Source organism: Erythrobacter longus, from assembly GCF_000715015.1.
Classification (GTDB): Bacteria; Pseudomonadota; Alphaproteobacteria; order Sphingomonadales; family Sphingomonadaceae; genus Erythrobacter; species Erythrobacter longus.
This window is the reverse complement of sequence record NZ_JMIW01000004.1, coordinates 1-57671: the sequence shown is the minus strand read 5'-3', so window position 1 is coordinate 57671 and position 57671 is coordinate 1. Positions and strand designations below refer to the sequence as shown.

52 protein-coding genes are annotated in these 57671 nt (G+C 57.5%); 29 read left to right on the top strand and 23 right to left on the bottom strand.

Features of this window, described 5'->3' with window-relative positions:
- Positions 1-159 precede the first annotated feature (159 nt).
- On the top strand, positions 160-1881 hold the full coding sequence (locus EH31_RS10355) for a fatty acyl-AMP ligase (RefSeq protein ID WP_034960459.1): 1722 nt from the start codon (positions 160-162) through the stop codon (positions 1879-1881).
- Positions 1882-2142: 261 nt separating this feature from the next.
- Here EH31_RS10355 and EH31_RS10350 read toward each other — a convergent pair whose 3' ends face one another.
- Genes EH31_RS10350 through EH31_RS10340 form a run of 3 tightly spaced genes read right to left on the bottom strand, consistent with a single transcriptional unit; the run spans position 2143 to position 3354 of the window.
- The gene (locus tag EH31_RS10350) at positions 2143-2421 is read right to left on the bottom strand and encodes a TehB-like domain-containing protein (protein ID WP_034960269.1); all 279 of its coding nucleotides are present in this window, start codon (positions 2419-2421) and stop codon (positions 2143-2145) included.
- A 2-nt stretch (positions 2422-2423) separates the two neighbouring features.
- Positions 2424-2882 (bottom strand): hypothetical protein, encoded by a 459-nt coding sequence (locus tag EH31_RS10345; RefSeq protein ID WP_034960268.1) that lies wholly within the window; start codon positions 2880-2882, stop codon positions 2424-2426.
- Positions 2875-3354 carry a group III truncated hemoglobin gene (locus tag EH31_RS10340; RefSeq protein WP_051699173.1) on the bottom strand — a complete coding sequence of 160 codons (480 nt, stop codon included), beginning with the start codon at positions 3352-3354 and terminating at the stop codon, positions 2875-2877. The genes EH31_RS10345 and EH31_RS10340 overlap by 8 nt, the downstream gene beginning before the upstream one ends.
- 80 nt (positions 3355-3434) lie before the next feature.
- Between EH31_RS10340 and EH31_RS10335 the strand changes: the two genes are divergently transcribed.
- On the top strand, positions 3435-3869 hold the full coding sequence (locus EH31_RS10335; protein ID WP_034960266.1) for an RrF2 family transcriptional regulator: 435 nt from the start codon (positions 3435-3437) through the stop codon (positions 3867-3869).
- A 487-nt stretch (positions 3870-4356) separates the two neighbouring features.
- On the opposite strand, the gene EH31_RS10330 is transcribed toward EH31_RS10335, so the two are convergent.
- The 4 genes from EH31_RS10330 to EH31_RS10315 all read right to left on the bottom strand — a co-directional run bounded on the left by EH31_RS10330 (position 4357) and on the right by EH31_RS10315 (position 9446).
- On the bottom strand, positions 4357-4938 hold the full coding sequence (locus EH31_RS10330; RefSeq protein ID WP_161782143.1) for a TetR/AcrR family transcriptional regulator: 582 nt from the start codon (positions 4936-4938) through the stop codon (positions 4357-4359).
- A 220-nt stretch (positions 4939-5158) separates the two neighbouring features.
- Entirely contained in the window at positions 5159-6616 is a 1458-nt protein-coding gene (locus EH31_RS10325; protein ID WP_051699172.1) for an efflux transporter outer membrane subunit, read from the bottom strand.
- The gene (locus tag EH31_RS10320) at positions 6616-8208 is read right to left on the bottom strand and encodes a DHA2 family efflux MFS transporter permease subunit (protein ID WP_034960261.1); all 1593 of its coding nucleotides are present in this window, start codon (positions 8206-8208) and stop codon (positions 6616-6618) included. Before EH31_RS10320 ends, EH31_RS10325 begins: the two co-directional genes overlap by 1 nt.
- On the bottom strand, positions 8205-9446 hold the full coding sequence (locus tag EH31_RS10315) for an HlyD family secretion protein (protein ID WP_081853358.1): 1242 nt from the start codon (positions 9444-9446) through the stop codon (positions 8205-8207). Before EH31_RS10315 ends, EH31_RS10320 begins: the two co-directional genes overlap by 4 nt.
- Before the next feature lie 202 nt (positions 9447-9648).
- Here EH31_RS10315 and ubiM point away from each other — a divergent pair, with 202 nt between their 5' ends.
- Positions 9649-10872 (top strand): 5-demethoxyubiquinol-8 5-hydroxylase UbiM, encoded by a 1224-nt coding sequence (gene ubiM / locus EH31_RS10310; RefSeq protein ID WP_051699171.1) that lies wholly within the window; start codon positions 9649-9651, stop codon positions 10870-10872.
- 61 nt (positions 10873-10933) lie between these two features.
- Here the strand turns inward: ubiM and EH31_RS10305 are convergent, their stop codons facing one another.
- Both EH31_RS10305 and EH31_RS10300 read right to left on the bottom strand, forming a co-directional pair.
- Positions 10934-11671 (bottom strand): anaerobic ribonucleoside-triphosphate reductase activating protein, encoded by a 738-nt coding sequence (locus EH31_RS10305; RefSeq protein WP_051699170.1) that lies wholly within the window; start codon positions 11669-11671, stop codon positions 10934-10936.
- Between the two features lies 1 nt (position 11672).
- Complete coding sequence (locus EH31_RS10300; protein ID WP_199797022.1) at positions 11673-13694, bottom strand: ribonucleoside triphosphate reductase; 2022 nt, start codon at positions 13692-13694, stop codon at positions 11673-11675.
- 252 nt (positions 13695-13946) lie between these two features.
- Between EH31_RS10300 and ipdC the strand changes: the two genes are divergently transcribed.
- Positions 13947-15581: an indolepyruvate/phenylpyruvate decarboxylase gene (ipdC, locus tag EH31_RS10295; protein ID WP_199797021.1), complete on the top strand. Its 1635-nt coding sequence runs from the start codon at positions 13947-13949 to the stop codon at positions 15579-15581.
- Positions 15582-15626: 45 nt separating this feature from the next.
- Here the strand turns inward: ipdC and EH31_RS10290 are convergent, their stop codons facing one another.
- From EH31_RS10290 to EH31_RS10275, 4 genes are read right to left on the bottom strand one after another with little or no spacing between them, the layout of a single operon-like run.
- Positions 15627-17246: an acyl-CoA dehydrogenase family protein gene (locus tag EH31_RS10290; RefSeq protein ID WP_034960259.1), complete on the bottom strand. Its 1620-nt coding sequence runs from the start codon at positions 17244-17246 to the stop codon at positions 15627-15629.
- A gap of 55 nt (positions 17247-17301) precedes the next feature.
- A complete protein-coding gene (locus tag EH31_RS10285) occupies positions 17302-17919 on the bottom strand; it encodes a carbonic anhydrase (RefSeq protein ID WP_034960257.1) in 618 nt (205 codons plus the stop codon).
- Between the two features lie 9 nt (positions 17920-17928).
- Positions 17929-19128, bottom strand: a complete 1200-nt coding sequence (locus EH31_RS10280) for an NnrS family protein (RefSeq protein WP_034960256.1) — start codon at positions 19126-19128, stop codon at positions 17929-17931.
- Between the two features lie 16 nt (positions 19129-19144).
- Positions 19145-19753, bottom strand: coding sequence for a hypothetical protein (locus EH31_RS10275; RefSeq protein ID WP_422110925.1), 609 nt, complete (start codon positions 19751-19753; stop codon positions 19145-19147).
- Here EH31_RS10275 and EH31_RS10270 point away from each other — a divergent pair.
- A complete protein-coding gene (locus EH31_RS10270; protein ID WP_206742025.1) occupies positions 19746-20912 on the top strand; it encodes an alginate export family protein in 1167 nt (388 codons plus the stop codon). The two genes, EH31_RS10275 and EH31_RS10270, sit on opposite strands and share 8 nt — an antisense overlap.
- Positions 20913-20934: 22 nt before the next feature.
- Positions 20935-21312, top strand: coding sequence for a limonene-1,2-epoxide hydrolase family protein (locus EH31_RS10265; RefSeq protein WP_051699169.1), 378 nt, complete (start codon positions 20935-20937; stop codon positions 21310-21312).
- 4 nt (positions 21313-21316) lie between these two features.
- On the opposite strand, the gene EH31_RS10260 is transcribed toward EH31_RS10265, so the two are convergent.
- Together EH31_RS10260 and EH31_RS10255 are read right to left on the bottom strand one after the other, a co-directional pair.
- Entirely contained in the window at positions 21317-21937 is a 621-nt protein-coding gene (locus tag EH31_RS10260; protein ID WP_081853357.1) for a GNAT family N-acetyltransferase, read from the bottom strand.
- 12 nt (positions 21938-21949) lie between these two features.
- A complete protein-coding gene (locus EH31_RS10255) occupies positions 21950-22645 on the bottom strand; it encodes a helix-turn-helix domain-containing protein (protein WP_034960252.1) in 696 nt (231 codons plus the stop codon).
- A 219-nt stretch (positions 22646-22864) separates the two neighbouring features.
- Between EH31_RS10255 and EH31_RS10250 the strand changes: the two genes are divergently transcribed.
- From EH31_RS10250 to EH31_RS10210, 9 genes are read left to right on the top strand one after another with little or no spacing between them, the layout of a single operon-like run.
- Positions 22865-25612 carry a nitrate/nitrite transporter gene (locus EH31_RS10250; RefSeq protein WP_034960250.1) on the top strand — a complete coding sequence of 916 codons (2748 nt, stop codon included), beginning with the start codon at positions 22865-22867 and terminating at the stop codon, positions 25610-25612.
- Positions 25609-29346 carry a nitrate reductase subunit alpha gene (locus EH31_RS10245; RefSeq protein ID WP_034960249.1) on the top strand — a complete coding sequence of 1246 codons (3738 nt, stop codon included), beginning with the start codon at positions 25609-25611 and terminating at the stop codon, positions 29344-29346. The genes EH31_RS10250 and EH31_RS10245 overlap by 4 nt, the downstream gene beginning before the upstream one ends.
- Positions 29343-30869, top strand: coding sequence for a nitrate reductase subunit beta (gene narH / locus EH31_RS10240; protein WP_034960248.1), 1527 nt, complete (start codon positions 29343-29345; stop codon positions 30867-30869). Before EH31_RS10245 ends, narH begins: the two co-directional genes overlap by 4 nt.
- On the top strand, positions 30866-31555 hold the full coding sequence (gene narJ, locus EH31_RS10235; RefSeq protein ID WP_034960246.1) for a nitrate reductase molybdenum cofactor assembly chaperone: 690 nt from the start codon (positions 30866-30868) through the stop codon (positions 31553-31555). Before narH ends, narJ begins: the two co-directional genes overlap by 4 nt.
- Positions 31556-31557: 2 nt before the next feature.
- The gene (gene narI / locus EH31_RS10230) at positions 31558-32313 is read left to right on the top strand and encodes a respiratory nitrate reductase subunit gamma (RefSeq protein WP_081853355.1); all 756 of its coding nucleotides are present in this window, start codon (positions 31558-31560) and stop codon (positions 32311-32313) included.
- Entirely contained in the window at positions 32306-33118 is an 813-nt protein-coding gene (locus EH31_RS10225) for a peptidylprolyl isomerase (protein WP_034960245.1), read from the top strand. Before narI ends, EH31_RS10225 begins: the two co-directional genes overlap by 8 nt.
- Positions 33115-34143 (top strand): GTP 3',8-cyclase MoaA, encoded by a 1029-nt coding sequence (moaA, locus tag EH31_RS10220; RefSeq protein ID WP_241765898.1) that lies wholly within the window; start codon positions 33115-33117, stop codon positions 34141-34143. The genes EH31_RS10225 and moaA overlap by 4 nt, the downstream gene beginning before the upstream one ends.
- Positions 34109-34402 carry a MoaD/ThiS family protein gene (locus tag EH31_RS10215; protein WP_161782142.1) on the top strand — a complete coding sequence of 98 codons (294 nt, stop codon included), beginning with the start codon at positions 34109-34111 and terminating at the stop codon, positions 34400-34402. The genes moaA and EH31_RS10215 overlap by 35 nt, the downstream gene beginning before the upstream one ends.
- Entirely contained in the window at positions 34399-34854 is a 456-nt protein-coding gene (locus tag EH31_RS10210; RefSeq protein WP_034960243.1) for a molybdenum cofactor biosynthesis protein MoaE, read from the top strand. The genes EH31_RS10215 and EH31_RS10210 overlap by 4 nt, the downstream gene beginning before the upstream one ends.
- 73 nt (positions 34855-34927) lie before the next feature.
- On the opposite strand, the gene EH31_RS10205 is transcribed toward EH31_RS10210, so the two are convergent.
- Both EH31_RS10205 and EH31_RS10200 read right to left on the bottom strand, forming a co-directional pair.
- Complete coding sequence (locus tag EH31_RS10205) at positions 34928-35338, bottom strand: CBS domain-containing protein (RefSeq protein WP_152553543.1); 411 nt, start codon at positions 35336-35338, stop codon at positions 34928-34930.
- 52 nt (positions 35339-35390) lie between these two features.
- Positions 35391-35678 (bottom strand): CBS domain-containing protein, encoded by a 288-nt coding sequence (locus EH31_RS10200; protein ID WP_034960241.1) that lies wholly within the window; start codon positions 35676-35678, stop codon positions 35391-35393.
- Between the two features lie 210 nt (positions 35679-35888).
- Between EH31_RS10200 and moaB the strand changes: the two genes are divergently transcribed.
- Genes moaB through EH31_RS10185 form a run of 3 tightly spaced genes read left to right on the top strand, consistent with a single transcriptional unit; the run spans position 35889 to position 38079 of the window.
- Positions 35889-36425 carry a molybdenum cofactor biosynthesis protein B gene (gene moaB / locus EH31_RS10195; RefSeq protein ID WP_034960240.1) on the top strand — a complete coding sequence of 179 codons (537 nt, stop codon included), beginning with the start codon at positions 35889-35891 and terminating at the stop codon, positions 36423-36425.
- Positions 36422-36895, top strand: coding sequence for a cyclic pyranopterin monophosphate synthase MoaC (gene moaC / locus EH31_RS10190; RefSeq protein WP_034960238.1), 474 nt, complete (start codon positions 36422-36424; stop codon positions 36893-36895). The genes moaB and moaC overlap by 4 nt, the downstream gene beginning before the upstream one ends.
- On the top strand, positions 36895-38079 hold the full coding sequence (locus EH31_RS10185) for a molybdopterin molybdotransferase MoeA (RefSeq protein WP_034960237.1): 1185 nt from the start codon (positions 36895-36897) through the stop codon (positions 38077-38079). Before moaC ends, EH31_RS10185 begins: the two co-directional genes overlap by 1 nt.
- Here the strand turns inward: EH31_RS10185 and mobA are convergent.
- Genes mobA through EH31_RS10170 form a run of 3 tightly spaced genes read right to left on the bottom strand, consistent with a single transcriptional unit; the run spans position 38060 to position 40594 of the window.
- On the bottom strand, positions 38060-38680 hold the full coding sequence (gene mobA, locus EH31_RS10180; RefSeq protein ID WP_206742024.1) for a molybdenum cofactor guanylyltransferase: 621 nt from the start codon (positions 38678-38680) through the stop codon (positions 38060-38062). The two genes, EH31_RS10185 and mobA, sit on opposite strands and share 20 nt — an antisense overlap.
- A 45-nt stretch (positions 38681-38725) precedes the next feature.
- Entirely contained in the window at positions 38726-39319 is a 594-nt protein-coding gene (pdxH, locus tag EH31_RS10175) for a pyridoxamine 5'-phosphate oxidase (RefSeq protein ID WP_034960234.1), read from the bottom strand.
- A 21-nt stretch (positions 39320-39340) separates the two neighbouring features.
- On the bottom strand, positions 39341-40594 hold the full coding sequence (locus EH31_RS10170; protein ID WP_034960232.1) for an acyl-CoA dehydrogenase family protein: 1254 nt from the start codon (positions 40592-40594) through the stop codon (positions 39341-39343).
- 114 nt (positions 40595-40708) lie between these two features.
- Between EH31_RS10170 and EH31_RS10165 the strand changes: the two genes are divergently transcribed.
- The 6 genes from EH31_RS10165 (at position 40709) to EH31_RS18150 (ending at position 46173) form a co-directional block, all read left to right on the top strand.
- Positions 40709-41557, top strand: coding sequence for a cupin domain-containing protein (locus tag EH31_RS10165; RefSeq protein ID WP_034960231.1), 849 nt, complete (start codon positions 40709-40711; stop codon positions 41555-41557).
- Positions 41558-41583: 26 nt separating this feature from the next.
- Positions 41584-42819, top strand: a complete 1236-nt coding sequence (locus tag EH31_RS10160) for an NnrS family protein (RefSeq protein WP_051699168.1) — start codon at positions 41584-41586, stop codon at positions 42817-42819.
- Positions 42820-42965: 146 nt separating this feature from the next.
- Positions 42966-43691, top strand: coding sequence for a Crp/Fnr family transcriptional regulator (locus tag EH31_RS10155; RefSeq protein WP_034960230.1), 726 nt, complete (start codon positions 42966-42968; stop codon positions 43689-43691).
- A gap of 99 nt (positions 43692-43790) precedes the next feature.
- Entirely contained in the window at positions 43791-44564 is a 774-nt protein-coding gene (locus EH31_RS17260; RefSeq protein ID WP_081853353.1) for a Crp/Fnr family transcriptional regulator, read from the top strand.
- A 126-nt stretch (positions 44565-44690) separates the two neighbouring features.
- Positions 44691-46004, top strand: coding sequence for an oxygen-independent coproporphyrinogen III oxidase (gene hemN, locus EH31_RS10140; RefSeq protein WP_034960443.1), 1314 nt, complete (start codon positions 44691-44693; stop codon positions 46002-46004).
- Positions 45943-46173, top strand: a complete 231-nt coding sequence (locus tag EH31_RS18150; protein ID WP_422110924.1) for a heavy metal-binding domain-containing protein — start codon at positions 45943-45945, stop codon at positions 46171-46173. The genes hemN and EH31_RS18150 overlap by 62 nt, the downstream gene beginning before the upstream one ends.
- 296 nt (positions 46174-46469) lie before the next feature.
- On the opposite strand, the gene EH31_RS10135 is transcribed toward EH31_RS18150, so the two are convergent.
- Positions 46470-46958 carry a plastocyanin/azurin family copper-binding protein gene (locus EH31_RS10135; RefSeq protein WP_051699166.1) on the bottom strand — a complete coding sequence of 163 codons (489 nt, stop codon included), beginning with the start codon at positions 46956-46958 and terminating at the stop codon, positions 46470-46472.
- Positions 46959-47050: 92 nt separating this feature from the next.
- Positions 47051-49333, bottom strand: coding sequence for a catalase/peroxidase HPI (katG, locus tag EH31_RS10130; RefSeq protein ID WP_034960226.1), 2283 nt, complete (start codon positions 49331-49333; stop codon positions 47051-47053).
- A gap of 499 nt (positions 49334-49832) precedes the next feature.
- Between katG and EH31_RS10125 the strand changes: the two genes are divergently transcribed.
- The 5 genes from EH31_RS10125 (at position 49833) to EH31_RS10105 (ending at position 54382) form a co-directional block, all read left to right on the top strand.
- Positions 49833-50747: an ABC transporter ATP-binding protein gene (locus EH31_RS10125; protein WP_034960225.1), complete on the top strand. Its 915-nt coding sequence runs from the start codon at positions 49833-49835 to the stop codon at positions 50745-50747.
- Positions 50744-51499 (top strand): ABC transporter permease, encoded by a 756-nt coding sequence (locus EH31_RS10120; RefSeq protein ID WP_034960223.1) that lies wholly within the window; start codon positions 50744-50746, stop codon positions 51497-51499. Before EH31_RS10125 ends, EH31_RS10120 begins: the two co-directional genes overlap by 4 nt.
- A gap of 11 nt (positions 51500-51510) precedes the next feature.
- Entirely contained in the window at positions 51511-52665 is a 1155-nt protein-coding gene (locus EH31_RS10115) for a sensor histidine kinase (RefSeq protein WP_161782141.1), read from the top strand.
- Complete coding sequence (locus tag EH31_RS10110; RefSeq protein ID WP_034960221.1) at positions 52662-53267, top strand: response regulator transcription factor; 606 nt, start codon at positions 52662-52664, stop codon at positions 53265-53267. Before EH31_RS10115 ends, EH31_RS10110 begins: the two co-directional genes overlap by 4 nt.
- Before the next feature lie 104 nt (positions 53268-53371).
- Positions 53372-54382 (top strand): acyl-CoA thioester hydrolase/BAAT C-terminal domain-containing protein, encoded by a 1011-nt coding sequence (locus EH31_RS10105; protein ID WP_051699163.1) that lies wholly within the window; start codon positions 53372-53374, stop codon positions 54380-54382.
- A gap of 298 nt (positions 54383-54680) precedes the next feature.
- Here EH31_RS10105 and EH31_RS10100 read toward each other — a convergent pair whose 3' ends face one another.
- Complete coding sequence (locus EH31_RS10100; protein WP_161782140.1) at positions 54681-57443, bottom strand: FG-GAP repeat domain-containing protein; 2763 nt, start codon at positions 57441-57443, stop codon at positions 54681-54683.
- Between the last annotated feature and the right edge of the window lie 228 nt (positions 57444-57671).

Below are 57671 nucleotides of genomic sequence, written 5' to 3'. Positions count from 1 at the left end.
GGTGTAGAAACAGATTTCGTTTTGCAGGCTAGTGAAAAATCGAAGCACATTCTAAACGAAAGCAGCAAATTACTGCCAATTTTCGGAGAGCTTTCAGCGATCGCGGAGGCTGGCGGTGTTAGCTTAGGTGCAGACTTAGCGGACGGTGGCGAACAAGGCATTAGACCAACACCAACGTTCGACCGAGGACTTCCACGCAGATTTGCAGACTTTCGAACACTGGGTGATGCTCTCGAGTATGCTGCGAGAGGCAGACGCGGTTTAAACTTTCACGATTCCCGAGGCACTTTGAGCCGAGTGTATTATTACTCAGAGCTATACTCGGATGCAGTAGCGGCCGCCCGCAGAATGATTTCGGAAGGAATTAGACCTAGTGATCGAGTGGCAATAATTGCTGAAACAGGGCCAAATTATGCCGCCCTATTTTTCGGAGCAGTATTGGCGGGCGCATTGCCAACACCATTGCCATTACCTACCAGCTTCGGAGGTCGAGAGAGTTACATCGATCAGATTATGGCGCAAATGGAGAACTGCTCTCCTAGTCTCTTCTTATTCCCTGATGAGCTCGATGATCTAGGGCGCTCTGCTGCGGAAAGACGCGGATGCAAAGCGTATGCATTTGAAGAGTTTCAGACAATTCCAGCAATTGAGTGCGAGCTACCGATTACGAAACCAACCGATGCTTGTTACCTACAATATTCAAGCGGTTCAACTCGCTTACCTCAAGGTATTTTGGTCACGCACGAGGCGCTGTTGAGCAACCTGAAGGCCCATGGCCTTGGTTTGGAGCTGAAGCAATCAGACCGATGTATCAGTTGGCTCCCTTGGTATCATGACCTTGGTTTAGTGGGTTGCTTGCTTTCGCCGATAGCTAATCAGGTTTCAGTCGACTTTCTTAGAACTGAAGATTTCGCACGACGTCCTTTAGCTTGGCTTGACCTAATTACGCGCAATCAAGGCACCTCGATCTCCTACTCACCAACTTTCGGCTATGAAATCTGCTCTCGAAGGATTTCGAGCCAAGTTGACGTTTCAGAACGGTTCGATCTCGCACGTTGGCGGATTGCGGGGAATGGCGCGGACATGATCCGCCCTGACGTGATGCAGAGTTTCACCAATGCTCTTCAGCCTGCGGGTTTTAAGTCCAGCGCTTTTCTGCCGAGCTATGGCCTTGCAGAAGCTACATTGGTGGTAACTTTGATGCCGCCGGGCGAAGGCATCAAAGTTGAGCTTGTCGAAGAAGAGCGCCTTTCGGGCACAACCCGCGATATCAGTCGCCCCGCCAGATACCGTGCCATCGTCAATTGCGGTAAACCGGTGCGCGATATGGAGGTCGAAATTCGGGGCGAGAACGACGAGACCAAGGGCGATCACCAAATAGGGAAGGTTTGGTGCCGCGGACCGAGTGTGATGCATTCGTACTTCCGCAACTCTGACGCGACCGCCGCGTGCCTAGTGGACGGTTGGCTTAGCACTGGCGACATGGGTTACATGGCCGATGGCTACGTGTTTATCGTCGGCCGCGCCAAAGACATGATCATCATCAATGGTAAAAACCATTGGCCTCAGGATATCGAGTGGGCGGTTGAGCAGCTCCCCGGCTTTAACCACGGCGACATTGCCGCCTTTGCGGTTGAAACGGAAAACGGCGAAGAAGCGCCGGCTGTCCTTGTCCATTGCCGCGTGTCGGACCCGGCAGAGCGGGTAAAACTGCGCGAGCAAATCATGGCCAAAGTGCGCTCGGTGACAGGCATGAGCTGCGTTGTGGAGCTTGTTCCTCCCCGCACCCTGCCGCGGACCAGTACAGGCAAGCTCAGCCGTGCCAAGGCAAAAAAGCTCTACCTGTCAGGTGAATTAGAACCCTATATATTAGCAGCCTAATTGCTTTGGTTTGACAACACTCAGCGTTTCGAGTCCCGAAAAAGCTACATCGACGCCCACCTAAATGTTTGGAATGAAATCGAACGAGAGGTCGCGTCTTGTATCGAGGCCCGCAGAAAGGCCCGCAAAAATTCGCAGGCTATCGGTCTCGTGACTTGCTTTGGGCCTTTTCCGGCTGTCCGGCTTTGACAGGCAATCTGCGTTAGCTGCCGTTCAAAGCCGACTTTCCTTAGTCGGTCTCCTACAATTCAAGCGACTATATTAGCGATAAAATTCGACCTTGAACTCTACCTCGCCAATCGGTGTTACGAAGTGCACCTGCTCTGGCTCGATGATCGCGTAGCCGCCTGCCTCGATAATCTGTGGGTCGTTAGACTTAGCAGGAAGACTGTATTTGAGCGTGCCCGACACAACGCAGACCTTGCCCCAGACTCCTGGCTTGAGATCGTGATTTGATGTCAGTTTGGCAGGCACTGTCTGCTCGTTGAACAGTGGCGACTCAGCGTATTTTTGAACGCAGGAAGGAAGGGTTTTTTCCATAATTAGCCAGATACTGGGATTGCCAGTGTGATGAAAAGAATGGCGATGCCAAACAGGGCGACTGCGACCGGGACGATCAGGACCTGAGAATACACGGCATTTTTGTCCATCATGCCGGTCCAGGTGCTGAGTTTCTTGCCCTCATCGAGCGGCGACCGGCCTTCAGGTCCAGCCTGACAAGCACCAATTCTCGCCAGTCCAAAATACATGGCTGTATAAAGCACCGAAACGATGATGGCGAAACGCGCTGCGCCGCTGCCGCCAGTCGCCAACGCAATTGCTGCAAAGAATGTTGCATAGCATCCGAGCATTGCGATCCAAAGTTTACGCGGAAGCTGGAAACCCGCATTGCTCGGTGCCACTGGCGCTGTTGCCAAAGGCTGTAGCAAACTCTCCAGCGAATGGACTTCTGCCTCGACATCGGTCTCGCGTTCGGCGACAATTGATTGCTGTTCAAACATGGGGGAGGTTCCTTCCTGCTTTTGATCCGGCGAGACCGTCTCGTCGAATAGAGATGCCGGTGAAGAGGCTGTCGGCGATGGCTCGGGCGCGCTGCGCGACAAGCGCGGTGCCATCCGGCTGCGCCTCAAGGCTCTGCAATGTTGCATAGAAAAGCTCGAGCCAGCGCGCGAAGTGCCGTTCCTCGAGGTCCGGAATGGCCATGTGCTTGGCCATCGGATTTCCGGAAAACTCACCGCTGTTAAACAGTATCGAGCGCCAGAAGGTCTTCATTCGCTCTAGGTGTTCAGGCCAGTCGGAGATACGGTGTGCGAAGATCGAAGCGAGCAGATCATCCTTGCGGATGCTGGCATAAAAACTCTCGACCATGATCGAGACGAATTGCTCATCGACGCCGCAGGCCACAGCATGAGCGCGCTTTTCGGCTCGTGCATTGCGCACTTCTTGGCGGGTTTTTTCGATCGGTGCGTGCATTGCAGATACTCGTTAAGAGGTATTTGATATACCCATTAAATGGGCTTTGCGCTAAAAGCAACATCTGATATACCTTTTTTATGCAGTTAAACCTCCGAACCGATTATGCGCTCCGAATGCTCATGGCTCTCGCGGCCAAGGATGAAGTCTTGTCGATTGACTGGATTGCGGATCACTACGCCATCTCGCGCAACCATCTGGCTAAGGTCGCTCAGGATCTGGCTGCCGCCGGGTTTGTCGAGACGCAGCGCGGCAGAGGCGGAGGACTGCGCCTGGCCCGCCCTCCCTCGCAAATCAATGTCGGTGACGTGGTGCGGAAGCTGGAGAACACGACAGGCTTTGTTGCCTGCATGGGCGGCAAGGAAGACTGTGCTATTGACGGCGCTTGCGGCCTCAAGTCCGCACTATCGGGCGCGCTGAACGCTTTCCTGGCGCATCTCGACCAATTCGATCTTGCGCAGATTACCGGATCACGGTCTCGCTTTCTCCAGCAGTTGGCCATTGAGAATGTTTGAAATCCGGGCCATTCGATGTCCACCGTACTTTGGCTGTCCGAAAGGCTTCACAAGGAGCTCTAGGATCGCGCGGTCCGAACCCAGGGTGCATGCCAAAGTCATTTAATGCCCGCAAGAATCAAAGTGCGAAATTGCGAGATAAACCGCGATAGCTGGGCCTTTGTGGCGATCCCCTTTATCGAAAGCGGCTCGCGTTGGAATGCTACTATTGTTCTGTTGTACGATCAATATTGGTGCAGATATACCCTGGGTTTGACCCCATGAGGAATAGACGCGCACTCCGATCAAAGAACAGCAATTCTTGCGGTGTGAGCGACCGATTTTTGACTACAAGATCTCTACAGTCCGTGATCCATACTGCGATTTGTGTCAAATGATCTGATGACCGACAGTCAACAAGCGCTGGTCTTTGGTTACGAATCCAAACGTTGTGAATGACGACGGCATAACCAATGCGCCGCACCTATTCTTCGTCACCTTGATGGCTTTAATCTGCTGCTCTTTTATCTAGCGAGGACTGGAGAAGCTGCCAGTAATCGTGCGCCCAGGCGAGATGGGCCGAGTGGGCCTGCGGTAAACGTGTATCCGAAAGCCGTGCATGACCTGCTATCCCCTCTATCAGGAACGTCGCGGTTGCCTTGGGATCGGCGATGTGGGTTTCTCCGAGGGCATTGGCCTCGATGATGTGCTGCTCGAGGATCGATATCGTGGTCTGGGCCGTCCAGCCACGAAGGGAAGGACTCTGCTTGTCGGCCTCATAATCGATCCAGTCGATCAGCCGATCAATCAGGCGGACTTCCGCCGATTGGAAGACGGACACTGCTTCTGCCGCCAAAACAGGAATCGCTGCGGAGAGAGAAGACGGGTCGATGGACGAGAATATCGATTCCTGTTGCCACTCTATTCGCTTTACCAGGATTTTCCGAAGCAGGTCTTCCTTGTTCTCGAAGCGGGCATAAATGGTCGGCTTGCCGACCCGGGCAAATCTGGCAAGGCGGTCAATAGAGAACTTCTCGAACCCTTTGCTGAGTAGCAAGTCCCAGCCCGCATCGAGGATGAGATCGTACAAGACTTCAGACTCCTCCGCTGAAGGGCGCCCGGTCTTCGTCGGAGCGGCCTGCGCACTGGTTGCGCACGTTGAGTGTGCATGCCGTCTTCTGTTTTTGGAGCTTTGCTTCATGCAGTCGGGTTTTGTCATCGTGCTACTGTATGCCTTTCAAATCCGCCCAAGCCGGGTGCGTGGAACTGGCAAGGCCGTGCCGGGACGTGTGCTGTGAGCGATGCATTCATCATTCGCCCGTTTCCACGGTCCAACCCAAGCCCAGCGCCTTGTGCACTGCCGCAAATTCGATGGTCACTTCCGCTCTGGCCTGCACGCTCGCCGATGCGAACTGGATCGCCTCCCGCCTAGCGACAAGAACACTCTCTTCGGAAAGCCGTCCGCCATCTGCCCGCATACGCTGGAGAGCCACAATGGTGTCAGCGCTCGTTTCCGCTTGGTCAGCTGCGCCCAGCTTCGTTCTTGCCGTTCCGAAACGGGTGAGCGCCCCTTCCGCGTCAGCCAAGGCGCCAAGCACGACCGAACGATAAGCGGCTACTTGTTCGGTGTAAGCGGCCTCGCTCGCCGTGATCCGCGCCTCTGAGCGGCCACCTTCAAAAACAGACCAGCTGATTCTGGGAAGGGCCAGCCCAATGATGTCGGTCGGAGCCAGAAGGTCTGCCGGGGTTGTGCCGCCTAGCCCCAATAGCCCGAAGAAACTGACTTTCGGGAATTGCTCCGCCATTGCCGCCCCGATGTCAGCATTGGCTGCGGCCAGCGCTCGTTCCGCACCGCGGATATCAGGGCGCTGTCGTAGCATCATGGCCGGATCGCCCAACGCTATTGCTGCCGGGGGCAAAGGGACTTCCCCTGTGGAGGCCAGGACCGCGTCCAATGTGCCCGGCTCTTGCCCGGTAAGCATTGCCAACTGGTCCGCCAGTAGCACAATTTGCGCCTGCGTGGCTGCAACGTCACCACTGGTTCTTGCGGCCTGCAAGCGGGCTTGCTCAGCCGGCTGGCGCGGTCCGCTACCCTGATCGTAGCGCATCTGCGCAAATTGGATCAACTGACCATCAATTGCAGCCTGCTCGTGTTGCAGCTTCAGCAGCGCTTGCTGCGCTCGGTAGAGGCAATAGAGGCGGACAATTTCGGCAGAGAGCGAGACCTGCGCATCGCCTAGCTCCGCTTCAGCCGCCTCGGCAAGGGCGGAGGCAGCCTCAACCTTGCGTTTTGTGCCGCCGAACAAGTCGATCTCCCAGCTTGCGTCGAAGCCTTGGGAATAACGCTGGAAATCGATCCGGTCGGTACCGGGATTGGTGTCGATGATGTCGGCTGGCAGATTGGCGTATGGGGCCGAGGCAGAGCTGCGCAGGGTAGGCAGGACCGCCGTCCGATTGGCCGAAAGGCCAGCGCGAGCCTGTGTGATTTTTGCCCGTGCCATGGCAAGATTGGGCGATCCTTCAAGGCCACGCTGCACAAGTTGGGTGAGCACTGGATCAGCCAGACTGACCCACCACTCCGCTACGGGCGCACCTTCTTGCGCCCTGGCCGGTTCGCGCAGGAAATGACCACGCTCCATGGCTACCGGCGCTGCGATTGGCGGACCGCGATAGTCCGGGCCCACGGTGGTGCATGCTGGCAGCGCCAAGATCACTGCCGCAGCCGGAAGAAGGTGCCAGAGGGCAGAAGAAAACCGGCGATACGTCATCAGTGGATTGCCATATTGATCTGCCCTTTTGGCAGGGGTTTGAGCAGGAAAACAAGCGGAATGGCCAGCACTGTTCCCGCAGTCAGCAGCAGGAACTCGTCGTTGAAAGCCATGACCAAGGCATCGAGGCTGATGCTGGCATCAATAATCCGATAAGCGGCGGTGAGACCTTCGGGCCCACCCCCCAATTGCTGCGCAAGCGATTGCAGCCAGCTTTGCGCATTGGGATCATTGGCGGGAATTGCAGAGTGGATGGTCGCGTGGTGATAGGACCAGCGGGTTTCCTGCGCTGTTGCCAGCAGCGCCAAGCCGATCGACCCGCCCAGGTTGCGCGCTACATTGAAGAGACCCGAGGCGTCGCTTGCTTCTTCAATTCCGACCGCGCTGATGGCCGCCTGATTGAGGAACATGAGTGCCATGACTTGACCGAAACCGCGCAGCAATTGGGACGTGGTGAAGGCTTCGCCTGCACTCTGGGCGGTCAACGTCGTATCGACATAGCAGCCCAGTGCCATTGCTCCGAAGCCGGCTGCAACTGCGAGCCGCAGGTCGACCGTCCGGATCAGCATGGGGATCAGCGGCATCATCATGAGCGCCGGCACCCCTGCGAGAAAAACGATCTGGCCCGCCTGAAGCGCATTGTATCCGGCAATGGCTGCCAAGAATTGTGGGATCACGTAGCTCGTCCCGTAAATCACTGAGCCGGTCACCAGAGACAATCCGAAGACTGCTGCAAACTCGCGTTTCTTGAGCAGAGCCAGTTTGATGACCGGTTTTCGGGCCGCGACCTGACCGATAGCCAGCAGCCCGAAGCCGACGATGGTCACGGCGGTCAGTTGCAGGATCAGCGTGGAATCGAACCATCCTTCACGCTGGCCATCCTCCAACACAATCGTCAGCCCGCCCAACCCGAGAGACATTCCGATGATGCCCAACCAATCAGCTGAGGCAAGCTCGTTTAGTTTCATCTTCTCGTTTGGGAGACCGAGGATTAGCAGAGCGCACAGCAGTGCGCCGACCGGGACATTGATGAAGAACGCGTAGTGCCAGCTGAAGTTCTCGGTCAGCCAGCCACCCGCCAATGGGCCGATAACTGGGCCGAGAATGATCGTCGCGCCAAAGATTGCCGTCCCAACAGGCTGCTGTGAACGTGGGAGGCGTGTTGCGATGATCGTCAGGGCGGTCGGGATCATTGCCCCGCCGGTGAAGCCTTGGCCCACGCGCCCGGCAATCATCGTCGGCAGATCGCTGGCAAGACCGCAAAGAACCGAGAAGCCGGTGAACAACACTGCCGCACCCAGCAAGAAACGGCGCAGCCCAAACACACGTTCGAGCCATCCCGTAAGTGGTATGACGATAATCTCGGCGACCAGATAAGCGGTGGCGACCCAAGTGGCTTCACTGGCGGACGCACCGATCTCCCCCTGGATCGTTGGCAGAGAAGCGTTGACGATCGAGATGTCGAGGGTCGCCATCAAGGACCCGATGGAGCCCGCAGCGACACCGAGCCACGCCTTAGCATTGGCCCGGCCCACCGGTTGCTGCTGCCGAGTCGGGAATGCCTTAAGCGGTAATGAGGCCGCTCCGCTCATGTGCGAGCATCCTGTTCGCGGCGGATCGCCTCAATGGAGCCACGCGCAGATCGGGTATCGATAGATACTTCGAGCGAGAGACCTGCAACCAGAACCTTGCGCGCTTCAGGGCCCGCCTTGATGCGAATGCGCACCGGAACCCGCTGGACAATCTTGGTAAAATTGCCCGTCGCGTTCTCTGGCGGCACCAGCGAGAAAGTCGCGCCCGTCCCTGGAGAGATGCTCTCAACCACGCCGTCAAAGCGGACCCCAGGCAGGGCGTCCACTTCGATCGTGGCGGGTTGACCCGGACGCATCAGCCCGATCTGGTTCTCCTTGAAGTTGGCGGTGACGAACAAGTCGCCGACCGGGATGATGCTCATCAGTCGTTGGCCCGGCTGCACAAATTGCCCGGGCCGCACCGAAAGGTTCCCAACGCGCCCGCCAAGAGGGGCGGTAAGGGCGGTCGCTTCCAGATCGTTGCGCGCTGCCATCCGCTGGACATTCGCCGCCATGATTTGAGCGCGTGTGGCACCCGCCTGCGCTCTGATCGATCCGACGCGCTCGCGTGCCGCGACTACTCCAGCCTGACGGGCGCGCAGATCGGCCGCTGCTTTGGCGCGGTTGGCGGCAAGTTGATCCAAAGCGCTGTGAGGTTCCGCCCCTGCGGCGACCAGCGGATTAAGCCTTGCGAGCTCAGCGTCGAGATAGGCTAGTTCGGCGCTCGCGCCCATCACCGCCGCTTGCGCTTGCCGGATCGCGGCCTCAGCCTCACCAAGACCGGAAAGCGTCGCGATTTCATTCGCACGGGCCAATCCGATTTGGGCGTTCGCTTGGTCCAGCCGGTTAGTGTAATCGGTTGTGTCGAGAAGCAGCAGCGTCTGGCCAGAGCGCACCGCAGCATGGTCATGGACCGCAAGAGTATCGACATATCCAGCGAGCTTCGCGGCAACCGGGACCTCCTCCACACTAACAAAGGCATCGTTGGTGGATTGCATGTACTGACCGATGGTCTGGTATTTCCACAAAGCGTGACCGCCGACGGCAAGCACCAAAGTAAGCAGGACCCAGAGGGCGGGCTTGAGCCATCGCCGCCTGACCGCGCTCGCCTTGTCGAGACCCGTTTCATGAGCCTCATCGATGGAACATACCTCTTTGTTATCCGTCTCCTCGGCAGCAAGGCTGCCATGCGTCTCAATCGCAATAGCTTCGGCAGAAGAGGCCGCCTGTCCTGCTGCGTGGCCGACTTGTTCAAACATATTCTCGTCCTTGAAACGAAACGGTTTCGTTTAGTTCTTTGTCGACATGTGTCCTTGCTCGCATCGGTTTCACACAATGGAGGAAGGATTGCAGCCGCGTGAGAGGTCATAGTCTCGGCGATTCGTACTGCGATATGATATGAATCAATGTCTCGCGTTTCTTTTGGCGATACCCGCACAATAACTTCTCAGGAGATATGCGTTGTATACTCAGATCGTTATTGTCGGTGCGGGTCCTGCGGGCCTTAGTTTGGCGCGCGCGTTGTCCTCGTCTGGCGCGCGCATCATCCTCGTCGATACGCAGCAGCTCACGGCGCTCAGTGATCCGTCCTTCGATGGGCGCGAGATTGCCCTGACGCATCAATCGATCTCAGATCTTGAGCAGCTAGGTGTCTGGGACAGGATTGATGCGAAAGAAGTGTTCACGTTGAGAGAAGCGCAGATATACGATGGCAAATCGCCTTATGCGCTGCGTTATGGACCAGGCGAGATAGATGGCCAGCTAGGGTGCATGGTATCGAACTGCACGATCCGCAAGGCGGCCTATGAAGCCGTAAAAGATCTCGAGAATGTCGAAGTGTTGGCGGGGGCCAAGGTTGTTTCGCTTGAAGTGGGTAAAAGGTCGGTCAGAATTACCTTGTCTGATGGGAAAGATATCTCTGCAGCCCTTCTGATTGGTGCAGACAGCCGGTTCTCCTTTGTTCGTGACCAGCTCGGGATCGGTGCGGAGATGAACCGTTTGGGCAAGGCCATGTTGGTGGGCCGCGTCAAGATTGGCAGCTGGCACGACGATATCGCAACTGAATGGTTCGATCACGGCCAGACTCTGGCCCTCCTACCTCTCGGGGATGGCGTGGCTTCAGCTGTACTGACCCTACCGGAGAGCGAGGCCGCCACACTCCAGAAATTGAAAGCGGAAGCGCTAGGGCAAGAGCTTCAGCGGCGCTATCGTGGCCGGTTCGGGACGATGACACCGCTAAGCCCGCTTCATTCTTATCCCCTGACAACCACCTATTCTAAGCGGTTTGTCGCCCACAGAGCTGCACTTATCGGAGACGCGGCGGTCGGCATGCATCCGGTGACTGCGCACGGCTTCAACCTAGGTCTCGCCAGCGTGCGGCATCTCTCCGAGGAGATACTGCCTATTCTGGAGCGCGGAGGAGATCCTGCGAACCCAGCGGCGCTTGCTCGCTACGAACGACGCCATCGGCGCGAAAGCCGCCCGATTTACCTGGCCACCAATTCCATCGTAGGCCTCTATACTGACGACCGGCCACCGGCACGCATTGCGCGCCGCGTTTCTCTGCGCTTGGCCCAGTTGCTTCCAGCACGTAAGGCCGTGCAGCGCATGCTGATGAAACCGGCGCGAGAGCGGACCCGCCTGCGTCGGTCCGTAATCAGCAGTAAGCTGCGCTTGGGTCGCTAGCGAATAGCCCGTGCCGCTTCATCTTCGCGGGCGACGCCCGCATTCACAAGCTTTGGACACTTTAGCGAAACTCGAGTTGCAGCGGACTTCCATTACGCAGCCGCTCCATATCAAGCGGGCGGGACTGCGCGGCTAAGCCGTCGAGAGTGGGGCGATCAGGGTCGATCACCGCCGACTGGATGGCATAGACTCCGCGATATCCGCGCTGGAAAAGATCGTTTGCCATCGCGACGATGGCTTCCTCGTCCAGCAGATCGGTGTGCACCGTGGTCCGCACGTCAAAAAGTATTTTCCCTTGCGTGCAAAGCAGGTCGAGCGTCGCCGAGAAGCGCGAATAGGCTGTTACCCCGGTGACCTTGTGAAAATGCGACCGAGGCGCCTTGTAATCGAGCGCGATACGGTCGACCAATTGTTCATCGAGCAGGCATTGAACAACGTCCGGCCTAAGGCCGTTAGTGTCGAGCTTGATCGCAAATCCCATCGATTTCACCTGAGCGGCGAAGCGCGCAAGATGCTTCCAACTTGTTGCCTCACCACCGGAGAACACTACACCGTCCAGTAATCCCTTACGGCGGGTCAGAAACTCGATCACCCGGTCTTCGTCGATGCTTCCCCTGCCCAGTACGATTTGCGGATTGTGGCAATATCCGCAGCGCATATTGCATCCTGCGATCCACAGGATGCAGGCAATACGATCTGGGAAATCGAGCATGGTGAAAGGCGTTACGGCATAAAAGGGCGTGGCGACACGGGTCGTCCCGTGCCGCGCATTCCTCTCCACTGGCGCAACAGCTCCCATTTCAGCGTTGTGGTGCGAACAAATCGCCGACCATGGCAGCATCTTCGGTAAAGTGGCGGCGCTGCCGGTGTTCACCCTGCTTACCCTTGTTGAAGCTGTCCACGGGCCGGAAATAACCCATCACCCGGGTCCAGACTTTGGTCCGTTCTCCGCATTCGGGACATTCAGGCTGTTCGCCATCGAGATAGCCATGCGTGTCACAGACTGAAAATACCGGCGTGAGCGTGACATAGGGCAGACGGTAATTGCTCAGTACCTTTTTCAGGAAATTACGGGCCGCGTCCGCGCTCGAGAGCTTCTCGTTCATATAGAGATGGAGCACCGTTCCGCCGGTATATTTGCATTGCAAATCATTCTGCAGTTCCAATGCCTCGAACGGGTCATCAGTGTGTTCGACGGGGATCTGCGAGGAATTCGTGTAGTAGATGTTTTCATCGCTGCCCGCCTGAAGAATGTCGGGAAACCGTTTCGCATCTTCCTTGGCAAACCGGTAGGTAGTGCCTTCCGCCGGGGTTGCTTCCAGATTGTAGAGGTTGCCGGTTTGCTCCTGAAAGCCGACCAGCCGTTCGCGCATATGGTCAAGGATCGCCAGTGCCATATCGATACCGCCCTGCTGTGTCAGGTCAGACGCGTCCTCAGTGAAGTTGCGCACCATTTCGTTCATTCCGTTGACCCCGATGGTCGAGAAATGGTTCCGCAGGAATGGCAAATAGCGCGCCGTGAATGGATAAAGCCCGCGATCATACATCTGTTGCACGAAGGCGCGCTTTTTCTCCAGCGTGGACTGCGCGATATCCATCAGCCGGTCGAGCTCCGCCATCAGTCCGGGCAGGTCTCCTCTGAAACGGTATCCGAGCGCCGCCATGTTGATGGTGACAACCCCCAGCGAACCGGTCATCTCGGCTGATCCAAACAGACCATTTCCGCGTTTCAGCAATTCGCGCAGATCCAGCTGGAGGCGGCAGCACATCGAGCGAACAGCGCCGGGCGAATACGCCTCGGGATTGGGGCGTCGTTCGCCCGTGTCGGGGTCGCGCAGATATTGGCTCCCGATGAAATTCTGGAAATATGAAGAACCAACTTTGGCAGCATTTTCAAAGATCGCAGTTGCAACCTTGCTGTCCCATTGGAAATCCTCGGTGATGTTTACCGTCGGGATCGGAAAGGTGAACGGTTGTCCCGTGGCGTCGCCTTCTGTCATCACCTCATAGTAAGCGAGATTGATCAGCTCCATTTCCGGTCCGAAATGAGCAAAGGACATGTCTTCCAGATTGCGTAGCCCCATGTCGCGCGTTTGTGCCTGCGCGAGCAGCTCTTCGTTCTTGATCCCTTTGAACAAATGCTCGTCTCTATATGTCGGATATAGCTCACGCAAATCGTCTGGCACCACGATATCGAGCGTGATGTTGGTGAAGGGGGACTGCCCCCACCGTGCCGGTACATTGAGATTGTAGACGAATTGCCGGATCGCCTTTTTGACCTCGGCGAAGCTCAGATTGTCATAGAAGACGTAGGGCGCAAGATAGGTGTCGAAGCTTGAAAAAGCCTGAGCACCAGCCCACTCGGATTGAAGGATGCCGAGGAAATTGCTCATCTGCCCCAGCGCTTCTCGGAAATGCCGCGGCGGGCGTGAGGATACGCGGCCAGCGACCCCGTTAAACCCATCGTTGAGGAGCGCGCGCAAGGACCAGCCCGCGCAATAGCCGGTCAGGCAGTCGAGATCATGGATATGGATGTCGCCCTGGCGATGGGCCAGACCTTCTTCAGGGGCGTAGATTTCGTCGAGCCAGTAATTGGCGATCACCTTACCTGCCACATTGCTTATCAATCCGGCATGCGAGTAACCGACATTGGCATTTGCCTTGATCCGCCAATCGGCACCAGAGATATATTCGCCGACAGTATCCGAACAATCGATCTTGCTCCCCGACCAGACTGGGCCTGGCATTGGGTCGCCAAAACCCAATTGATCATTAGCCGCAATTGCATCGCCGAAGTTCTTCTCTTGCAGTTCAAGTGTCATAATCGCTTTTCCTCCCGACAGTGGCGCGACCGCGGATTGCGCCGCCAAACCACAAGATGTTGTGTTGCGCACGCATGCCTAAGCACAAAATTCCGCGTCTCATTTGATAAATGTCAAACCGAGAAGGTTTTTGGGAGAAGTTCAGGGCGATGACCTCCTGCCTTTGATTTCGGTCAAGGAGAGCCCGGCAGTTGGCCACCATAGCTGCGCCAGAGATGCTCTCCCGAGCACGCCGTTTGGAAGGAAATCTCATTGTCAGAAACGCTCGGAACTGTCCTTCTGAACGCGATGAAAGAACGCGGAGCAGACCGCATCTTCGGGCTCCCCGGCGATTTCGTCCTGCCATTTTTCCGCACTATTGCCGAAAGCGGCATCCTTCCCTTGCACACGCTCAGCCATGAGCCCTCTGTTGGCTATGCGGCAGATGCGGCCGGACGGATTGGTAGTTCGCTGGGCGTAGCGGTGGTGACCTATGGCGCGGGCGCTCTTAACATGGTTAATGCCGTGGCGCAGGCCTATGCGGAGAAGTCTCCACTGGTGGTCATATCGGGGGGACCGGGCGCCGACGAGGGCAAACTCGGGCTCAGTCTCCACCACCAGGTGAAGACGTTGAGCTCGCAATTCGAGATCTTTCGCGAACTGACCTGTGCGCAATGCATTTTGAACGATCTCGAAACCGCTCCAATCGAAATTGCCAGAGTGCTCGATACGGCGCTGAGCCTCTCACGCCCTGTCTACATCGAGATCCCCCGTGATCTGGTCGATCAGCCTTGCGCGTCAGCACCGGCCATAGCGTTGCCGGCTGCCAATCACGATGCAGCGCGTGCCTGTGCCAAGGAAGTCCTCGACAGACTGCGCTCGGCCAAGTCGCCCGCAATTCTGGTGGGCGTCGAGGCGCGCCGATATGGTCTCGAAGACAAGATCGCGAGCCTTTGCCGAAAACTGGGGGTGCCAGTCGCAACCAGCTTCATGGGGCGCGGGCTGTTTGCCGACTTCACACTTCCATTGGTGGGACCATATCTCGGATCCGCAGGTGACACCAATATTGCGAGCGCAATTGAAGGTGCAGACTGCTTGCTGATGCTAGGTGTTATTACATGCGACACCAATTTCGGTGTCTCCGGTCGTGCCATAGATATGCGAGCTTCTATCCGTGCCCTGGATCGTACGGTTGTACTCGGCCATCACCTCTATCCGGACGTTTCTCTTGAGGCACTGGTTGATGCCCTGCTCGAGATTGCTGAGACAATCGGCGTTCCGGAGCCGCAACCGGAACCTGTCTACGCGACCGGATTGCCCGACGACGAAACGCCCTTGGAACCATCGCATATCGCGATTGCCGTCAATGATCTCTTTAATAGCAAAGGATCGTCTCCGATCGCAGCCGATGTTGGCGATAGTCTGTTCATCGGGTTGGAGATTGCGGACACGGCGCTGGTCGCGCCGGGTTATTATGCCTCGATGGGAATGGGAGTTCCGGCAGGCCTCGCGATCAATGCCGTTACCGGGCGTCGCCCGATCGTTCTCGTCGGTGATGGCGCATTTCAGATGACTGGCTGGGAGTTGGGAAACTGCCAGAAATATGGCTGGTCTCCAATCGTCATCGTCCTGAACAACCAGAGCTGGGAAATGCTCCGCGGGTTTCAGCCCAATCAGACTTATCACGATCTGGATGACTGGCACTTTGCCGACATCGCTCCGTCGCTAGGCGGCCGCGGGATCAGGGTAGAGACCTGCGCTGAACTGAAGCGTGCGCTGGATCTGGCCGTAGACGATGAGAGTAGCTTCTATCTGATCGAAGCGATGTTGCCTCGCAGTAGAACATCCATGTCTCTGCATAAATTCACGCGGGCGATGCGCAACCTCTCAGCGATGAAGAATGAATGACGGTGTTCAGCCTCATTTGAGTAGCGGTTTCCGCGATTGCCGGCGTCATCCCTCTATGGGCATCGCTCGCTCGACGATTGCGCGCGTGTCGATCACGGCGTCCGATCCACCATAGGCAAGAGATGGCCGGGCAAGACGCAATCGGCAAAACGCTTCGGCGAGCGGACTATTCGCATTGATGAGAGCCGCGCCTTGGGCCGCTAGAGCCAGCCGTTCGACGGTGTTACGCGCATGGTGCTCGCTAGCATCATCGAACCGGAGGGTGTCGGCCCATTTGTCATAGGCTGCATAGCTTCCGCGTGCTTTGGCGAGAAACGTCTGCAAGGCGTCCAGCGCATCTGGCTCGCGGCCTAACGCTCGCATGACATCAAGCGCGATGACATTGCCTGAGCCTTCCCAGATTGCGTTCAAAGGCGATTGCCGGAACAGGCGCGGCATCGGCCCGTCCTCGACGTAACCGCCGCCGCCCAGACATTCCATCGCCTCGTACACCATTCCCGGCGCGCGCTTGCAGACCCAGTATTTTGCGATTGGCGTCAGCAGACGTGCGAGCGGTTCCTTCTGGTCGAACGCAGCCGCCAGTCGAAAAGCAAGCGCGGTTGCCGCCTCGCTCTCAACCGCGAGATCAGCCAGCACCGTTGCCATCGCCGGCTGGTCTGCGAGCATACGCTGAAAGGCAGAGCGATGGTGGGTGTGCCACAGCGCCTCGGCAAGTGCGGCGCGCATTGTAGCAGCTGAGCCAACAATGCAGTCAAGCCGGGTGTGCTGAACCATTTGGAGGATGGTTGAGACGCCGCGGCCCACTTCCCCGATACGCTCAGCGTAGGCACCACGATATTCGACCTCCGACGACGCGTTGGAACGATCACCAAGCTTGTTCTTGAGCCGCATGATCTGGAAGCCAGCATTGCGTTCGCCGTCTGGCGTCCAGCGGGGCACGAGGAAGCAGGTAAGGCCAGATCGGGTGTAGGCCAGCGTCAGGAATGCATCGCACATCGGTGCTGAACAGAACCATTTGTGCCCGGTTAACCGGTAGGCGCCATCAGCAGTCTCGGCTTTCGTTGTGTTTGCCCGAACATCAGAACCGCCCTGCTTTTCGGTCATCGCCATACCGATGGTCACACCGGTCTTCTTTGATGCCGGACGATTGGAGGGATCATACCGCGACGCTGTAATCCTGGGCACCCAATTCATCCCGACTTCAGGATCGAGGTTCAGCGCTGCAACAGCCGCATATGTCATCGTCATCGGGCAACTTGTCCCGGCATCTGTCTGGCCCGACAGAAAGCTCAGGGTGGCATGGAGGGTGTGCCCCGCCTCGGTCCCGTCCCATGCGACTGATGCCACGCCTGCGTCCAGTCCAAGCGCCATCAGGTGATGATAATCCGGATGAAACCGCACTTCGTCGATGCGATGCCCGAAACGGTCATGGGTCTCAAGCACTGGCGGTGATCGGTTCGCTTCAATGCCCCAGTCGATGACTTCAGCCGAGCCTGTGCGGTCTCCAAACCTCTCTAACTTGTCGAGATGACGGCCAGCACCGGCCATAACGACAGCTTCGTGCAGCGCCCGATCCGATCGAAACCGGTTGAAACTCTTCAATGGGGGAGGCTGGTTAGTGACCTCGTGTGTGCCGAGTGTTTCGATCGGGCGGACGGGTGCCATACCTGTTATACTCCTTCGGGAAACATACTTCGCTTTCCCCCAAGACTAAGAACCGTCACTTGTCCGGCTCGAGGAAATCCACCTTGCCGCTATCGAGATGATAGAATGCTCCCACCACTTTGAGCATCCCGCTCTGCTGGGGCTCGAGCAGGGCAGGAGAGGCTTCTTCGCGCAATTCGTGTACCACGCGGCGAACATTTGAAAGCGCTGCGGAATCGACGATGTTGTCGGCCCAGGGATCGGTCTCGAGCACGGCAGGCAGCAGTGACTGAAGCACTTTTGCAATGTTGCCGGAGAAACTGGCCTGACCGCGCGCAAGCGAGACGGCGGCGTTCAGCGCTCCGCAGGCCTCATGGCCCATCACGACGATCAGCGGAACTTGAAGATGGGCCACCGCGAACTCCAGGCTACCGAGTGCTGTGGCGCAGAGCGTGTTGCCTGCATTGCGGATAATGAAGAGTTCGCCCAGCCCCCGCTCGAACAGCAGCTCTGGCGGGACGCGCGAATCCGAGCAGCTCAAGTAGGCAGCAAAAGGACGCTGAGCGGCTGCAATCTCGAGACGCCGCATTCGGTCCATTATAGGTTCATAGGATGTATCCTCCAGAAAACGTCGATTGCCCTCTTTTAGCAGGTCAAGCGCTTGATCCGGGGCGAGTGCGGGCTCATCAGGCATAAGTCGTCGCTATCCTTGCTTGCCATCAATCCGGGGAGACAGATAAATTGCGCCGTTGCGTATCACCCACGGCAATAGGCTGACGGCAAATGCCGCAGCTCCAAGCATAAGCCAGCTGCCGCTTTCACTCTGCAAAGCGGCCGCTGCCCGGCTGATGGTCGCGATCTGTATGCCGTAAAAAGCAACCCATGATACCATCGGCATGACCAGCGGCCGACCCGAATGTCCTTGCGTGACGCGGGTCACCATCGCGACCAACAGGCTGCAGCAGAAACCAATCATCAGCGCGTGGTCCGGCCCGCGCCCAAACAAGCCAAATGCTGCGTCAACCGCAGCGAAAGCGAAGCCCACCGGCGCCCAAGCGAAACCCCAAATCAGGACATTTAACAAGCCAGGCGCGCTTGCTTTTGGCCACCATCTCCAGCACATCACGGCGGTGGTAACAGCCAAGCCGGCATTAGCGCCTGTCTGCATGTGCCCAAGGTTCAGCACTTCCCCCACAAGGCGAGCAAGAAGCAAGGCCCAGAGCAGCGCGAGCAGCCAGTCTGGTCGCCAGCTAATGTAATCCTTCACGACATTCCCGGCGAAGAACGGCACCATTCTATGGGCAACCGTCAGGAACACCGGCAGCAGAAAGCCCGATATGCCGATGCGGTTGGCGATGGGCAGCCAGGCCGGGTCTCTCAGCGCAATGAAGGCAACCGCGCACAATATACCGGCCAGCCCGAAAAGAATGCCCGCCATGGCCGACCAGCCATGAGTGCAGCGCGGTCCGCTTTGCGCCCGGTTGCGGTAAAGGACAATGGCCAGCATGATTGACGCCAAGACCCACCCTGCACCCGCAAGCCCGAAGCCAGCCAAAACCAATCTGTCTGACCCGGTCCACAGCCCAAGTTGGGCCGTCACGACCCCGGCAAACAGTGCGCATGCGGCTGGACCAACCTGCTTGGCAGAGAGATCGGGCAGACTCATCCAGCGCGGAAATACCGTGAGCAGGAAGCCGAAGATGAACGGTGCCAATCCGAGGTAGATCATGGCGGGGCCATGAAGCAGGGACGCGGGCAGCTCGGTCTGGGGCGGCAGTGGCCCGTCCCCATACAGCCCCAGCACATGGATCAGCCACCACGAAGCCAGTCCGCCAATGCCGATCGCGCCGCCAAGGAAGGGAAGGCGGTGCGGTGCGGCCAGCAAGATCGAGGGTGACATCATATCTCGCGCTTGCCCCCTACATAAGCCCGTGCGCGCCCGCCATCGCACCCAGCACAGTGACGAGAGCGATGACCGAAAGCACGCGATGCACCCATACCATCAGGTTGAAGTCGCGTTCCGGTGACGGCGATTCTGCCATGCGCCGGTGGAGTACGAGCGGTTCCGCGATAAAAAGCATAGCAGCGAAAACGAGCCAGAGTCCGAGCATGGCGTGCATCCACCAGTAAGACGTTTCCGCAAATCGCGACCACATATCAGCGCGCCAGGTCATCCAGAAGCCAGAGACTCCGGCAAGAATTACCCAGAACTTTGCTTGCACAGAAAACCCCTGCTCGATCCGGTGAAAGGCATGGAGCCTGTCCGCCGGCGAAGCAGTCCTCGCGATCGAAGGCATTACGACGAATGTTACGAACCAGACGCCTCCTATCCAGCCGACAATGGATACGATGTGGAGCACGCGGGCCAGAGTGAAATCATCAAATATCATATCGCCCTTTTGGTGGAATTGGATGCGCGCGACTTTGACACGGATCAAATACTTTGGCTGCCTGCCCTCTATCTGAGCGGCCATGAACAAGACTCTTCTCACGCTCGGTGCCACCTCATTGGCGATCACGATGTCCACGCCAGTGTTGGCGCAAGACGGTGATGCCCTGCCATTCGATCCATATTTAGACCTGCGCTACCGGCTTGAAGTGGTCGACCAGGAAAACCTGCCCGAAGATGCTACCGCGTCGACGCTCAGGATAAGAGGCGGGGTCGAAACCGATGAGTGGAACGGCCTCAGCGCGCTCGTCGAAGGAGAGGCAGTGGTTCGTCTGGGACCGGAAAACTTCAACGATACCGTCAACGGCCAAGTACAGTTCCCGGTTATTGCGGATCCCTCGGACCTATTGCTCAACCGGGCATTTGTTCGCTGGCGACCGGACCCTGCTGTCGAAGTGCTCGCCGGACGCCAGAAAATCAACCTCGACAATCAGCGCTGGATTGGTTCGGTCGACTGGCGCCAGAACGATCAGACTTTCGACTTGGCGCAGGTCACGGTGAACCCGGTGGAAGGCGCATCCGTGGATTATTTCCATGCTTGGCGGGTCAATCGCATCTTCGGGCCGGATTCGCCGCAAGGGATATGGCGCGATACAGACATCCACAATGTCCATGCGACTTATGCGATACCATCGGTAGGCACGGTGTCCGCCTATGGCTATTTCCTCGACATTCCGGTGTCGCCAGCCAACAGTTCGCAGACGCTTGGAGTGCGGCTTTCTGGCGCGCAGCCCATCGGCGGATCGACAAAGATCCTCTACGCAGCCGAATACGCAAACCAGCGCGATTTGGGGCTGAATCCGGCCGAGTTCTCACTCGACTATCTGTTGCTTGAGCCGGGAATCTCCTCCGGAGGTTTCACGATCAAGACAGGTTACGAGCGGCTTGAGGGTAATGGTGCATTCGCCCTGCAAACCCCGCTCGCAACATTGCATGCCTTCAACGGCTGGGCAGACAAGTTTCTTGTGACGCCGCCCGGTGGCTTGCGCGACCTTTATGGTGACATCAGCTACCGCTTTGGCGATGGCTCACCGCTCAACGGATTGCTGCTCCGCGGTATCGTCCACGATTTTGATGCGACTTCGACGGATCAGTCCTATGGGCAGGAGATTAATCTGCTCGCCGTTTATCCGATCCAGGCAAACCTCAAGGTCTTGCTGAAATTTGCGCACTACAAAGCGGATGAGTTCGCGGTCGATACGACCAAAGGGTGGCTATCCTTGCAAATGACTTTTTGATGCTGATTGAGGATTCGACTTGATGGAGGAGCAAGACAACATCGCTACCTTGCGCGAGTTCATAGCCGCCTGGTCGCGGCTCGATCCTGAGGAACTAGTGGGCTATTTCGCCGAGGATGGCATTTACCACAACATGCCGATCGACCCCGTTCAGGGCCACCATGCGTTGCGGCAATTTATCGCTGCATTCCTGCACGGCTGGTCCAAGACACAATGGGACGTTTTGTCGATTGCTGCCTCTGGAAACACCGTATTCGTAGAGCGGTTGGATCGTACGATCGTGAATGGAAAGCCGGTTAGTTTGCCGTGCTGCGGGGTCTTTGAGATGAAGGATGGAAAAGTCGCGGTCTGGCGCGATTATTTTGATATGGCGACCTATCGTCAGGCCGTTGGCGACTGAGCTGCTAGTGACCTTGTGCTTTTAGCTTTCGCCAATCCTTGCGCATCATCTCCCAGTAGCGCGATTGGCGCGTCGAACCATCTGGCCGGACACTGTCGCGCTCGCCGAAAAACGTGAATCCAGCAGCTTCGATCACCTTTGCTGAGCGCACATTATCTATCGCAGCTGTGACGCCGATGAGTCGCACTCCCAAGTGCTCAAACATCCAGTCAAAGCTGCACGCAGCGCCCGCCTTGCCGGCACCCATGCTTTGCGCGTCACCGCGATAGGCACCTGCGATTTCGGCTGAGGAGCGCTCCGGCCATACCGTGAAGTAGGAGTAGCTCACGATCTCGTCAGTGCTGTCGATCATAATCGCAAAGATGGCTTCACCCTGACGCTGTCTCGCCCGTGCATCGAGAACCCAACTTCGAATGCTTTCATGCGTCAACGGTCGCGGAAAATCGTAGATCGGATTCGACACTTCAGGATCAGCGAGAAGCTCCAGCAGGCCTTCGGCGTCTTGAGCAACGGCTAGGCGATAGCCGGGACCCAGCAAAGCTACATCCGCGCCTTTTACAGCTGATCGTATCCGCCTCTCTTCTTCTGGAGTAACGAACAATCGTGTCTGCGGCGGCGAGCTCACACGGGTGGTTCCTCAATTTGGATCGGCGGGTACTGAATCGGGACGGGCAAATGCAGTCAGAGCTTCCCTGTCCTCGATCCGCACTCTTGCTCCGACTACGTTTACCCCGTGCTGCTTCAAGGTCCCGAAGGCGCGCGACAGATTTTCCGGTGTCATACCGAGCAGAGATGCCAGAACCCGCTTTTCTCCACTAAGTTCGAATTGCCACGCATCGCCGTGCTTCGCACTGTATCCAAGCAGATAATTGCCCAGCCGCTCGGCAGATTGTCGGATCTTCATATCGACAAGCGCTCTGACCATGTCCCGGTACCCAAGCGCAAGCTCAGTCATAGTCGCCTGCATCAAGGCAGCATCTTCCTTGATCGCACCGCGGATACGTGCAGCTGGAACGAGCAGAACTCTTGATGACGTAAGCGTGCGCGCCGACATCAGATAGGGCATATCGTTGACCGCTGCAGCGAGGATAAAGCTCTTTACCGGCTCAATCAGCTGGATCGTCGTATCGCGCGCTGTCCCGGGAACATAGAGCTCGATCAAGCCATCGACGAGCACATGCAAAAAATCCACCTGCTGGCCTGCTTCGAAAAGCGTAAGCTGCGCAGGGAATACCTGCAGGAATGAACCGGAGAAGATGTCCTCGCGTCTGGTATCATCCATGTCGCGAAACAGGGGAAGTCGCGCGATTTCCGGCTTTTCTTCGATTCGCACCCGAATTCGCTTCCCTTACAACTTGATCTGCTTTGGCTAGCCCAGCGATTGATATTCATCAACCAAAGACTTGATATCTAAAACTCGCGCTTCCCGAAAATAGCAAGCGACCGCGAGTTTTGCGGTCTTTCCACGCGCTCTTTGATCTTGGTCAAATAGTATCCCGTTTTCTTGGCTCAGCGAAAGACCACTGATCGCTGATCCATGAGGAAGCCGAGCATGCCAAAACAGCAAGCGCTAAACGCCGCCGACCAGAACCGAGCTCTCGGCTTGAGTACGTTTGCGTTTACAATCTGTTTCGCCGTCTGGACGATCTTCGCCATCGTCGGGATCGAAATCAAAGCCGAGTTGGGGCTTAATGATACGCAATTTGGATTGTTGGTCGGCACTCCGATCCTGACCGGTTCGCTGACCCGGCTCATGCTGGGCATCTGGACCGACCAGCGTGGCGGCAGGATCGTGTTCCCGCTCACCATGCTGGCGTCAGCCGCATCAACCTTTTTGCTGTCTTACGCCGAGAATTACTACGTCATGCTCCTTGCAGCGCTGGGCCTCGGCCTGGCCGGAGGCGGCTTTGCCGTCGGCGTTGCCTATGTTTCAAAATTCTATCCGCAAGAGCGACAGGGTGCGGCTTTAGGCTTTTTCGGCATGGGCAATGTGGGGGCGGCGGTAACCAAATTCCTGGCCCCGTGGGTCATGGTCGCGATCGGCTGGCAAGGCGTCGCCCAGGTGTGGGCAGGTGCGCTCGCACTTATCGCCGTATTGTTCTACCTGTTTGCCAAGGATGATCCGGAATTTGCCGCGCGCAAAGCGGATGGGACCAAAGCACGGAGTCTGAAGGAGCAGCTCGAACCGCTCAAGAGCGAGCAGGTCTGGCGTTTCTCGCTCTATTACTTCTTTGTCTTTGGCGCGTTCGTCGCGCTGGCGCTGTGGCTGCCGCAATACATGGTCAGCCTCTATGGCGTCGACGTTAAAACGGCCGGGATGCTGGCGGCGACCTTCTCGCTCTCGGCCAGCCTGTTTCGCGCATATGGCGGGATGCTGTCGGACAAGTACGGCGCGCGGCGGATCATGTATGCGACCTTCGGCGTGTCGTTGGTGTGCCTGTTCATGCTGTCTTACCCGGCAACCGACTATGTCATTCATGGCATCCGCGGCGACATCGTATTTTCGACTTCGATGAGCCTGGTTCCCTTCGTCATCACGGTGTTCGTGCTGGGCTTCTTCATGTCGCTTGGGAAAGCAGCGGTCTACAAGCATATCCCGGTCTACTACCCCGACCACGTGGGTTCGGTTGGCGGCATGGTGGGCATGGTTGGCGGCCTGGGTGGCTTCATCCTGCCGATCGTCTTTGGCGCCGTTAGCGATCTCACCGGAATCTGGACCAGCTGCTTCATGGTGCTGTTTGCCCTCGTCGGCATTGCCCTCGCATGGATGCATATAGCCATTCGGCAGATGGAGCAGAAGGCAGCAGGGATGGATAACCGCTCGCTGCCTGAATTCCCAGAAATGGCCGATCTGCATGAAGAGAAGAAGCATGCAGCAGCGAAGCCGAGCAAGGTGCTCGCGGAGTGGAAACCGGAGGACTCCGAGTTCTGGGAACAAACCGGCGAGAGAATTGCCCGGCGCAATCTTTTCATATCAATCCCGGCCCTGCTCTTGGCCTTTGCAGTCTGGATGGTGTGGTCGGTCGTGGTCGCCAAGTTGCCTTCCATCGGCTTCGACTACAGCACTGACCAATTGTTCTGGCTGGCAGCCTTGCCTGGACTTTCAGGGGCGACACTGCGGATCTTCTATAGTTTCATGGTCCCGATTTTTGGGGGTCGACTGTGGACCACTTTGTCCACCGCATCGCTACTGATCCCGGCCTTCGGGATTGGGTATGCAGTCCAGAACCCGGAGACGCCTTACGTCATTTTCTTGGTGCTGGCGCTGTTGTGCGGGTTTGGCGGAGGCAATTTCGCCTCGTCGATGTCTAACATCAGTTTCTTCTTTCCGAAGGCGCAGAAGGGCAACGCGCTCGCCCTCAATGCCGGGCTTGGCAATCTTGGCGTTTCGGTGATGCAGTTTGCCGTACCGCTTGTCATTGTCGCTGGAGTGTTCGGCGTCTTGGGCGGCGAACCGCAGCAGACCGCAGAAGGTGGCGAGTTGTGGCTGCAGAATGCCGGCTTCATCTGGGTGCCGTTCATTATCGTTGCGACCATGCTGGCATGGTTCGGGATGAACGACATTGCCGATGCCAAGGCCAGCTTCGCCGAGCAGTCCGTGATTTTCCAGCGCAAGCACAATTGGCTCATGTGCTGGCTCTACACAGGGACCTTTGGCAGCTTTATCGGCTTTTCGGCCGGTCTGCCTTTGCTTGCAAAACACCAGTTCCCTCAAATTGATGTGCTCCAGTTCGTTTTCCTCGGGCCTTTGGTCGGTGCACTCAGTCGTGCTGCGACCGGATGGGTTTCGGATCGCTGGGGCGGGGCGCGGGTGACCTTCTGGGTTTTCGTCCTCATGATGCTCGGTGTGCTCGCAGTGGCGTACTTCATCGAAGCGGGCAGCTGGTGGGGCTTCCTCGCAGCGTTCATCTTCATGTTCTTTATGACCGGGGTGGGCAATGCCTCCACTTTCCAGATGATCCCCAACATCATGCGTCAGGAAGTGCCGCGGTTGATGCCGCAGCTGTCTCGGGAAGCAAGCCTGCGCCAATCGGAGAAGGAATCGGCAGCGATTGTCGGCTTCACCTCCGCCATCGCCGCCTACGGGGCCTTCTTCATCCCGAAAAGCTTTGGCAGCGCGATCTCGGCGACCGGCTCTCCAATGGCGGCGCTCTGGGGCTTCTTCATCTTCTACGCCAGTTGCGCAGCGCTGACCTGGTGGGCTTATTCCCGTCGCGGCGGCCTGCTGCACGATATCGAACGTGGCCGGGCGCCTGTCCCCGCTGAACCAACCAACCAGCTCAAGGGAGCAACCGCATGAGCAAGCTTCTCGACCGCCTGACCTTTTTCAACCAGAAGAAAGTCGCCTTTTCCGAAGGCCACGGCGTCACCACCAATGAGAACCGCGACTGGGAGGATAGCTATCGCAGGCGTTGGCAGCACGATAAGATCGTGCGCAGCACCCACGGAGTGAACTGCACCGGCTCGTGTTCCTGGAAAATCTACGTCAAGGGCGGGATCATTACGTGGGAAACGCAGCAGACCGATTATCCGCGAACAAGGCCCGATCTGCCCAACCATGAGCCGCGCGGTTGTCCGCGCGGGGCGAGCTATAGCTGGTACATCTATTCAGCCCAGCGGCTGAAATATCCGATGATACGCTCGCGCTTGCTCAAGCTGTGGCGTGAGGCGCGGGTGGTTCGCACCCCGGTTGCAGCCTGGGCGTCGATCGTCGAGGATCCGGTCAAGCGCAAGAGCTATACGGCCATTCGCGGCCATGGCGGATTTGTTCGCTCGACATGGGATGAAGTCAACGAGATCATCGCTGCGGCGAACGCCTACACTGCCAAGACTTATGGCCCTGACCGGGTCATTGGTTTCTCGCCGATCCCGGCGATGTCGATGGTCTCCTACGCCGCTGGTTCGCGCTATCTCTCGCTGCTCGGTGGTACCTGCATGAGCTTCTACGATTGGTATTGCGACCTTCCTCCCTCATCCCCGCAAACCTGGGGCGAACAGACCGATGTTCCCGAAAGCGCCGACTGGTACAACGCTGGATTCCTGATGATGTGGGGTTCGAACGTTCCGCAGACGAGAACTCCTGATGCGCACTTCATGACCGAAGCCCGCTATCGCGGCACCAAGGTGGCGGTTGTCTCACCTGACTATGCCGAAGCCACCAAGTTTGCTGACCTTTGGCTTAATCCCAAGCAAGGCACCGATGCGGCCCTGGCGATGGCCATGGGCCATGTCATCCTGCGCGAATATCACCTCGATCGTCAGGCGGAATATTTCGAGGATTACTGTCGCAAATATTCCGACATGCCGATGCTGGTGCGACTGGTCGAGAAAGATGGCGCCTACGTACCCGAGAACCTGCTGCGTGCGGCTGACTTCCTTGACGGTTTGGAAGAGGAGAACAACCCCGACTGGAAGACAGTCGCAATCGATGAAAACACCGATGAAGTCGTTGCGCCCAATGGTTCGGCAGGCTTTCGCTGGGGCGAACAGGGCAAATGGAATCTCGAGGAAAAAGATGGCCGCGGAAACGACACGGTGCTCCGCCTTACCAACATCCTCGATGCCCATCACGACGAAACGATCGAAGTAGCCTTTCCGTATTTCGGCAACCGCGAGCATGATCATTTCCAGGGCACAGACCATCCCAGCGTGCTCAAGCGACGCGTGCCAGTACGCCAGCTGCAGCTGAAAGAAGGCAAAGCCTTTGTCGCAACTGTGTTCGACCTCTTTTGCGCCAATTATGGCCTCGACCGGGGCCTCGGCGGCGAGCATGTCGCCCGTGATTACAGTGAAATGGTGCCCTACACTCCCGCCTGGGCCGAGAAGATTACCGGCGTGCCGGCAGACCAGATCATTACGATTGCGCGCGAGTTCGCGGGTAATGCCGAGACGACCAACGGCAAATCGATGGTCATTCTCGGAGCCGGGCTCAACCACTGGTATCACATGGACATGAATTATCGCGGCATTATCAACCTGTTGGTGATGTGCGGCTGCGTCGGCCAGTCTGGCGGCGGCTGGTCGCATTATGTCGGACAGGAGAAGCTGCGTCCGCAGACAGGATGGCTTCCTCTGGCATTCGCCTTGGACTGGAACCGTCCGCCGCGGCAGATGAACTCCACGAGCTTTTTCTACGCACACACCGACCAATGGCGATACGAAACCCTCGATGTGGAGGAGATCCTGTCGCCAACCGCGCCCGAGGGTGATTGGGATGCAAGCCTGATCGATTACAATGTGCGGGCCGAACGGATGGGTTGGTTGCCGTCAGCGCCGCAATTGAAGACGAACCCGCTCGAAGTGGGCAAGGCCGCCAAGGCGTCAGGCAAGGAGGCCAAAGACTACGTTGCCGATGCGCTCAAATCCGGCGAGCTTGAAATGTCTTGCTTCGATCCGGATGATCCAGCCAATTGGCCGCGCAACATGTTTGTGTGGCGCTCCAACCTGCTGGGGTCGTCTGGCAAGGGCCACGAATACTTCCTCAAACACCTGCTTGGCACAGCCCACGGCGTGCAGGGCAAGGACCTGGGTGAAACCGGCGCGCAGAAACCGAAGGAAGTAAAGTGGCATGACGATGCGCCGAAAGGCAAACTTGACCTGCTGGTAACGCTCGATTTCCGCATGTCGACGACCTGCGTCTACTCCGACATCGTGCTGCCGACCGCGAGCTGGTATGAGAAAGACGATCTCAACACGTCCGATATGCACCCGTTCATCCACCCACTGTCGGCTGCAGTCGATCCGGTCTGGGAATCGCGCAGCGACTGGGACATCTACAAGGGGATAGCGAAGAAATTCTCCGAAGTGGCGCCCGAAGTGCTTGGCGTCGAACAGGACGTGGTGTTGACCCCGATCCAGCACGATACTCCGAACGAGATCGCGCAGCCCTATGATGTGGCCGATTGGGGCAAAGGAGATGTCGAGCCGATACCCGGCAAGACGATGGCGACGGTTGCCGTAGTAGAGCGCGATTATCCGGGGCTCTACGAGCGATTTTCTTCGCTTGGGCCGCTGATGGACAAGCTCGGTAATGGCGGCAAGGGGATCGCCTGGAACACTGAAACCGAGGTCGAGAACCTTCGCAAGCTCAACGGAGCCAGAAGCGAGGAGGGCTCGGCCAAGGGTGCGCCCCGTATCGATTCCGCTATCGATGCTGCTGAAGTGATCCTGATGCTGGCGCCGGAGACCAATGGCGAGGTCGCAGTCAAAGCATGGGAAGCGATTTCGAAGAACACCGGCCGCGATCACACTCATCTTGCATTGCCCAAGGAAGAGGAGAAGATCCGCTTCCGCGACATCCAGGCCCAACCGAGGAAGATCATCTCCTCGCCGACATGGTCGGGGCTTGAGAGCGAGCATGTCTGCTACAACGCAGGCTATACCAACGTGCACGAGTTGATCCCTTGGCGCACGCTGACCGGGAGGCAGCAGCTCTATCAGGATCACAAATGGATGCGCGCCTTTGGCGAAGGGTTCTGCGTTTATCGCCCGCCGATCGATACGAAGGCGGTCAAGCCGATGCTCGATGAAGCCAAGGATGCGCCGCACGTAATCCTGAACTTCATCACTCCGCACCAGAAGTGGGGCATCCACTCGACCTACACCGACAACCTCTTGATGCTGACTTTGTCACGTGGTGGGCCGATCGTGTGGATGAGCGAGGTCGATGCCGCCAAGGCAGGACTGGTTGATAATGACTGGGTGGAAACCTTCAACAGCAATGGCGCACTGGTAGCCCGGGTGGTGGTCTCGCAGCGCATGAAGGAAGGCACCCTGTTCATGTATCATGCGCAGGAGAAGCTCACCAATATGCCCGGCTCGCCGCTGACCGGCCAGCGCGGCGGCATTCATAATTCAGTGACGCGCGCTGTACTGAAACCCACCCATATGATCGGCGGTTATGTCCAGCTTGCCTACGGCTTCAACTATTACGGCACGGTGGGCTCAAACCGCGATGAATATGTCATCGTCCGCAAACTCAGCAAGGTCGACTGGCTCGAAGAAGCTCTGCCTGAAGGGGAGACCGTAGCATGAAAATTCGCGCGCAAATCGGCAAGGTTCTGAACCTCGACAAATGCATTGGCTGTCACACCTGCTCGGTCACCTGCAAGAATGTATGGACCAGCCGTGAAGGGATGGAATACGCTTGGTTCAACAATGTCGAAACCAAGCCCGGCATTGGCTACCCCAAGGACTGGGAGAACCAGAAACGCTGGAAAGGGGGCTGGGAGCGGGTTCCAGGAGGATCAATCCGGCCCAGGATGGGCGGCAAGTGGCGGGTGCTGGCGAAGATTTTTGCCAATCCCGATCTGCCAGAGATCGACGATTATTATGAACCCTTCACTTTCGACTACGCCCATCTTCAGCAGGCGGGTGAGAGTAAGGCCTTTCCGACCGCACGCGCGCGCAGCCTGATATCGGGCAAGCGGATGGAGAAGATCGAATGGGGTCCGAACTGGGAAGAAATTCTTGGCGGCGAGTTCTCCAAACGTTCGGAGGACTACAACTTCGAAGGTGTTCAGAAGGAGATTTACGGCCAGTTCGAAAACACCTTCATGATGTATCTGCCAAGGCTGTGCGAGCACTGCCTCAACCCGACTTGCGTCGCGGCCTGTCCCTCAGGCGCGATCTACAAGCGCGAGGAAGACGGCATCGTTCTGATCGATCAGGAGGCCTGTCGTGGCTGGCGCATGTGCGTATCGGGATGTCCTTACAAGAAGATCTACTACAACTGGAAAAGCGGCAAATCGGAAAAGTGCACGTTCTGTTATCCGCGTATCGAGGCTGGTCAACCGACCGTTTGTTCTGAAACCTGCGTTGGCCGCATCCGCTACCTAGGCGTGATGCTTTATGATGCTGATCGTATCGAAGAAGCTGCATCGGCGGAAAGTGTCGAAGATCTGTATCAGGCCCAGCTCGATATCTTCCTCGATCCCAATGATCCCGAGGTAATTGAACAGGCCCGCAAGGACGGAGTGCCCGAAGCCTGGCTTGAGGCTGCGCGGCATTCGCCGGTGTGGAAGATGGCCATGGAATGGAAGGTCGCCTTCCCGCTGCACCCCGAATACCGGACCCTGCCGATGGTCTGGTACGTACCGCCGCTGTCGCCGATCAACGCTGCGGCAAACGCCGGGCAGATTTCCGTGAACAACAATATGCCCGACATCCGGTCTTTGCGCATTCCGCTCAAGTATCTCGCCAATCTTCTCACAGCGGGCGACGAGGAACCGATTGCGGTCTGCCTCGAGCGCATGCTCGCCATGCGCGGCTACATGCGGGCCAAATCGATCGACGGCGTCCATAACGAAAGCATTGCCACCGATGTTGGGCTGACCGGCGCGCAGATCGAGGAAATGTACAAAATTATGGCGCTGGCCGATTACGAGGATCGCTTTGTGATCCCGACCGGACACCGCGAGGATGCCGAGGACATGTTCGAAGAACGCGGTTCGTGCGGCTTCTCCTTCGGCAACGGGTGCTCGGGTGGGTCAAGCAAGACCAATCTGTTCGCAACCCAAACCCGCAAAAAACTCCAGACCCCAACGGAGGTGTTATGATGCAATCGCTTCACCTGATGTCACTGCTGCTGCAATATCCGACCAAGGACCTGCAATCTGTTATCGGCGAAATCCGCCAGCGGCTGGAGGCCGATACCTCGCTTACGCCCGCGTCGGTGAAGTCGCTTGCTCCGCTACTCACGCGGCTGGCGACCAGCGACATCTATGATGCGCAGGAGACCTATGTGGAACTGTTCGACCGGGGCCGGGCGCACAGCCTGCACCTGTTCGAACACGTCCATGGTGAAAGCCGCGACCGTGGCCAGGCAATGGTCGACCTGCGCGAACGTTATCTTGCGGCGGGACTGGAACCCAGCGGCAATGAGCTGCCCGACTACCTGCCGTTGTTCCTCGACTATTGCTCAACCCTGCCGGAGCAGGCTGCCCGCGAAGCGCTCGCAGAGCCGGGCGTGGTTATGGTGGCCATAGCCGCGCGTCTGGCCGAGCGGGAATCGGACTATGCGCCGCTGTTCGAAGCGCTCTGCGCCATTGCCGGAGTGGAAATGGACGAAGAGGCGCAGCAGGCGCTCTCTCCGGTTGACGACCCGCAGGATCTCGAGGCGCTCGATGCGCAGTGGGAAGAAGAAGAAATCCGGTTTGGAGCCGAAGCCGCTCCCAACCCTAATGCTGCATGCCCCGTCGCTGCCAGCCAGCTTGCCGCGATGCGTGGCGAACAAGGAGCCTGATCATGTCCAATCCACCCGCCGCCGTTCCTGCTGGCCATGAAGCCTTGCCATCCATTCCGATCGACCTGTGGATCAACACATTCCTGTTTGGCGCGCTGCCCTATATTGCGCTGGCGGTAATGATCATCGGCAGCATTTTCCGTTATGATCGAGAGCCCTACACATGGCGTGCCGGATCGAGCCAACTGCTCCGGCGAAAGCAGCTCATGTGGGGCTCAAACATGTTCCATATCGGCATTCTTTTCCTCTTCATGGGCCATTTTGTCGGCCTTCTGACGCCGCACAGCATTTATAAGCACTTTATTTCGGCAGAGGCGAAGCAACTGGTGGCCATTTATGCCGGATCGGTCGCCGGGCTCATTTGCTTTGCAGGTCTGGTGCTGCTGATGCACCGTCGTTTTTTCGATGCGCGCATTCGCAGAAATTCGGCATTTGCCGATAATGCCATCCTGGTCATCCTGTTCGTGCAGCTATTATTGGGACTCGCTACCGTCCCGTTTTCATTGGCGCACCATGATGCTGAAGTGATGTTGCGGCTGTCTGCCTGGGCGCAGGGCATTTTTACCTTCGAACCAGGCGTCGGTCGCTATGTCGCCGGACTCGATTGGCCTTATCAAGCACATCTTGTGCTTGGTATGCTGATTTTCCTGCTGCTGCCGTTTACCCGCCTCGTCCATATCTTCTCGGCACCTGTCCGCTATATCTGGCGCGGTGGCTATCAGATCGTCCGTTCACGCAAGGATCTGAGACATGGATGATGTGATGGAACGCGTACAGGTCAGTGTTGGCGGTGTGAAGATCGCCGAAGCCGCAATCGCAGCCGAAGCGCAAAATCATCCGGCTCCCGACGCCGAGGCCGCTTGGACAGCTGCGGCCGAAGCGCTGGCGATCCGTCAGCTTCTGCTTGCCGAAGCTGACCGGCTAGAAATCTCTGCCGACGAGCGCTTCGATGATGAGGGTCGCAAGCTCGCAGACGAAGATGCCCGGATCGATGCCCTGCTTAGCCAGGAAGTCGACGTTCCTGTGGCAAACGAAGAGGAAGCAAAACGCTTCTACGACCAGCACCGAGATCGCTTCGCCAGCGAACCGCTGGTCGAAGCGGAACATATCCTGTTTTCTGCCAGCCCAGACGATACTCTTAATTACAGTTTGGCCGTCGGTGATGCGCGGATGGCGATCCGCGAGTTGGAAAAGGACCCGTCGCGCTTTGACGAACTGGCCAAGGCCAAATCTGCCTGTCCATCGAAAGAGCAAGGCGGCAATCTCGGCCAGATCGGAAAAGGACAAACGGTCGCCGAGTTCGAAACAGCATTGTTTGCCTTATCCGAGGGCGAGCTGTGCTTGTCTCCGGTAAAATCGCCATTCGGCGTTCACGTGATCCGTGCTGGGCGGCGGGCGGAAGGCAAGCAACTGCCGTTCGAAGCGGTCGAGCAATCGATCCGCAATTATCTCGAAGAAGCCAGCTATCGGAAAGCCGTTGCGCAATATCTGTCGATTCTGGCGAGCCAGACGGAGATCGAGGGCGTGGACTTGGCTGCAGCAGAAGGACCATTGGTTCAGTGACGGATAATCGCGACTTCGGTGCCCCTGCCAGTGACCGGCGTGTTGACCAGTTGTTCGACGGGATCGGACGGCGGTTCGAGTATCTGCGCCTGTCCTTGACCGATGTCTGCAATTTTCGCTGCACCTATTGCCTGCCCGACGGCTACAAGAAGCCCTGCAGTCGCCCGACTGAGCTTTCCGCCGACGAAGTGCGCCGTGTTGTGACAGCCTTTGCCAGACTCGGGCTGTGGAAGGTGCGCCTGACAGGCGGCGAGCCAACTTTGCGCCGCGACTTCGACGAGATCGCCCGGACAGTTGCAAATGTACCGGGCATCCGGCGCGTGGCGATGACGACCAACGGGTATCGGCTGGCAGAAAAGGCAGCCGCCTGGCGGGCGGCAGGGATCAGCGCGATCAATGTAAGCGTGGACTCGCTCGATCCGGCCCGGTTCGCCGAAATTACCGGGCATGACAGGTTGCGGCAAGTCCTCGCTGGTATCGACGCGGCACAAGCAGCGGGTTTTGACAGCATTAAGCTCAACGCGGTGCTGATGCGTGGTATCAACGACCGGGAACTCGAGGCAATGGTCGATTTCGTTTCGTCGCGCGATCTTTCACTCCGGTTTATCGAAGTCATGCGCACCAACGACAATGCCGAGTTCTTTGCCGAGCGGCACGTCACGGGTCAGTCTGTCATCGACCGCCTGCAGGCTCTGGGGTGGTCGCGCCTTCCGCGACAGGCTGGCGCCGGTCCCGCAGTCGAGTTCGGGCATGAGCACGCGAAAGGACGGATCGGCATAATCGCGCCTTATTCGAAGGATTTCTGTTCCAGTTGCAATCGCCTGCGCGTCTCTTCGCTTGGAAAACTGCATCTGTGCTTGTTTGGCGATGCTGGCATCAATCTGCGCCCTCTGCTCCAGAACGATGGCGCAGGGGACGAACTGATCGAACGCATCCGCAAGCTTACAGCGACCAAGGCTCCGGCGCATCGGCTTCATCAAGGAAATAGCGGTGCCACGCCGCACCTGGCATCCATCGGAGGTTGAATTGAACCAGTCGCTTAATGTTGAACTTTGCGGCAAGCTGGCAGACAGCTACGGGGGCTCTGTCACGCTCGACATTTCACCTAGCGGCTTGCCGGTCAGGGAGCTCTTCGAGGCGGTAAGCAGTGCGTATCCCTTGCTCGCACCGATCCTCGCTGGCGGTCGCATTCGGGCTTGCGTCAACGAGACGATCGTACCCGATGATGCGATCATTCGCCAAGGCGATACAGCGGCGCTTTTTCCTCCGGTTTCGGGCGGATGACGGCGTTTGTCGAAGTAAAGCAGGAGGTGTTCGATCCGTCTGTATGCCTTTCGCAGTTTACAGGGCGGATCGGTGATGAAGGGGCCGTCGTAAGCTTCACCGGAAGAGCCAGAGGGCAGACCAAGGACGGTTTGCCGATCAACGCGCTGGTCCTTGAAAGCTACCGGGGCGTCACATTGGCCTCTATGCAGCAAATCGCAGCAGACGCGCACGCAAAGTTCGCAATAACCGCAAGCCATGTCATTCATCGCGCGGGCCGGATCAAACCGCTGGAGGCGATAGTGTTTGTGGCAACGGCCTCACCCCACCGCAGAGCGGCGTTCGAAGCGGCCGACTATCTGATGGACAGGCTCAAGACAGAAGCAGTTTTTTGGAAGCGCGAGGAGCATGCAAACGGCTCGGCCTGGATCGAGCCGACCGATGCGGACAGGAGCGATGTTGCGCGCTGGTGAAGCACGTCATCCGGATCAGCTGCGATGCAGCCTGCGACAAAACGCGCTGCAATATGCCTTTGCTTTGTTTGGTTCAGCCCCAGAATGCTTGAGTGACTGCGCGGTGATCATCGACCGCTTTGACAAATGGGATCGCCGCCACCGCCTCGCGCGAAGGCAGCAGTGCGTCCTCGTCCTGCACGGTTCCTGTCAGGGTAACGACGCCCTCTGAAACGGCCACGTCAGTCAGCCACGCGCTTGCACCCTTAATGGTCAGAAGCTTCTCGATCACCCGTGCACGAATGATGTCGTCATCATTGGTCATCGGTCCATGCGAGCCTACTGGTCGCACGATCAGCGCTCGCACGATATCAGCACGACTGACGATACCGACGAGATTGTCGTCGCGCAGGACCGGCAGGTGCTTGATCCGATGTTCATCCATGAGGTTCGCGATTTCGGACAGGGTGGTGGTCTCTTCGACGCTGACGACGACCGGTGTCATGACCTCGCCAACCGTGTGTCCGAATGCCTTCACGCATTCAGGTTCCGGGGAATCAACGTCGCAGGTGTCGGGCGGGTTGCCCAACTCCTCCCGGTGGAGCGAAATCGGTTTCGCTTAGAATGCCGACAACCTTGCGACCGGAAACGACGGGCAGCGCGCTGACTCCGTGATCGATCAGCATTTCTGCAGCGTCATGGATCGATACATCCGTGTGTATCGAGATCACCGATCCGCTCATGATGTTGCAGGCTTTGAGTTCTGCAAGGTTAGGGGGGCCTGTTCCCTGGCCATTATCATCACTGCGTCTTGTGGCAGGCTTCGTATTGGTTGCTTTGGTCATAATAACCTCCTTGATGGCGGAGGCATCACTTCATTCTCAGTGGGTCGCGAGACGGCTGGCTGCAAAGCCTCGAAGCCCAGTTGGAGTATGTGAGGTCACCTCCATTTGATTATCATGCCATAAAGCCACCAGTCAGTCATTGATCCGCGTCAAATACGCGTGAGCAAATCCCGGACAAAGAAAACACCAGTCAATCAAAGGAAGTATGTCGTGCCCGGAATAGACGATAGCCTGGAGTTTCATCCACTTAAGGTTGCAGTTCTTACCGTATCGGATACGCGGACACCGGAGACCGACACGTCGGGCGCGCTCTTCGCCACACGCCTCCAGGAGGCTGGGCATCATCTCGCAGGCCGCGCTATCGTGCCTGATGAGGTCGACTCAATCCGCAAGCAGGTATCTGCCTGGGTCGCAAATCCGGACGTGGACGTTATTGTCAGCACCGGAGGAACCGGATTCACGCCCCGCGATGTCACGCCTGAAGCCGTAGGTCCGTTGCTGCGCAGAGTGATGGACGGCTTCAGCGTCGTCTTCCATCAGGTAAGCATGGACACGATCGGCGTTTCCACGCTGCAATCCCGCGCATTCGCAGGCCAGGCCGATGACACGTTCATATTCTGTGTTCCCGGCTCCACAGGAGCCTGCCGCGATGCTTGGGATCGCATTCTCGCGCTCGAGTTCGATAGCCGTTATCGTCCTTGCTCGATCGCAGGCCAAGTACCCCGCCTGAGACACCTTTGCGCATGACCGACCTTACTCATCTCGATCGAGAAGGTCGCGCAAGAATGGTTGATGTCGGCGAGAAATTGCCGACGAGGAGGAGCGCCGAGGCCTTAGGTCGCCTTCGGTGCGCACCGGCAACGCTTGTCGCGGTATCGGAAGGCCGGACGCCCAAGGGCAGCGTGATTTCGACTGCCGAATTGGCAGGGGTCATGGGTGCGAAGCGCACGGCGGACTTGATCCCGCTATGTCATCCCCTTCCTCTTTCCAGCGTCGTGGTTGAGGTGACGCTCGACGAGAGCCTGCCGGGCTTCGTTGTAAAAGGCGTCGCGCGCTGCGATGGGAAAACCGGTGTTGAAATGGAAGCGCTTACGGCAGTCTCAATCGCTGCGCTCACGCTCTTCGACATGCTCAAGGCGATTGATCAAACAATGCAGATCGAAGCGGTCCAGGTTACTTCGAAGACAGGTGGCAAATCGAGCTCATGGGGGACGTGATGATTCCTTTCGACGAGGCGATTGGACTGATAAACGACCAAGCAACTACGCTTGGTGAAGAGGTCGTACCTTTCGAACGAGCAGCCGGCCGTGTTCTCACAAGAGCTCTGGACGCCAGACGGGATGCTCCATTCAGCGCAGTTGCCGCGATGGATGGCTATGCCGTCATCGATAGTGCCACACGTCCCGGCGAGGCATTGCGGGTTATTGGGCAATCTGCAGCCGGAACGGGCTTTACTGATGCTTTAAAGCCCGGCGACGCTGTGCGGATTTTTACCGGGGCTCCCATGCCCCAGGGTAGTGACCGCTGCATCATGCAGGAATATGCCGAGCGGAATGGCGATTTGGTGGTTTTCAAGGAGGATTATGGGCCAGGCTGGCACGTTCGTCCGCCGGGCAGCGACTTCCGCAAAGGTGACCGGCTCGTATCGCCGGGCACCCGTCTGGGAGCCCGGGCAATGGTTGCTGCGGCCGCAGCCGACCTTGCCACCGTTAGCGTGAGCGTGCAGCCGCGTGTGGCCATCATCGGCACGGGCGACGAGTTGATGGTGCCAGGAACTGCATACACGCGCGCTGACGCCATTGCCGAGAGCGTAACCTACGGGGTCGCCGCCATGGCTGCCGCATCAGGGGCTGAGGTGATCGAACGAGCATTGGCCTCCGACGATCTTCCCGCGCTTGAGGATCTGGCCGGTACAATGCTCAGCTGTGCTGACGTGGTTATAGTAACGGGCGGCGCATCTGTCGGCGAACGCGATTTCGCCAAGCCGATGTTTGCCCCGCATGGACTGGAATTGGTGTTCGCTAAAGCTGCGATCAAGCCTGGAAAACCGGTCTGGCTCGGACGCGCCAAAGGCAAGTGGGTCTTGGGTCTTCCCGGCAATCCGACATCCGCCATGGTTACTGCGCGTCTGTTCCTGATGCCACTGCTCGCGCGGCTGCAGGGACAACCGATTGCCGACGTCAATTGCTGGCGAAAAATGGTTCTGGCGGAGGAACTACCGACGACAGGGGGACGGGAAACCTTCATTCGCGCCAGCTGGGGAAAAGACGGCCTTGTCCCGGTCACCAACCAGGATAGCGGTGCGCAGCGTGCATTGATGCATGCGGACTGGCTTATTCGTCGTCTGCCCAACGCGCCGGCCTGCCGCGCAGGAGAGCATGTTAGCGCGCTCGCCTTTTGAGCCGATGCCTCGCTTCTGTGAGCGCTGTCTCGTCATTGATGTTGGCAAAGGGGTCTTGCTCGGGCTCGGATTCCCACGAAACCTGCACCACACCTGACGCTTCGGCAAAGCTCCAGAGCGATCGTCCTCCATTGGCGATATAATCTTTCAATACTGGCCGATCGACGCGCCACATGGCCGCCATCGGATGATCCTTTCCAGCGCTGACTGGCATTGCGCAACCGCTTTCCCCGATTGCCTCCTTGAGCCGAAGCAGGAGATCATCGGGCAGGAATGGCATATCGCACCCGATGACAAGCACACGGGGATGATTGTGCGTCGCCGCGAACGCAAATGCGCTGCTCAACGCGCTGATGGGACCGATATCGACTTGCTCGTCGGTCAAGAGCGGTATCCCCGCGATCGCGATTTGATCGACGCTGCGCACCGCAATTGCAATCCTATCGGCATGTGTGTTGGCCCAGTCGATCGCCCGATCAAGAAGCGATTGGCCTGCCAGCAGCCGCGCATGTTTAAAGCCACCGATACGCGAACCGTTGCCTCCGGCGGCGATCACGATCGGAACAGTTGGGTCAACCTTGCTGGCGACTGACTTTTCCAAACTTGTATGCGCCATGGTTTCAAGAGGTCCTCGGCATGCCTAAAATCATGGATAGAGCAGGAATTGCTGCCATGCGCCATCGCAGGTGCGTTGATAGCAAATGCGATCATGCAGCCTGAACCTGGCATTGCTCCAGAATTCGATCCGCTCGGCACGAACCCGGAAACCTGACCAGAATGGCGGACGAGGAACATCCCGAGACTTGAACCTGGCGACTACGCTGGTCAGCCGCCCGGCCAGCTCGCGCCGGTTCTTGAGCTGCGATGATTGTTGGGATGCCCAGGCGCCATAGCGGCTGGCCAGCGGGCGGGTCGCGAAGTAGCGATCTGCTTCAACATCGCTCACTGACATGGCGTGACCTTCGATCCGCACTTGCTTGCCAAGGTCTGACCAGTGGAAGCACATCGCCACGGCAGCGTTCTCGGTCAGCTCGGTGGCTTTGCGGCTCTTGAGATTGGTATAGAATACGAAGCCTCGCTCATCGTGCTCCTTGAGTAAGACCATTCGGCTGGATGGCTTCCCTTCGCCTGATACGGTCGCCAGATTGACTGCCGAGGCTTGCTCAGCCCCTAGCTCGCGCGTGGCCTGAGAAAACCAGTCGTTGAATTTGGCGAAAGGAGCTGCAGCTTGCCTGGTCATGGTTCGATCCCATCTGACGCGTCAGCGATCTCGCCATTCCGCCAAGCGCGATCCAACCTGTGCCAGCTCAATACGGGCGATCGATCGCAAGTGAACCTCGTCAGGTCCATCGGCAATCCGCAGCGCGCGCATACCGGCATAGACTTCAGCCAGGCCGAAATCATCTGAGAGCCCACCCGCGCCGTGCGCCTGCATTGCGTGATCGAGAACTCGTAGAGCCGTTCTGGGTGCAGCGACCTTGATCAGAGCGATCTCGAGCTTGGCAGCCTTATTGCCTGCTTTGTCCATCATGTCGGCGGCCTTAAGACACAGCAGTCTTGTCATCTCGATATCGAGGCGTGCTTCTCCCAGCCTTTGTTCCCATACCGACTGCTCGGACAGTCTCTTCCCAAATGCGATGCGCGACTGAAGACGTTCGGCCATCTTCTCTAGTGCGCGCTCGGCGGCACCGATTGCGCGCATGCAGTGATGAATGCGACCGGGTCCAAGCCTTCCTTGAGCGATCTCGAAACCGCGTCCTTCACCCAGTATAATGTTGGCCGCAGGAACCCGCACGTTGCGCAGCACCACTTCGCCATGGCCGTGTGGAGCCCCGTCATACCCGAATACTGGTAGCATGCGCACAATCTCCACGCCCGGCGCGTCGAGCGGAACGAGGATCTGAGATTGCTGCTGGTGCGTGTTCGCGTCCGGGTCAGTCTTGCCCATGACGATGGCGAGCTTGCAGCGTGGATCACCAACTCCGGAAGACCACCATTTGCGCCCGTTGATGACGTATTCGTCGCCTTCGCGGCGGATCGAGGTCTGGATATTGGTCGCATCGGAGGAAGCGACATCGGGCTCGGTCATCAGGAATGCCGACCGAATTTCCCCGTCGAGCAGAGGCCGTAGCCATTGTGCCTTTTGCTCTGGCGTACCGTAGCGGTGGAGCACTTCCATGTTTCCGGTGTCGGGGGCCGAGCAGTTGAACGCTTCCGAAGCGAAGCCGACCCTGCCCATTTCCTCCGCGCACAGCGCATAATCGAGATTGCTGAGCCCTGCTCCGCGATAGTCTCCGTCATCATGGTCCGACGGCGGCAGGAACAGGTTCCACAATCCCGCGGAATAGGCCCGTGCCTTCAATTCTTCGACAACCGGCGGAACTTGCCAGCGCTCGCCTTCGTGCTTGCCTAGTTGGTCTCGGTATACTTCTTCTGCGCGATAAATATGCGCGTGCATGAAGTCGCGCACGCGGTCCCGCCAATGGGACTGATTGTTTGAAAGGCTGAAGTCCATCGAGAGGGCGCTTTGCTGAAGTGTTTTACTGGCCCCTAGAGATAGACTTTGTCCGGAATTTCGAATTGATTTAGGTCAAAGCCGGTCAGAGAAATTTGATCTTTAAAGACCAGCATGGATCGTCGCGATCATGTCGAGTTTGTGCAGTCGCAGTTGCTTCCCTGGCAACGTATCGGGGCGGGCCTTGCGCGACCCGATGCTGAATACAAAATGCTAAGTCGTGATGCGGAATGCGGCGCATGCAGTGCATTGATGCGCTACCCACCGGGCTGGTCGCGTATTGGGCCGGAGCACATTCAGGCAGACGAGGAGTTTTTCGTTCTCGACGGATCGCTGGAAATGGACGGCGAGTTCTATGAACCGGACAGCTATGCCTTTCTACCTGCAGGTTGGACCCGCAAAAGCATGGTCAGCAAGACGGGCTGCGTGCTGTTGGCGTTTTACAGCCAAGAGCCTCTGCTGGTAGGAGATGAAGGCGAGTGCGATATGTTGCGTGCAATACCGCATCTCAAAACCCGACAAATGGACTGGGACATGACGCTCAATGACCCCAATCTACGCCATCTGGGAATTTCGCGAAAGGATCTGCGGACTGATCCTGAGACCGGCGAACGCACGCTCCTCTCATTGATTCTTCCTCAATCTGAACCGCCGGCAGGCAAGGGGCCGCAGGAAAGTCACCCGGTTGTCGAGGAATGTTACATGATTGCTGGCTCGCTCACAGGGCCTCCCGGAACGATGCATTCAGGCGCCTACTTCTGGCGGCCACCCGCCGTTCCCCACGGCCCATATGGCTCACGGTGGGGCGCCGTTTCTGTGATCCGTTTCGTCGGCGGTCGGCATGAAAATATCTGGAGTGACAAGCCAGCTAATTTCTCTTTAGAGCAGGCCTACGACCCGATTCTTCCTGAGCGACTAGCGCACCTGCGCGATTTCTCGTGGCAAGGCCCGCTTCCCTTCTAGAAGTGCCCGGATCAACAGGCCTGCCTATGAACGCCAAAGCCGGGAATGAACCAAAAGGGAGCAACGCGGAGCGCCTCGCATTGCGGCGCCGTCGGATGGAAAGCGGACCAGCGATTTTCCGCGGGGCTTTTCGCCCGTTCTTTCTCGGCGCCGCGTTTTGGGCTATCTTCACCATGTGCCTATGGCTGGGACATGTGCTTGGACAAATCCCTGGCGGTTTCGTGTCTGACGCACTGGCGTGGCATCGCCACGAGATGCTGTTCGGATTTGTCGGAGCGGCAATCGCTGGCTTTGCGCTAACGTCCGCGCCCAACTGGACCGGACGCTTGCCCATCGCCGGATGGCCGCTTGCAACGCTATTTTTCTTTTGGTGTGTAGGGCGGGTTCTCCCGTTTGGCCTGGCGGATACGAGTGCGGCCCTTATTGCCCTCGATGGAGGGTTCTACCTTTTTCTCTCTTTTCTGATCGGGCGCGAAGAGACCCACGGTCGCAAACGAAGTCTCACCATTTGCATGGTTATTGCGGCGTTTGGTTTTGCCGACATTCTTGATCGGATGGAGATGGCAAAATGGATCGATAGCGCGGGCCTGGGGTGGCGAGCGGGAATAGCTCTCGTCACTGCTCTTGTCATGCTGATCGGAGGGCGGCTTATTCCCAGCTTCACGCACAATTGGTTGCTGAAGCAAGTCAGGCTGGACCCCACCCCGACCCAGCCGGACCTGACAGACGCCATTGTCATGGCTGTCACGATTGGCGGCTTGCTCGTCTGGATTCTTGCTCGCGCAAGCGGCGCATCCGGAACCCTGCTGATGCTCGCGGGCCTTGCCAACTTCGCGCGGTTGGCCAGGTGGCAGGGCTGGCGCTGTTTGCCTTGCCTACCGGTATTTGTTCTTCACCTGGGATATTTTTGGCTCGCACTCGGCCTGCTCCTCCTCGGAGCCGCGCAATTCGGATGGATCAGCGAGAGCCCTGCAATTCATGCGCTTTCGACAGGGGCGATGGCGACGATGATACTTGGCGTGATGAGCCGCACGTCGCTTGCAATGACAGCGCGCGAACCGAGTTTTAATTTGGCCATCGCATCGGCATGCGTTTTGATTACCCTAGCTGCTATTGCTCGCGTCGTGGCCGGGCTGCAAATTGGGCAGTCCTTTGTTCTTCTTGTTGTTGCGGGCTTTGGGTGGCTAGGAGCATTCGGGCTCTTCCTGGTTGTCTTTGGCCCGATACTCAGTTCGCCGAGAAAAGGGGCTCTGGGGAAATAGCTGTCCAGTCACGAATGCATGGCTCACAGGCTGCTACCCTCTTTTGGTGAGCGGTGGGTGACAGTTCTCAGAGTTTCTCTTGGTTGTTTCCGGGCCAAAAACCTCTTTGGCTTGGCGAGCCTAATTAAAGGCGCTATTCCAACAATATGGATTCTCTCGAAATCGAGCCTTCATTAAACTTCTGCCAGGCTTGTGCTGTTCGCAACCGTGCGATCTGTGCTGACCTCGACGAGGATGAATTAGGATTGTTGAACGCAATCGGTCGGCGAAAACGGCTTCAAGCAGGTGAACAGTTACTTTGGGAAGGCGATGACGCGATCATCGTCGCCAACGTGGTGGAAGGCGTCCTCAAGCTTTCGACGCAGACGGCGGATGGAAGAGAACAAATCCTTGGGATGGTCTATCCGTCGGACTTCCTAGGTCGACCCTTCGGTGAGACCACACCCTATGGCGTCGAGGCGATTACCGATGCGCAGGTCTGTGTATTTCGGCGCACCGATTTCGACAGGTTTGCCCGAGAGCACCCCCGGCTTGAGCACAAGCTCCTTGAGCGGACGCTGGCCGAATTGGATCGCACGCGGCGCTGGATGGTGCTGCTGGGGCGAATGAATGCCGAGCAGAAATTGGCCACCTATCTTGTCGAGACGGCAGAAAGGCTCATTCCTGCAAACTGCAAAGAGTCGGAACTGGGTGATGAGCGATCGCTGACCTTACCTCTTTCCCGCCAGCAAATGGCTGACGTTCTTGGCCTCACGATTGAGACGGTTAGTCGGCACATGACCAAGCTGAAGAATGATGGGTTGATCGGTCTTCCAGGCCGACGCGAACTGACAATCAATTCGTTGAAGGCTCTGGCAGAACGAGGGGGTTAGTCTGGCCCAGGCCAGCTGAGAAGCAAGCTGGCCGTGTTATAAGTTTCGGACCCCCGCACCAACCGGTGCTTCCACGAGACCGAATACGAAACGTTCGGTTTGACCGAAATCAATGACGTCGCCTCGTTGATCATCCAGATTTCGCTGATGCATGCAAAGCAATCAGCTGCGGCCTCGCCGACTTCGATCGTTTTCACGGGAGCGACAGCACCTGTGGCTTCTCTTGGCGCTAACGAAGCAACGCATCTTCGTCTGCAGGCGCTTACCAGATATGTCGGCGCTCGCTCCGGAGACTCTCGAGTAACTGATAACAGCGCCAGCCAGGTGGTTCTTGTCGTTGAGGGTGCGGTCAAGCTCATAGCCAGTGCGTCAGCCGGACGCACTCAGGTGATGGGGTTCTACTTCAAGGACGACTTCATCTACGTGCCCGCACGAGAAACGCATGCCTATAATCTCTGCGCCCTGAAGGACTGCGAGCTTGTCGCCTTTCCGGCCACGGAATTCATTCGTCTGGCTCAAAGCGACAAGACCCTCAACAACAATTTCCTGAGTCACCTGCTGTGCGCCCTCAGTCGTTGTCGCGAAAAATCTCTTGCTCTTGGGCAAAAGACTGCGCGGGAGCGAGTCGCGACGTTCCTGGTCAGTATGGCGGAGCGTATCGGAGCTCCGTTCTCAAATGGAGCCCTGCTCGACCTTCCCATGTCTCGTCGTGATATCGGCGACAATATTGGTCTTACGATCGAAACCGTAAGCCGCCAAATGACGGAACTGCGAAATGCGGGCCTCGTATCCACTTCTGGGAGATCGCAGGTCAAAATCCTTGATCTTGCCGCGCTCAAGCAAGAGGCAGGTCATCTCCCCGGCTTGAGCTGAGAGCGACGCCGACCCGGCACGAGGGAATGCTCTGCATTGCCTTGGTGTTTGGAAGTTGCGACCGGCGCGCCGTATGATTTGATACAGATCAAGGACTTCCGAAAAGGGAGAGCGCATCCGTTGGCCATGTGGCCTTACCATCCCGAATTGCTCGAACAGCCTGTCCCGCGCTACACCAGCTTTCCGACTGCAGCCGAGTTCGAGGCGATCGACGCAGGCGATTACAGCACTGCGATTGAGAGCACGTCCGGAGACGTCTCGCTCTACGTGCATATCCCTTTTTGTGAAAAGATCTGCCATTACTGTGGTTGTAACACGGGCGCTGCAGGACGTCGGCACAGACTGGAATCATATCTCGAAGCGCTGCATCGTGAGATCGAGACGGTCTCGCGCTTGCTCCCTTCGGACTCGCAGGTGCGCCGAATTGCATTTGGCGGCGGTAGTCCCAATGCGCTCGCACCCACGGATTTTGTCCGCCTCGTCGATGATCTGATCATCCGCTTCGGGATCTCTGATCCCGTTTTCTCCATCGAACTTGATCCACGCACGATGTCTCGTGAATGGGCCGAGGTCATAAGAGCGCTTGAGATCGATCGCGCAAGCCTTGGGGTTCAGACCTTCGCGCCGCATTGCCAGGAAGCGATAGGGCGTGTCCAATCTGAGACATTGATAGCCGAAACGACCGATCTTTTGCGCAACGCTGGCGTGACATCGCTCAACTTCGACTTGATGTACGGGTTGCCGCAGCAATCCAACGATGATTTGTCCGAAAGCTTGCAGCGGGCAGTGGCGTTCGGTGCCGACCGCATTGCCCTGTTTGGTTATGCGCACATGCCGCATGTGGTGCCGCGGCAACGCGCGGTCGATGCCCGCTTCATGCCTGACCGGGCCGCGCGTTTCGGAATGGCGCAAATCGGGTTCAGTTTTCTTTGCTCCAACGGCTTTAGTGCCATCGGGTTTGACCATTTCGCACGCTCGGAAAACGATCCGCTTGCAATCGCTGCTCAAGCGGGAACTCTCCGGCGTAATTTCCAAGGCTTCACCGATGACAATGCGCGCGCCTTGATAGGCTTGGGTGCATCGGCCATCAGTTCATTCGAGACCCTCCTCGCCCAGAACGAGAAGAATAGCGGCCGATACCGTATGCTAGCATCGGATGGCCGTCTAGCCACCGTGCGAGGTAGGTCCAGATCAACGGATGACCGCACTCGGGGCCAGGTGATCGAGCAACTCCTGTGTTCGGGGAAGGCTCAGATATCCTCGGAAACTGAAGCCCAGGCAATGCCGTTTTTGATGCCATTTCTTGAGCGAGGTCTCGCGTGCTGTGAAGAGGGTGTCATCTCAATAACACCTCAGGGGCTTCCATACTCACGGGCGATTGCAGCCTTGTTCGATCCCTATCGCGATCACCCGCCCGGCCGTTTCAGTTCAGCGGTTTAATCGACCCGTCAATAATCAGCACTACCGCCATGAAAAGCACGAGGGTTGCGATGTAAGACAGGTCTCACCTGGCTCATGCCCTATTTGTGGTATGGCGCTTGTGCCTCAGAGCGCAGCGCTGGCGCTTGATGAGCACAAAGCGGTTGTCGGGTGTTCACACTCCAGCTAATTAGTGCGCAAAAAAATTACCTCGAATTATCAATTGGTTGTGATGATAAAACGGGCCGAGTGGGCCTTTTTGCGGGCCGTCTTCATCCGTCCCAAAGAATATCAATGTAATATCAGTTGCTTATGCCAACTATGCGAGTCCTCTTCTGGGCACCAATATATTAACACATTGAAATGTAGAGAGAAAATGGCGGCAAGTGAGTCCTTGCTTAGGACTCCATGTCATTGCCTCTGTTTGTCTTTTCAATTCCCAGACACCCCCCTAGCCCGTGCCGGATCGAATCGTCTCGTTTCGGCCTAGAGCAGCTTCTCTGCGCGTTCCCAAAGGTTAGCCCATTTTTGCGCGGCCTTGGCAGGATGCTTTACTGCCTTTGCCGCCTGCAAATTCTCCATCATCCCAGAGCCTTCGACAATGATCAGCCCCACCATGCCTACGCTGCGATGGGGTAGACAGTGATACCCGTAAAAGCCCGGCTGAGACAGGGTTATGGTGCCACTCTTGCGAATGCCAAAACGCCAGCCTTCTGCGCCATTTGGCAGCATGCCAGTGGTGCTTTGCGTATTGTGGGCACCTTCTGGGGCCTCAAATCGCACTTGCGAACCAGCAGGCACTTTCAAAAGGTCGGGGGTAAAGACCATGCGCCTTGAAGGGGCAGCGGGATCGGCGTTGCGCATTGCGACCTCAAAGACATTGCGCGCAGTCAGTGGGTTCACGGCAAACCCGACACCGAATGCGCCCAAGCCAATAGTGCCTATGGTTCCAAGCGCCTGTCTACGATTTTGCATAGTGATGCTTTCAATGTTCAGCCATTGAGGCGGTGGTCGGTTACTACAGCCCGGACACGGGAGAGAATGTGCCCGAGCCGCAGCAAAACCGATTACTTCACATCAAAGCGATCGAGCATCATCACCTTATTCCAAGCTTTCGCAAAGTCCTTGATGAAGCGCTCTTCCCCGCCGGCATAGGCATAGACCTCTGCCACTGAGCGAAGCTCTGAATTGGAGCCGAAGACGAGATCAACTTCTGTCGCCGTCCATTTCAGCTCGCCATCAGAGCGACCGCGCCCTTCAAACACGCCCTCTTCGCTTGCCGATGGAGCCCAAACTGTGCCCATGTCGAGCAAGTTGACGAAGAAGTCGTTGGAGAGCATGCCGGGGGCCTTGGTAAACACCCCGTGCTTTGCGCCGCCAGAGTTTGCATCAAGAGCGCGCATACCGCCGATGAGAACCGTCATCTCCGCCACCGTGAGGTTAAGCAGGTCAGCGCGGTCCACCATCATCTCTGTCGGCGTCAAGCGAGCGGCCGCCGAATAGAAATTGCGGAATGCGTCAGCGGCTGGGCGTAGAAGCTCAATACCTTTCGCATCGGTCATCTCTTGGGTCGCATCGACGCGGCCCGGCGTAAAGTCGACGGTCACACTGTGCCCGCTTGCCTTAGCCGCATTCTCAATCGCGACCGCGCCGCCCAGAACGATGAGGTCGGCGATGGACACGTTGCGCGGGGACGATGCGTTGAAGTCTGCCGCAATCCCTTCCATCGCGCCCACGACCTTGGCGAGCATTCCAGGATCGTTTTCAGCCCAGTCTTTTTGCGGGGCCAAGCGAATGCGCGACCCATTTGCGCCGCCACGAAGGTCGGTGTCTCGGTAGGTGACAGCCGACGCCCATGCGGTGCGCACGAGGTCTGAATTGCTGAGGCCGCTTGAACGGATGGCGTCTTTAAGCGTCGCGATGTCCGAGGCATTGATCACTTCGGTTGAGGCTGCAGGAAGCGGGTCCTGCCAGCTGTATTGTTCAGCAGGAGCCTGCGAACCGGCATAACGCGCCGATGGCCCCATATCGCGGTGGGTCAGCTTGAACCAAGCGCGCGCAAAGGCTTGATCCATAAGCTCTGGGTTCTCTGCCCATTTCTTCGTGATCGCGCCGTATTTTGGGTCATAGCGCATCGCAAGGTCGGTCGTCAGCATGACCGGCGGGTGAAATTTCTCTGGGTCAAACGCATCAGGCACAAACTCGAGCTGATCCGCATTCACCGGGATCCATTGGCCTGCGCCTGCTGGACTACGGGTTTCGCGCCATTCGAAGTTGTAGAGGTTCTCAAGATAGTTGGCGCTCCATGTAATCGGGGTCGCCGTCCACGCGCCTTCGAGACCTGAGGTGGTTGCGTCCGGACCAGCGCCCGTACCGCAAGAGTTTTTCCAGCCAAAGCCCTGCGCTTGAACGGGAGCGGCTGCTGGTTCCACGCCGATGCATTCTTTCTTGGACGCTCCGTGGTTTTTACCCAAGGTGTGACCACCTATGATGAGCGCAGCGGTCTCTTCGTCGTTCATACCCATCCGACCAAAGGTCGTACGAATACGCTCGCCGCTTTCAAGGATGTCCATATTGCCCTCAGGGCCTTCGGGGTTGACGTAGATCAGGCCTAGTTCCGATGCGCCCAGTGTCTCTTGCAATTCCTGGGGGGTTTCTCCGGTTTGACCGGGGCGCTTGCTGAAACGCGAGGAGGTAAGGAACTTCTTCTCAGGCCCCCAATAGACAAGGTCAGGCTGCCAATCGTCAACGCGGCCACCGGCGAAGCCAGCGGTTTTGAAACCCGCTTCTTCAAGCGCAACATTGCCCGAAAGGACGATCAGATCGGCCCATGAGAGGCTGCGACCGTATTTCTGTTTTACCGGCCACAGCAGGCGGCGCGCTTTGTCGAGGTTGCCATTATCGGGCCAGCTGTTGAGCGGTTCGAAACGAATTTGACCACCATCTGAACCACCGCGGCCATCGCCCGAACGATAAGCGCCTGCTGAGTGCCATGCGAGGCGGATGAACAGGCCAGTGTAGCTTCCATAATCTGCTGGCCACCACTCTTTGCTATCAGTCATCGCGGCTGCGACATCGGCTTTCACTTCGTCAAGATCGAGGGATGCAAAGGCCTCAGCATAATCGAAATCTTCGCCCAGCGGGTCTTGAATCTGTTCATTTTGGCGCAGGCGTTGAAGGTCTACGACTTCGGGCCACCAGTGTTGAACAGAGCGCGGATTTTCACCCTTAGCGTTCATCGGGACTGTGCCCATGCCTCCTTGGTTGAAGCCTGGAGGGGTTGCATTGACAGCTGTGACCGCAAGCAGTGAGGTCGCTGCAACGAGGGGGAGTTTGATGAGGTGTTTCATCGAGTTGTCCTTTTGAGTGACGAAAAAGCTAAGAGGGGTTGTCCACCGGGATGGCGGCAGCTCACGCTGCCTACCCCGCGCTGCTCCGATAGCCTCGTCTCGCAGATCGAATGAAACAGATAAAACCACTAACTCTAATTGGAAAACTCGATTGAAAGGCGACTTCACCGACCAATATCTCCCGTCTTTTCTGGTGCTCGTGAGTATTTCAAGTGCTTAGAGGAGCCAATCGGTCCGCTTCCTGGCAGGCATCGTAGAGGAATGTCCTCTGTCACCCCCAAAGTCAGTCACAGAGCGACGGTTCTATATGGGTTGGTAGCAGTCTGTCCGGTTTCAGGTAGAGCCAAGCGCAAAGCTGCCGTCTCATCAACCGACCTTCAGCAGATCAATCGCGTTTTGGTTCAGATGTGACATCCGTCATGGTAGGCAACTGACACCTCACACTGCAGCCCTCGCAGCATTCGCCTTAAATCATGGGCCAATCTCGAGGAGAACCAACATGCAGGCAAACTCTTGCTCCACAGTCGCTCAGCTGCAATGCGTATCGAAGTCGTATCGTAGTCAACGAGTGCTCAGCGATTTCAGTTTCGCGCTTGAACCGGGATGCGTGACTGCGCTGCTTGGTCCCAACGGAGCGGGCAAATCGACCGTGGCCGGCCTCATGACCGGGCGCCTTGCTGTAGATGCCGGGAAGGTCAGCCTTTTCGGCCTGGAGCCGCGCGATCGCCGGGCGCGGGCCCGCATGGGCATCATGCTGCAATCATCTGGCTTGCCAGATGGGCTGACAGTCAGGGAGGTGATCGATTTGCACGCCAGCCATTTTGCCCGGCGACTGACAATCGATCATGTTCTCGAAGAGGCAGGCCTCGCCGAACTCAAGGACCGCCGGTGCGGCAAGCTTTCGGGAGGCGAACAGCGCCGCGTCCAGTTTGCACTTGCCATCTCCGGGGCCCCCGATCTCTTGGTGCTTGACGAACCTACCAGCGGATTTGACCCCGAGGCGCGCCGGGCCTTGTGGCAGCTGGTCCGCGCCAAGGCGGAAGCGGGCGCGGCGGTGCTGTTGGCAACACATCATATGGATGAGGCGGAAGCCCTCGCAGACCGTATCGTGGTCATTGCAAAGGGAGCGGTTATCGCCGACGGACCTCCCGCACAGATCAAGGCGCAAGTGGCCGGCACAGTGGTAAGGCTACGCACCCGGCTGCCAGCTTCGCGCTTCGGCACCTTGCCCGACATGGTGAAGATCGAAGAGCGCGGGGCAGATGTTACAATCCTGACGACCAATCCTCGTGCAACGCTTGAGGCGGTATTCCAGATTGATCCCGCGCTACAGCATTTCGAAGTTGTCAGCGCATCGCTCGAAGATGCCCTCGAAAACCTTGTCACAAGCCAGAACGTTCAGGAGGCAGCATGATGTCCACCCTTCTTCCATCAGCGCCGCGTATCTACTGGCTCGAGAGCCGGGCAGAATTCATCAAGTCTGCGCGCATGCCGCAATTCATCATTCCGACCATTGCTCTGCCGCCAACATTTTATGCGTTATTCGCGTTCGCTCTTGGGCAGGGCAGCACAGCTTCTGCGACGCAGACGCTTGCCACTTTCGGCGTCTTCGCCGTGATGGGCCCGGCACTGTTCGGGTTCGGCGTCAACATCGCTGCCGAACGCGAAACTGGGCAGCTTGAATTGAAACGCCTGTCCCCGATGCCGGCAGGCGCGCAAATCACGGCCAAGATTGCCGCAACTACTGTCTATTGCGCGGTCGCGTTCGTGATCCTTTATGCGCTGGGAGTGGCCGCAGGGGTTTCGCTCGCACCTTCGCAATGGGCCGCGATGCTTCTCGTCCATTTCCTGTCCATCATTCCGTTCTCGCTAATCGGGATCGGCATCGGCTATCGCTTTGGACAAGGCGCAGCCGTGGCGCTCGCCAACATTGTTTTTCTTGCTTTGGCAGTGCTCGGCGGATTGTGGTTCCCGACCACCGCGATGCCGCAATTCATGCAGATACTCGCCTGGAGTCTGCCATCGTATCACCTCGGTGAGATCGCACTGATGGCGGCGGGCCAGCGCGATGGCGGATATCTCTTGTTGCACGCGGGGCCTTTGCTGCTCATCACACTAGCCGCAGCGATTTTTGCATGGACCGGCGAACGGCAGCAGTCACGGTGAAGACGAACGGAATGACGCAAATAGTCGGAACCTCTTCAAGCCAGCAACCGCCGGTAGAAGGGGATGACAACGCAGGAGGCAGGATGAGCCAAGAAGGGTTATCGGTTGCATGGTCCAAGCTCGATCATCCCGCCATCTGGCTTGCCTACTTGCCGCTGCTTTTCATTCCGTGGTTCATCGAGCAACCCAGTCTGTTTCAGATGATTGCTGCGACAGGCGGACTGATCGTCTTTCTCGGCCTCTATTTTGCAGCGTTTAAGGCGACGGGCGCGCGCCTGATCGTCTTGGCAGTTGCCACTTTGCTGGTTTCTTTTGCACTCGCTTTCACCGGAAGCAACTGGACGGTAATCGCAATCTATGCCGCAGCGATGGTCGGAAATCTGCGCCCGCCGCGCCGAGCCGCTGTTCTCGTCGGTGTTTTTGTAGCAGCAACAAGCGTTCTGGCGCTGGTTACCAAGCAACCGGCGATCTACTGGGTCTTCGGTATTTTCCTGATGGTAATGGTGGGAGCCGCCGATATTTCGCGCGCAGCGCTCGAAGACAAGAACCGTGCGTTGGCTCAATCGCGTGACGAGGTGCGTCAGCTTGCCGCAGCCGCCGAGCGCGAGCGCATCGGGCGCGATTTGCACGATCTTTTGGGACGTACACTCACCTTGATTGCAATCAAGGCTGATCTTGCCGCCAAGCTGGCTGACCGGGATTCTGGAGAAGCGCGCAAGGAAATGCGCGACATTGCCGGCGCTGCGCGACAGGGGCTGGCGGATGTGCGTTCAGCAGTGAGCGGGATGACCGGCGCAACGCTCAGCCGTGAGATCGCAAGCTCGCAAGCCGCGCTTGGCGTGGCGGGGATTGATTGCACGGTCGAAGGTGATGCCGACCGGATCGATCCGGGCAGCAGCGCGGTGCTCGCCATGGCTTTGCGCGAGGCGGTCACAAATGTGATCCGCCATTCCGGGGCGTCGGCTTGCGAAATCGCCGTTAGGCAACAATCAGCGGGGCTCGAAATGGTCGTGAGCGACAATGGCAATGGCGAAGCCGTGCGGGCGAGCGGAGGAATTTCTGGCCTGCGTTCTCGTCTTGCAGCAGCCGGCGGGGATCTCGCCGTCCAAGGCACAGCTATGGGCACGCAATTGATTGCACGCCTGCCGCAGGAGGCGAGGCGATGATCCGTCTCGCCATTGCTGAGGATCAAATGCTGGTCCTTGGGGCACTTGCGACTCTATTGGCACTGGAGGACGACATAGAGATCGTCTGCCGCGCAGAGGATGGAAACACCGCTCTTGAAGAAGTGAGGCGATTGAGGCCCGATATTCTCCTGTCCGATATCGAAATGCCGGGTCTTTCAGGTCTCGATGTCGCGGAAGCCATCGCGCGTGAGAAGCTGGAAACGAGCGTCCTGATTGTAACGACCTTCGGGCGCGCGGGATATCTGCGCCGGGCGATGGACGCAGGCGTGCGCGGATATCTGCTCAAGGACACTCCATCCGATGCTCTTGCCGCCGCTGTGCGAAAGCTCGCTTCTGGTGGTCGGGCAATCGCGCCTGAGCTTGCAGAACTCGCCTGGGATGCGCCCGCCAATCCACTGACCGAACGCGAACGCGATGTGCTCCGACTGGCGGAAGAAGGGCGTTCGAACAAGGAGATCGCCAGGCAGCTCGATCTCTCGCCAGGGACGGTTCGCAACTACCTGTCCGAGGCATCCGGCAAGCTGCACGCATCGAGCCGCATCGAAGCGGGCCGCATCGCACGCGAACACGGTTGGCTCTGACGCCCTTGCAAAATTGTGACGTTTGTCAGGTCTAAGCCCTGACGGCCTGCACTGCCTGATGCGGCAAGACCGATGTAATTGTCTGCGCAAAGGAGAATGCAGCCATGCGTCGAACCAAACCCCTTTTGACCGCCTTGGCGATCATCGCGCTGCTGGGCGGAGCCGCATTGTTTCAACAGGCCGCACCCGAACGCTATGGACTGCCCGAGATCGAGGTGCTTGATCCGGGCACGACCGGGCAGCGCCTCGATCAAGCCGGGCTGTTCGGCAATTACTATCCAGCAAAGCGCGCTGAAGATGCAATCCATGGCGACCGGCGTCCGGCGGTGCTTCTGTTGGGCGGATCGGAAGGTGGCCTTGGTAGCGGTGCCAAACACATGGCGCTTTCGCTTCAGGAGAAGGGGTTCACCGTTCTTCACCTCGCCTATTTCGGCGCACCGGGGCAGCCCGAGGCGCTTGAGCGTATACCGATTGAAGGGTTTGACCGAGCCCTCGACTGGTTGAAGCAGCAGGCCGGGGTTGATCCGCAAAGGCTGTCCGTGGTCGGCGCATCAAAAGGGGCCGAAGCGGCTTTGCTCATCGCGTCGCGCAGGGATGATCTTTCCGCAGTGGTGGCCGGGATGCCCACGAGTGTCGCGTGGAACGGGATCAACTGGGCGAGCAACGGTCAAAGCCCCCACTCCTCTTGGACAATCGGCGGGAGGCAGGTGCCGACGATGCCCTTCTCCGACTGGAAAGCGTCCGAAGGGATCATCAGCGTCTATCGCGCGGTAGAGGATCCGGCACAGAGCGTCGCCGCACAGCGCGCCGCCATCCCAATCGAGCGGGCCAGCGCGCGCATCATGCTGGTTTGCGGAGAAGCCGAAACCATGTGGCCAGCCTGCCCGATGTCGCGCATGATCGCAAAGCGAAGCGCTCAAAAATCCGGACCGGCCATTTCGGTGTTGGCATATCCGGATGCCGGGCATTTCGTTTTCGGGCCTCCGTTAGCATCGGATAACCCGTTTTACGACCGGCTCGATACCTTCGGCGGAAGCGTTGAAGGGAACGCTAAAGCGCGAGCGGAAAGCTGGCCGAAGGTAGTGGCTTTCTTGAAAGAGATGGCACCCCAATAATGGGCAGGCTGCAAGGGCACCGGTGACGGCATTTGGGCCGTGATCGGATTGTCCAGCTCCAGTCGTCACAGCACATAAAGCGGCTATTCGGCTTCCGACCCTGTGGCAGTCATCAACGTAAGACTCGAAGTTGGCTGCAGGCAAGCCATTCATCTCAAGTGGCTTTTTCGTAAGGCAGTCGCTTAACTTTTGCTTCGCTCTTGGTCAATTGACCGCTGAGCACCGCAATTGCAGCACTTGAAACAAGCAAGCAGTTGGTCGCTGTTCCTGACCAAATACCTGCCTTAAAGGAGTTGCCCTACAGTTTCACAAATCCGCCAGCCCTCATCCAAGTCAGTCCAACTTGCTGGATATTGACCCCGGGGTCATTGGCTTCATCCCATTGGAAATTCACACCAACCATTCCGCTTCCCCACCCATTATGGATAAATATATCGGTGAGGCCATCGGACACCGTTTCTTTAGGAGCGTCCGCAATGTCTGGGCCTTTGCGGTGATAATCTCCCAGCACAAACTTATCATCATTGCCAAGATTCCAGCGCCCATTGAAATGAGATTTGATGCGCCGCACCCAAACAAGATTGCTGCCATTCAGGTGGAGGAAATAGAGCCCTTTCTTGCCATATTCGCCGCCACGGTCCCGGTTTTTGCGCAAGACTATTCCGTCGCGGTCACCGCGGAAACGCCCAGTATAGTGGAGATCGCTAGAAGCGAGCGGCATTTCCGTGCCGTCTTCTCCATCCATATGTGGGATTTTTTCTTTGACGATGGTTACGAGGCGGAACTGGCCACGTTGCCATTTTATGATGCCCGCCCATCCGTTTGAACGGATGAATATCTCATCGAGACCGTCTCCGTCGAAATCACCTATGAAATGGGTATCGCCTGCGCCCATATTCCAGCCATCAATCCAATCGTGCTGTATCTTGACCAGATCGAGGCGGCTGCGGCTTTGGTTCCAGCCAAGCAGCCCCATCCACTCCGCTGAGCGGATCATTATGTCGTCCTTGTGAGGAGAGCGGAACCGACCGACAAACTCCCTGTCGCCCGCACCAAGATTCCATTCTCCTATCCAGTCGTGCTGGATGCTGCTGAGGCGGATGCGATTGCGGATAGGATCGAGCTTCATCACGCCTGCCCATTCGTTCGAGCGGATATAAATCTCAGCCGCACCGTCTCCGTCTAGATCAGCAACAAGTTCGCGGTCATCCCTTCCCAGATTCCAGCCATCTACCCAGTCGTGCTGAACTGTTGTTGTCCGAAATCTGCCGCGCTGCCATTTTGCAACACCAATCCAATTGTCAGAACGCAAAAGGATTTCGTCCATCCCATCGCCGTCCAGATCACCAACGGTTTCCCGGTCACCTGGTCCCATATTCCAATCGCCGATCCAATCGTCATGCCGTTTTTCGACATGCCATTGGCCTTCGCCATGTGTCAGAAGCGCAGCGGCATCGTTGTCACGAATGAAGATTTCCTCGCCGGACTGATCGGCCTCAGGAGTAAATCGACCCGCAAGGGCCCGATCTTGCGATTTCACCGTCCAGCCAATCGAATGGGAACCGTTCATCGCCAGATTGAAGCGAACGCGTCCACCGCTGATGCGAATGTTGGTGATCGATAGGCCTGAGTGACGGGGCCCATAGAGATTGCTTGATGGCGATGTGGACGGCGTGAAGCTGTTGTGTGAGCCTTGCGGGAAAAGCTTCCCATTGAGATCACCGCTCCCCGACCAATCGACGACATTGGGGCCGCCATCATCAGGAAACTCCGGATTGAAATAGGGCGCATCACGCAAGAGCCATGTATTCGGAATGCCGATACGTTCGTTGATATGCGTGATCAGCAGCCCTTCCTCGGCGAGAGCACCATCAGGGCGCCAAACCTCACTACCGGTCGATTTGCGGTACTCTAGCAGAAAATATTCGTGAGGCGTATGGATGGGGTCTGGTACGACCTTATAGGCGTCTCCGGTGGTTGTGTAGGGCTGGAGCGATAGGCTCCTGTTCGAAACTATTGGACCGTTGATAACTTGTTTGAAAGATAGCCAGCCCTGTCGCTCCTTGAAGACAGAAGTGACCTCCGAGTAGCGGCCAGGAGGGTTGCTGTTTCCGAGAATATCCCAATAGCCCGTGCAGCCAGAAGGACCATAAAGGTCCCCAAATTCCAGAAAGTTATGGGCGTATTCGTGCATCAAGGTGCCCCACCATTTCCGACCAACTCTTGAAGGATTCTCGGGCGGAGCCCACTCTTCAAGGCCAAATTGAATGTGAGTAATATCTCCCACATGATATGTGTTTCCACCCGCGTTTAAATCGAAGCCTCCGTAATTGGCCGATGCGTGGACATTGTAATTTTGTATCAAGGCGACGGAAGGTATCCAGCGTTTTGTCCCTTGCATAAGCCTCCCGGCAGCCTCCCATACCGCAACAGGATTAGCCTTGATGCACTCGCGGATAAGCGCGCCCCAGTCTTCCGCTCCTCCTGAGGGAACGGCCAGTTGGGGGATGAGGGGGTCGCCCGATGAATTGCGAGGACTATCGAGCCCGAATCCGAAGTCTCCATAGGATAGAGCTCTCCAATATTCGTGTGTCGATTCTGAGATGCCAGGGCTTAATGCGCCAGCACCCTCGTCCATAAAGGCCTTGGCGTCCGCGAGGCTTGTGCTTGCATAGCCAGTAGGCTGGGTCGATGACGTAACATTGAGATTGAAAAAGAGCGCTACAGAATTCCATTCGCCATGTGATTCCAACCGGACGTCAGCCGTTCGAGCATCAAATGGACGGGGCTGCATTCCACGCAAACGCAACATGGAAGGCAATCGGTCTGCGATAGGACGCGAGACATGATCGTGCGGAACACACGGAGTCACTTGCTGTTCATAAGGGGCGGGAACCTTGCCCTTGCCGCTAGGCGACTTCTTGGAGATGCTCTTGGCTTTCTTAGTAACACTAGGTTTTTTCGCCGAGATACCTTTAGAAGTCTCTTGGGTGTCAGGCTTTAAATGTCGATATGAAAGACGATTGCCGAGTCGAAAATATTTCATTGAAAAACCCCCCAATTGCTGGGATCGTCTATACTGATATTTTTTCGATAAGCTGTGACAGAGAGCACAAATTCTAGAATACCGAGAATTGTATTAAATGCTGAAGGTCCACCTCTTCTGCGGACGTTGGAGCCAATATGCAAGAACGAACGCAAAGTACGGTTGGGTAATAAGACTAGGGCGTGTTGACAAAAAGGGGTTCCCAAAGGGGCCGAGTTCTGATTCAAGACTTCATGTTGAGGA

Bases quoted from the DNA above. Each gene is read 5' to 3' on its own strand.
- EH31_RS10340 (WP_051699173.1), bottom strand. From the start codon at position 3,354: ATGCACGCACCGATCGAAAAAACCCGCCAAGAAGTGCGCAATGCACGA.
- EH31_RS10285 (WP_034960257.1), bottom strand. From the start codon at position 17,919: ATGCCTGATGAGCCCGCACTCGCCCCGGATCAAGCGCTTGACCTGCTA.
- narH (WP_034960248.1), top strand. From the start codon at position 29,343: ATGAAAATTCGCGCGCAAATCGGCAAGGTTCTGAACCTCGACAAATGC.
- EH31_RS10290 (WP_034960259.1), bottom strand. From the start codon at position 17,246: ATGGCACCCGTCCGCCCGATCGAAACACTCGGCACACACGAGGTCACT.
- pdxH (WP_034960234.1), bottom strand. From the start codon at position 39,319: ATGACCAGGCAAGCTGCAGCTCCTTTCGCCAAATTCAACGACTGGTTT.
- EH31_RS10185 (WP_034960237.1), top strand. From the start codon at position 36,895: ATGATTCCTTTCGACGAGGCGATTGGACTGATAAACGACCAAGCAACT.
- EH31_RS10165 (WP_034960231.1), top strand. From the start codon at position 40,709: ATGGATCGTCGCGATCATGTCGAGTTTGTGCAGTCGCAGTTGCTTCCC.
- narI (WP_081853355.1), top strand. From the start codon at position 31,558: ATGTCCAATCCACCCGCCGCCGTTCCTGCTGGCCATGAAGCCTTGCCA.
- EH31_RS10315 (WP_081853358.1), bottom strand. From the start codon at position 9,446: ATGTTTGAACAAGTCGGCCACGCAGCAGGACAGGCGGCCTCTTCTGCC.
- EH31_RS10200 (WP_034960241.1), bottom strand. From the start codon at position 35,678: ATGACCAAAGCAACCAATACGAAGCCTGCCACAAGACGCAGTGATGAT.
- EH31_RS10225 (WP_034960245.1), top strand. From the start codon at position 32,306: ATGGATGATGTGATGGAACGCGTACAGGTCAGTGTTGGCGGTGTGAAG.
- moaC (WP_034960238.1), top strand. From the start codon at position 36,422: ATGACCGACCTTACTCATCTCGATCGAGAAGGTCGCGCAAGAATGGTT.
- EH31_RS10300 (WP_199797022.1), bottom strand. From the start codon at position 13,694: ATGACACTTGAACTGCAAGAGAAGAACTTCGGCGATGCAATTGCGGCT.
- EH31_RS10270 (WP_206742025.1), top strand. From the start codon at position 19,746: ATGTCCACGCCAGTGTTGGCGCAAGACGGTGATGCCCTGCCATTCGAT.
- EH31_RS10250 (WP_034960250.1), top strand. From the start codon at position 22,865: ATGCCAAAACAGCAAGCGCTAAACGCCGCCGACCAGAACCGAGCTCTC.
- EH31_RS10350 (WP_034960269.1), bottom strand. From the start codon at position 2,421: ATGGAAAAAACCCTTCCTTCCTGCGTTCAAAAATACGCTGAGTCGCCA.
- EH31_RS10110 (WP_034960221.1), top strand. From the start codon at position 52,662: ATGATCCGTCTCGCCATTGCTGAGGATCAAATGCTGGTCCTTGGGGCA.
- EH31_RS10320 (WP_034960261.1), bottom strand. From the start codon at position 8,208: ATGAGCGGAGCGGCCTCATTACCGCTTAAGGCATTCCCGACTCGGCAG.
- EH31_RS10335 (WP_034960266.1), top strand. From the start codon at position 3,435: ATGCAGTTAAACCTCCGAACCGATTATGCGCTCCGAATGCTCATGGCT.
- EH31_RS10210 (WP_034960243.1), top strand. From the start codon at position 34,399: ATGACGGCGTTTGTCGAAGTAAAGCAGGAGGTGTTCGATCCGTCTGTA.
- EH31_RS10135 (WP_051699166.1), bottom strand. From the start codon at position 46,958: ATGCAAAATCGTAGACAGGCGCTTGGAACCATAGGCACTATTGGCTTG.
- EH31_RS10125 (WP_034960225.1), top strand. From the start codon at position 49,833: ATGCAGGCAAACTCTTGCTCCACAGTCGCTCAGCTGCAATGCGTATCG.
- EH31_RS10120 (WP_034960223.1), top strand. From the start codon at position 50,744: ATGATGTCCACCCTTCTTCCATCAGCGCCGCGTATCTACTGGCTCGAG.
- EH31_RS10305 (WP_051699170.1), bottom strand. From the start codon at position 11,671: ATGGGAGCTGTTGCGCCAGTGGAGAGGAATGCGCGGCACGGGACGACC.
- EH31_RS10160 (WP_051699168.1), top strand. From the start codon at position 41,584: ATGAACGCCAAAGCCGGGAATGAACCAAAAGGGAGCAACGCGGAGCGC.
- EH31_RS10155 (WP_034960230.1), top strand. From the start codon at position 42,966: ATGGATTCTCTCGAAATCGAGCCTTCATTAAACTTCTGCCAGGCTTGT.
- EH31_RS10115 (WP_161782141.1), top strand. From the start codon at position 51,511: ATGACGCAAATAGTCGGAACCTCTTCAAGCCAGCAACCGCCGGTAGAA.
- EH31_RS10170 (WP_034960232.1), bottom strand. From the start codon at position 40,594: ATGGACTTCAGCCTTTCAAACAATCAGTCCCATTGGCGGGACCGCGTG.
- EH31_RS10265 (WP_051699169.1), top strand. From the start codon at position 20,935: ATGGAGGAGCAAGACAACATCGCTACCTTGCGCGAGTTCATAGCCGCC.
- EH31_RS10345 (WP_034960268.1), bottom strand. From the start codon at position 2,882: ATGTTTGAACAGCAATCAATTGTCGCCGAACGCGAGACCGATGTCGAG.
- katG (WP_034960226.1), bottom strand. From the start codon at position 49,333: ATGAAACACCTCATCAAACTCCCCCTCGTTGCAGCGACCTCACTGCTT.
- EH31_RS10245 (WP_034960249.1), top strand. From the start codon at position 25,609: ATGAGCAAGCTTCTCGACCGCCTGACCTTTTTCAACCAGAAGAAAGTC.
- EH31_RS10105 (WP_051699163.1), top strand. From the start codon at position 53,372: ATGCGTCGAACCAAACCCCTTTTGACCGCCTTGGCGATCATCGCGCTG.
- EH31_RS10205 (WP_152553543.1), bottom strand. From the start codon at position 35,338: ATGACACCGGTCGTCGTCAGCGTCGAAGAGACCACCACCCTGTCCGAA.
- narJ (WP_034960246.1), top strand. From the start codon at position 30,866: ATGATGCAATCGCTTCACCTGATGTCACTGCTGCTGCAATATCCGACC.
- hemN (WP_034960443.1), top strand. From the start codon at position 44,691: ATGTGGCCTTACCATCCCGAATTGCTCGAACAGCCTGTCCCGCGCTAC.
- EH31_RS10280 (WP_034960256.1), bottom strand. From the start codon at position 19,128: ATGATGTCACCCTCGATCTTGCTGGCCGCACCGCACCGCCTTCCCTTC.
- EH31_RS10325 (WP_051699172.1), bottom strand. From the start codon at position 6,616: ATGACGTATCGCCGGTTTTCTTCTGCCCTCTGGCACCTTCTTCCGGCT.